The organism is Rhizobium sp. Leaf321 (assembly GCF_001423215.1).
Lineage (GTDB): Bacteria > Pseudomonadota > Alphaproteobacteria > Rhizobiales > Rhizobiaceae > Neorhizobium > Neorhizobium soli.
On record NZ_LMOF01000007.1, the window covers coordinates 255,243 to 311,772 of the forward strand.

The 56,530-nt window shown below is 59.4% G+C and carries 59 protein-coding genes and 1 tRNA gene (2 of these 60 only partly in view); 39 read left to right on the top strand and 21 right to left on the bottom strand.

What is annotated here, in order from left to right:
* The 9 genes from ASF70_RS14150 to ASF70_RS14185 form a co-directional block, all read left to right on the top strand.
* On the top strand, positions 1-184 hold the 3' portion of the coding sequence (locus tag ASF70_RS14150; RefSeq protein WP_062580566.1) for a replication initiation protein. The gene continues 1,508 nt to the left of window position 1, outside the view; the window shows 184 of its 1,692 coding nt (coding positions 1,509-1,692); its start codon lies beyond the left edge, outside the window; it ends in the stop codon at positions 182-184.
* A 190-nt stretch (positions 185-374) separates the two neighbouring features.
* Positions 375-1,202 (top strand): metallophosphoesterase, encoded by an 828-nt coding sequence (locus ASF70_RS24415; protein ID WP_200943541.1) that lies wholly within the window; start codon positions 375-377, stop codon positions 1,200-1,202.
* On the top strand, positions 1,199-1,657 hold the full coding sequence (locus ASF70_RS14160; protein WP_062580568.1) for a hypothetical protein: 459 nt from the start codon (positions 1,199-1,201) through the stop codon (positions 1,655-1,657). The genes ASF70_RS24415 and ASF70_RS14160 overlap by 4 nt, the downstream gene beginning before the upstream one ends.
* Positions 1,650-2,132 (top strand): hypothetical protein, encoded by a 483-nt coding sequence (locus ASF70_RS14165; RefSeq protein WP_062580570.1) that lies wholly within the window; start codon positions 1,650-1,652, stop codon positions 2,130-2,132. Before ASF70_RS14160 ends, ASF70_RS14165 begins: the two co-directional genes overlap by 8 nt.
* Positions 2,129-2,617, top strand: a complete 489-nt coding sequence (locus ASF70_RS14170) for a hypothetical protein (protein WP_062580572.1) — start codon at positions 2,129-2,131, stop codon at positions 2,615-2,617. Before ASF70_RS14165 ends, ASF70_RS14170 begins: the two co-directional genes overlap by 4 nt.
* Positions 2,607-3,068: a hypothetical protein gene (locus ASF70_RS14175; protein WP_062580573.1), complete on the top strand. Its 462-nt coding sequence runs from the start codon at positions 2,607-2,609 to the stop codon at positions 3,066-3,068. Before ASF70_RS14170 ends, ASF70_RS14175 begins: the two co-directional genes overlap by 11 nt.
* Positions 3,065-3,238 (top strand): hypothetical protein, encoded by a 174-nt coding sequence (locus ASF70_RS24005; protein WP_156461840.1) that lies wholly within the window; start codon positions 3,065-3,067, stop codon positions 3,236-3,238. The genes ASF70_RS14175 and ASF70_RS24005 overlap by 4 nt, the downstream gene beginning before the upstream one ends.
* On the top strand, positions 3,231-3,548 hold the full coding sequence (locus ASF70_RS14180; protein ID WP_062580575.1) for a hypothetical protein: 318 nt from the start codon (positions 3,231-3,233) through the stop codon (positions 3,546-3,548). Before ASF70_RS24005 ends, ASF70_RS14180 begins: the two co-directional genes overlap by 8 nt.
* Complete coding sequence (locus ASF70_RS14185; protein ID WP_062580576.1) at positions 3,535-4,497, top strand: hypothetical protein; 963 nt, start codon at positions 3,535-3,537, stop codon at positions 4,495-4,497. The genes ASF70_RS14180 and ASF70_RS14185 overlap by 14 nt, the downstream gene beginning before the upstream one ends.
* A 32-nt stretch (positions 4,498-4,529) precedes the next feature.
* On the opposite strand, the gene ASF70_RS14190 is transcribed toward ASF70_RS14185, so the two are convergent.
* Together ASF70_RS14190 and ASF70_RS14195 are read right to left on the bottom strand one after the other, a co-directional pair.
* The gene (locus tag ASF70_RS14190; RefSeq protein WP_062580578.1) at positions 4,530-6,014 is read right to left on the bottom strand and encodes a hypothetical protein; all 1,485 of its coding nucleotides are present in this window, start codon (positions 6,012-6,014) and stop codon (positions 4,530-4,532) included.
* A 334-nt stretch (positions 6,015-6,348) separates the two neighbouring features.
* Positions 6,349-6,633 (bottom strand): hypothetical protein, encoded by a 285-nt coding sequence (locus ASF70_RS14195; protein WP_062580579.1) that lies wholly within the window; start codon positions 6,631-6,633, stop codon positions 6,349-6,351.
* A gap of 188 nt (positions 6,634-6,821) precedes the next feature.
* Here ASF70_RS14195 and ASF70_RS24210 point away from each other — a divergent pair, with 188 nt between their 5' ends.
* Positions 6,822-7,583: a BA14K family protein gene (locus ASF70_RS24210; RefSeq protein WP_062580581.1), complete on the top strand. Its 762-nt coding sequence runs from the start codon at positions 6,822-6,824 to the stop codon at positions 7,581-7,583.
* Positions 7,584-7,591: 8 nt separating this feature from the next.
* On the opposite strand, the gene ASF70_RS14205 is transcribed toward ASF70_RS24210, so the two are convergent.
* Positions 7,592-8,530: a LysR family transcriptional regulator gene (locus ASF70_RS14205; RefSeq protein ID WP_062580582.1), complete on the bottom strand. Its 939-nt coding sequence runs from the start codon at positions 8,528-8,530 to the stop codon at positions 7,592-7,594.
* Positions 8,531-8,693: 163 nt separating this feature from the next.
* Here ASF70_RS14205 and ASF70_RS14210 point away from each other — a divergent pair, with 163 nt between their 5' ends.
* From ASF70_RS14210 to ASF70_RS14225, 4 genes are all read left to right on the top strand, one after another.
* A complete protein-coding gene (locus ASF70_RS14210; protein ID WP_062580584.1) occupies positions 8,694-9,488 on the top strand; it encodes an alpha/beta hydrolase in 795 nt (264 codons plus the stop codon).
* A 72-nt stretch (positions 9,489-9,560) separates the two neighbouring features.
* Positions 9,561-10,733, top strand: a complete 1,173-nt coding sequence (locus tag ASF70_RS14215) for an efflux RND transporter periplasmic adaptor subunit (RefSeq protein ID WP_200943549.1) — start codon at positions 9,561-9,563, stop codon at positions 10,731-10,733.
* Positions 10,734-10,880: 147 nt separating this feature from the next.
* Complete coding sequence (locus tag ASF70_RS14220) at positions 10,881-14,063, top strand: multidrug efflux RND transporter permease subunit (RefSeq protein WP_062580586.1); 3,183 nt, start codon at positions 10,881-10,883, stop codon at positions 14,061-14,063.
* A gap of 155 nt (positions 14,064-14,218) precedes the next feature.
* Positions 14,219-14,294 (top strand) — tRNA-Thr (locus tag ASF70_RS14225).
* A 13-nt stretch (positions 14,295-14,307) separates the two neighbouring features.
* On the opposite strand, the gene ASF70_RS14230 is transcribed toward ASF70_RS14225, so the two are convergent.
* Positions 14,308-15,078: an SDR family oxidoreductase gene (locus ASF70_RS14230; RefSeq protein WP_062580588.1), complete on the bottom strand. Its 771-nt coding sequence runs from the start codon at positions 15,076-15,078 to the stop codon at positions 14,308-14,310.
* A 136-nt stretch (positions 15,079-15,214) separates the two neighbouring features.
* Here ASF70_RS14230 and ASF70_RS14235 point away from each other — a divergent pair, with 136 nt between their 5' ends.
* Complete coding sequence (locus tag ASF70_RS14235; RefSeq protein WP_062580589.1) at positions 15,215-15,895, top strand: HAD-IA family hydrolase; 681 nt, start codon at positions 15,215-15,217, stop codon at positions 15,893-15,895.
* Positions 15,896-15,923: 28 nt separating this feature from the next.
* Here the strand turns inward: ASF70_RS14235 and ASF70_RS14240 are convergent, their stop codons facing one another.
* The 5 genes from ASF70_RS14240 to ASF70_RS14260 form a co-directional block, all read right to left on the bottom strand.
* Complete coding sequence (locus ASF70_RS14240; protein WP_062580591.1) at positions 15,924-17,282, bottom strand: APC family permease; 1,359 nt, start codon at positions 17,280-17,282, stop codon at positions 15,924-15,926.
* 74 nt (positions 17,283-17,356) lie between these two features.
* A complete protein-coding gene (locus ASF70_RS14245; protein WP_062457227.1) occupies positions 17,357-17,797 on the bottom strand; it encodes a YqaA family protein in 441 nt (146 codons plus the stop codon).
* 76 nt (positions 17,798-17,873) lie between these two features.
* A complete protein-coding gene (gene secD / locus ASF70_RS14250) occupies positions 17,874-20,408 on the bottom strand; it encodes a protein translocase subunit SecD (RefSeq protein WP_062580593.1) in 2,535 nt (844 codons plus the stop codon).
* 77 nt (positions 20,409-20,485) lie between these two features.
* Complete coding sequence (locus ASF70_RS14255) at positions 20,486-20,920, bottom strand: hypothetical protein (RefSeq protein ID WP_156461841.1); 435 nt, start codon at positions 20,918-20,920, stop codon at positions 20,486-20,488.
* Positions 20,921-21,238: 318 nt separating this feature from the next.
* Positions 21,239-21,859 carry a TerC family protein gene (locus tag ASF70_RS14260; protein ID WP_062457218.1) on the bottom strand — a complete coding sequence of 207 codons (621 nt, stop codon included), beginning with the start codon at positions 21,857-21,859 and terminating at the stop codon, positions 21,239-21,241.
* A 202-nt stretch (positions 21,860-22,061) separates the two neighbouring features.
* Between ASF70_RS14260 and ASF70_RS14270 the strand changes: the two genes are divergently transcribed.
* Both ASF70_RS14270 and ASF70_RS14275 read left to right on the top strand, forming a co-directional pair.
* Positions 22,062-22,559, top strand: a complete 498-nt coding sequence (locus tag ASF70_RS14270; RefSeq protein ID WP_062580596.1) for a heme-degrading domain-containing protein — start codon at positions 22,062-22,064, stop codon at positions 22,557-22,559.
* Positions 22,559-23,116, top strand: coding sequence for a DUF924 family protein (locus tag ASF70_RS14275; protein ID WP_062580598.1), 558 nt, complete (start codon positions 22,559-22,561; stop codon positions 23,114-23,116). The genes ASF70_RS14270 and ASF70_RS14275 overlap by 1 nt, the downstream gene beginning before the upstream one ends.
* Before the next feature lie 22 nt (positions 23,117-23,138).
* Here ASF70_RS14275 and ASF70_RS14280 read toward each other — a convergent pair whose 3' ends face one another.
* Entirely contained in the window at positions 23,139-23,390 is a 252-nt protein-coding gene (locus ASF70_RS14280) for a GlsB/YeaQ/YmgE family stress response membrane protein (protein ID WP_062457205.1), read from the bottom strand.
* A gap of 157 nt (positions 23,391-23,547) precedes the next feature.
* Between ASF70_RS14280 and ASF70_RS14285 the strand changes: the two genes are divergently transcribed.
* Together ASF70_RS14285 and ASF70_RS14290 are read left to right on the top strand one after the other, a co-directional pair.
* On the top strand, positions 23,548-26,151 hold the full coding sequence (locus ASF70_RS14285) for a mechanosensitive ion channel family protein (RefSeq protein WP_062580599.1): 2,604 nt from the start codon (positions 23,548-23,550) through the stop codon (positions 26,149-26,151).
* Positions 26,152-26,324: 173 nt separating this feature from the next.
* A complete protein-coding gene (locus ASF70_RS14290) occupies positions 26,325-27,173 on the top strand; it encodes a response regulator (protein ID WP_062580601.1) in 849 nt (282 codons plus the stop codon).
* 71 nt (positions 27,174-27,244) lie between these two features.
* Here ASF70_RS14290 and ASF70_RS14295 read toward each other — a convergent pair whose 3' ends face one another.
* On the bottom strand, positions 27,245-28,273 hold the full coding sequence (locus ASF70_RS14295) for a GlxA family transcriptional regulator (RefSeq protein ID WP_062458093.1): 1,029 nt from the start codon (positions 28,271-28,273) through the stop codon (positions 27,245-27,247).
* Positions 28,274-28,492: 219 nt separating this feature from the next.
* Entirely contained in the window at positions 28,493-28,702 is a 210-nt protein-coding gene (locus ASF70_RS14300; RefSeq protein ID WP_062580603.1) for a hypothetical protein, read from the bottom strand.
* Between the two features lie 214 nt (positions 28,703-28,916).
* Between ASF70_RS14300 and ASF70_RS14305 the strand changes: the two genes are divergently transcribed.
* On the top strand, positions 28,917-29,810 hold the full coding sequence (locus ASF70_RS14305) for a LysR family transcriptional regulator (RefSeq protein WP_062458089.1): 894 nt from the start codon (positions 28,917-28,919) through the stop codon (positions 29,808-29,810).
* A gap of 21 nt (positions 29,811-29,831) precedes the next feature.
* Here the strand turns inward: ASF70_RS14305 and ASF70_RS14310 are convergent, their stop codons facing one another.
* A complete protein-coding gene (locus ASF70_RS14310) occupies positions 29,832-30,608 on the bottom strand; it encodes a formyl transferase (protein ID WP_062580605.1) in 777 nt (258 codons plus the stop codon).
* A 293-nt stretch (positions 30,609-30,901) separates the two neighbouring features.
* Between ASF70_RS14310 and ASF70_RS14315 the strand changes: the two genes are divergently transcribed.
* On the top strand, positions 30,902-31,060 hold the full coding sequence (locus ASF70_RS14315) for an entericidin (protein WP_062457192.1): 159 nt from the start codon (positions 30,902-30,904) through the stop codon (positions 31,058-31,060).
* Between the two features lie 132 nt (positions 31,061-31,192).
* Here the strand turns inward: ASF70_RS14315 and ASF70_RS14320 are convergent, their stop codons facing one another.
* The 5 genes from ASF70_RS14320 to ASF70_RS14340 form a co-directional block, all read right to left on the bottom strand.
* Positions 31,193-31,543, bottom strand: a complete 351-nt coding sequence (locus tag ASF70_RS14320) for a hypothetical protein (RefSeq protein WP_062581401.1) — start codon at positions 31,541-31,543, stop codon at positions 31,193-31,195.
* Between the two features lie 165 nt (positions 31,544-31,708).
* On the bottom strand, positions 31,709-32,761 hold the full coding sequence (locus ASF70_RS14325) for a glycine betaine/L-proline ABC transporter ATP-binding protein (protein ID WP_062580606.1): 1,053 nt from the start codon (positions 32,759-32,761) through the stop codon (positions 31,709-31,711).
* The gene (locus ASF70_RS14330; protein WP_062457186.1) at positions 32,754-33,662 is read right to left on the bottom strand and encodes a proline/glycine betaine ABC transporter permease; all 909 of its coding nucleotides are present in this window, start codon (positions 33,660-33,662) and stop codon (positions 32,754-32,756) included. Before ASF70_RS14330 ends, ASF70_RS14325 begins: the two co-directional genes overlap by 8 nt.
* Positions 33,663-33,866: 204 nt before the next feature.
* Positions 33,867-34,862 (bottom strand): ABC transporter substrate-binding protein, encoded by a 996-nt coding sequence (locus ASF70_RS14335; protein ID WP_062580608.1) that lies wholly within the window; start codon positions 34,860-34,862, stop codon positions 33,867-33,869.
* A 661-nt stretch (positions 34,863-35,523) separates the two neighbouring features.
* Positions 35,524-35,703 (bottom strand): hypothetical protein, encoded by a 180-nt coding sequence (locus ASF70_RS14340; RefSeq protein WP_062580610.1) that lies wholly within the window; start codon positions 35,701-35,703, stop codon positions 35,524-35,526.
* A gap of 262 nt (positions 35,704-35,965) precedes the next feature.
* On the opposite strand from ASF70_RS14340, the gene cobU reads away from it, so the two are divergent.
* Complete coding sequence (gene cobU, locus ASF70_RS14345; RefSeq protein WP_062580611.1) at positions 35,966-36,487, top strand: bifunctional adenosylcobinamide kinase/adenosylcobinamide-phosphate guanylyltransferase; 522 nt, start codon at positions 35,966-35,968, stop codon at positions 36,485-36,487.
* 31 nt (positions 36,488-36,518) lie between these two features.
* Here cobU and ASF70_RS14350 read toward each other — a convergent pair whose 3' ends face one another.
* Positions 36,519-37,304 carry a TSUP family transporter gene (locus tag ASF70_RS14350; protein ID WP_062580613.1) on the bottom strand — a complete coding sequence of 262 codons (786 nt, stop codon included), beginning with the start codon at positions 37,302-37,304 and terminating at the stop codon, positions 36,519-36,521.
* 199 nt (positions 37,305-37,503) lie between these two features.
* On the opposite strand from ASF70_RS14350, the gene ASF70_RS14355 reads away from it, so the two are divergent.
* From ASF70_RS14355 to ASF70_RS14390, 8 genes are all read left to right on the top strand, one after another.
* Positions 37,504-38,469: a nucleoside hydrolase gene (locus tag ASF70_RS14355; protein ID WP_062580614.1), complete on the top strand. Its 966-nt coding sequence runs from the start codon at positions 37,504-37,506 to the stop codon at positions 38,467-38,469.
* 159 nt (positions 38,470-38,628) lie between these two features.
* Positions 38,629-38,913 carry an acyl carrier protein gene (locus ASF70_RS14360; RefSeq protein WP_092662234.1) on the top strand — a complete coding sequence of 95 codons (285 nt, stop codon included), beginning with the start codon at positions 38,629-38,631 and terminating at the stop codon, positions 38,911-38,913.
* A 22-nt stretch (positions 38,914-38,935) separates the two neighbouring features.
* The gene (locus ASF70_RS14365) at positions 38,936-39,409 is read left to right on the top strand and encodes a 3-hydroxyacyl-ACP dehydratase FabZ family protein (RefSeq protein WP_062457169.1); all 474 of its coding nucleotides are present in this window, start codon (positions 38,936-38,938) and stop codon (positions 39,407-39,409) included.
* 102 nt (positions 39,410-39,511) lie between these two features.
* Positions 39,512-40,708: a beta-ketoacyl-ACP synthase gene (locus ASF70_RS14370; protein WP_062580616.1), complete on the top strand. Its 1,197-nt coding sequence runs from the start codon at positions 39,512-39,514 to the stop codon at positions 40,706-40,708.
* Between the two features lie 11 nt (positions 40,709-40,719).
* Entirely contained in the window at positions 40,720-42,006 is a 1,287-nt protein-coding gene (locus ASF70_RS14375) for a beta-ketoacyl-ACP synthase (RefSeq protein ID WP_062457163.1), read from the top strand.
* Positions 42,007-42,068: 62 nt separating this feature from the next.
* Positions 42,069-43,097, top strand: a complete 1,029-nt coding sequence (locus tag ASF70_RS14380) for a zinc-binding dehydrogenase (protein WP_062457160.1) — start codon at positions 42,069-42,071, stop codon at positions 43,095-43,097.
* Positions 43,098-43,103: 6 nt separating this feature from the next.
* A complete protein-coding gene (locus ASF70_RS14385) occupies positions 43,104-44,039 on the top strand; it encodes a lipid A biosynthesis lauroyl acyltransferase (protein WP_062457157.1) in 936 nt (311 codons plus the stop codon).
* 171 nt (positions 44,040-44,210) lie between these two features.
* A complete protein-coding gene (locus ASF70_RS14390) occupies positions 44,211-44,924 on the top strand; it encodes a PAS domain-containing protein (RefSeq protein WP_162237989.1) in 714 nt (237 codons plus the stop codon).
* A 3-nt stretch (positions 44,925-44,927) separates the two neighbouring features.
* On the opposite strand, the gene ASF70_RS14395 is transcribed toward ASF70_RS14390, so the two are convergent.
* Positions 44,928-45,329 (bottom strand): hypothetical protein, encoded by a 402-nt coding sequence (locus ASF70_RS14395; protein ID WP_062580617.1) that lies wholly within the window; start codon positions 45,327-45,329, stop codon positions 44,928-44,930.
* A 163-nt stretch (positions 45,330-45,492) separates the two neighbouring features.
* On the opposite strand from ASF70_RS14395, the gene gndA reads away from it, so the two are divergent.
* Positions 45,493-46,926 carry an NADP-dependent phosphogluconate dehydrogenase gene (gene gndA / locus ASF70_RS14400; protein WP_062580619.1) on the top strand — a complete coding sequence of 478 codons (1,434 nt, stop codon included), beginning with the start codon at positions 45,493-45,495 and terminating at the stop codon, positions 46,924-46,926.
* Positions 46,927-46,980: 54 nt separating this feature from the next.
* Here the strand turns inward: gndA and ASF70_RS14405 are convergent, their stop codons facing one another.
* Positions 46,981-48,024: a LacI family transcriptional regulator gene (locus ASF70_RS14405; protein ID WP_062581404.1), complete on the bottom strand. Its 1,044-nt coding sequence runs from the start codon at positions 48,022-48,024 to the stop codon at positions 46,981-46,983.
* A gap of 353 nt (positions 48,025-48,377) precedes the next feature.
* Between ASF70_RS14405 and ASF70_RS14410 the strand changes: the two genes are divergently transcribed.
* The 8 genes from ASF70_RS14410 to ASF70_RS14445 form a co-directional block, all read left to right on the top strand.
* Positions 48,378-49,607 carry an ABC transporter substrate-binding protein gene (locus ASF70_RS14410; RefSeq protein ID WP_062580621.1) on the top strand — a complete coding sequence of 410 codons (1,230 nt, stop codon included), beginning with the start codon at positions 48,378-48,380 and terminating at the stop codon, positions 49,605-49,607.
* Between the two features lie 97 nt (positions 49,608-49,704).
* Entirely contained in the window at positions 49,705-50,607 is a 903-nt protein-coding gene (locus ASF70_RS14415; protein WP_062457134.1) for a sugar ABC transporter permease, read from the top strand.
* Between the two features lie 46 nt (positions 50,608-50,653).
* Positions 50,654-51,562, top strand: coding sequence for a carbohydrate ABC transporter permease (locus tag ASF70_RS14420; protein WP_162237995.1), 909 nt, complete (start codon positions 50,654-50,656; stop codon positions 51,560-51,562).
* A 4-nt stretch (positions 51,563-51,566) separates the two neighbouring features.
* Positions 51,567-52,739 (top strand): ABC transporter ATP-binding protein, encoded by a 1,173-nt coding sequence (locus tag ASF70_RS14425; protein ID WP_082471919.1) that lies wholly within the window; start codon positions 51,567-51,569, stop codon positions 52,737-52,739.
* A gap of 103 nt (positions 52,740-52,842) precedes the next feature.
* Positions 52,843-53,604, top strand: a complete 762-nt coding sequence (locus ASF70_RS14430; protein WP_062457126.1) for a sugar phosphate isomerase/epimerase — start codon at positions 52,843-52,845, stop codon at positions 53,602-53,604.
* A 26-nt stretch (positions 53,605-53,630) separates the two neighbouring features.
* Positions 53,631-54,767, top strand: coding sequence for a Gfo/Idh/MocA family oxidoreductase (locus ASF70_RS14435; protein ID WP_062580624.1), 1,137 nt, complete (start codon positions 53,631-53,633; stop codon positions 54,765-54,767).
* A 67-nt stretch (positions 54,768-54,834) separates the two neighbouring features.
* The gene (mgrA, locus tag ASF70_RS14440) at positions 54,835-55,881 is read left to right on the top strand and encodes an L-glyceraldehyde 3-phosphate reductase (RefSeq protein ID WP_062580625.1); all 1,047 of its coding nucleotides are present in this window, start codon (positions 54,835-54,837) and stop codon (positions 55,879-55,881) included.
* A gap of 84 nt (positions 55,882-55,965) precedes the next feature.
* A protein-coding gene (locus tag ASF70_RS14445) for a glycoside hydrolase family 43 protein (protein ID WP_062580627.1) crosses the window boundary here: on the top strand, positions 55,966-56,530 show its 5' end (the start). The gene runs 1,046 nt beyond the window's last position; only the first 565 of its 1,611 coding nucleotides appear in the window; the start codon lies at positions 55,966-55,968; its stop codon lies beyond the right edge, outside the window.

The window sequence follows — 56,530 nt, forward strand, 5'->3', positions numbered from 1 at the left end:
CTTCGGGGCATTTCTGTCCGCGATCAGAAAAGAGGAAGTGCAGAAGGTCGTGAAGATTTCGAAGGCCATCCTGATTAACAACCCCCAAGCTCCGGAGAAGAAGGCCCCCGTAAATGACTGGAATCCAGTTGTGCCAGAACTCGGCCGCAAGCTGACCCGCGCTGAACGTCTCGGCATCGCGTAGGTGGCAGCACTTCATTAGATCTGTTTCCGCATACTCGAAATCACGGGCTCCATTCCTGACAGAGACCGGCTACAACATCTCAAGAACCTGAGAGACCAATCCATGACGAAGAACCTGCGAATAGCCCGAATAGCCGCCTGACCCCATCACGGGGTGCCGCTTTCGTATGTCTATTCCGCAGGAGTCTCGCATGTCCTTCACACAGAAATTCTACTCGGCCGACCTGCACCTCGGCCACGCTGCCATCCTCAAGTCCTGCGCCTCGACGCGTCCGTTCGCAACGGCGGTGGAAATGGATGCCGCCATTGTTGACAACATCAACGCACGCGTCCGTGGCGGCGACATCCTCTACATCCTCGGTGACTTCACGCTGAGCCGCAACGCCGAGTACGTCCGCCACTTGTTCCACACCATCCGCCCGCGCAAGATTTTGATCCTCGGCAACCACGACGTGGACAACAGGGGCGCGGTCAAGAAGACCATCTCCGAACTCCCTTGGGATTGTCCTCCCGTCGGCGCGTTGGAGACTAAAGATGGCGGCCGTCGCTTGTGGCTGTCCCACTACGCACACCGGACGTGGCCGGCCATGCATCACGGGTCGTACCATTTCTTCGGCCACTCTCATGGCAACCTCAAGGGTTACGGCCGCAGCCGCGATGTTGGTATCGATGTCGCCGACACGCTGTTTGCTCCCCGGACGTTTCAGGAGTTGATCGCCACAATGCCTGATGATTCAGAAGCCGAATGGCACTCCCATCTCGTTCGCCAGTACGGCCGCCGCGTTCCGCCCGTCGGCGAGATTCGGGTTCCGGAACAGATGCGGCCTCTGATCGAAGAGATGTTCGCCCGGCTGTCGGTGCTGCTTCCCGACGAGCGCCTCTCGACCGTGCAGGACATCGATTTCCAGAACGGCGTGCGTGTAGACCTGATGTTGTCCTGGGTGCTGCCAGCCAACGTTGCGGCGCAGGCTCACGCACTCGTCGACGAGATCCAGAGCCGCGCAGGAGATCAGGTATGAAGATGTTGTTCGACACACGCGGCCAGCGCTACGAAGCCATCGTCCGAAAGCATGCACGACGGCTGCCAGTCGACGGACACCCGATCCTCGTTCGTCAGGGCTGGTACCCGCTCGTCGAGGCGATGCTGGATCAGGTCGCACGAGATCACCCGACCGTCGTCTTCTCTCGGATCCAGGCCGGTGGCGGCTGGCTGCGTGTCGATGTCGAGAACCAAAGTAGGCCTTTCGATCCTCGCGATGACCTTCGTTTGTCCAATGTCATTCAGGGTTTTGTCACCCAGTCGTTGTCGACTTGCGAAGACTGCGGCAGTCATCATGGTCGGCATGTCGACGCGACGGCGTATGGCTACGAGACGGGCATGAATCGGACGTTGTGCGAGGAGTGCGTTCCGGTTTTTGCAGACCTCGCCATCGCCACACTCGCCAGCAAGAACAAGGAACCACGTGATGCGTGAAGACATCCCACGCCTCAAACTTGATAACCTACGCGAACGCTGGCCGGGCATCTTCGAGCAAGCTCGCTATGTCGACGTCGGCGTAGGCTGGCTGCCGCTGATCGAAGATTTCCTGGCGAGCGGGGTTTCGACAGTTGTCGAGTTGAAGGAGAAATTTGGCGGATTGAGGATCGATTGTTTCGACGACGAGCCTCACCAGCAACTCGCTAAGGTGCTCGCCGAGGAACGTAGTCTGTGGCGCTGTGAAGTCTGCGGTGAGCCCGGCTTTGTACGACGGCCGCCGTCGCCTACCTTCGCTTGGTGGGCGTGCCGATGCGACAGCCACGCAACTTCGGACCAACTCGCGTGGCCGCAACATCCGTCGGTTGACCGTCTGCGTCTCCGACATGTCGGAGACGGGTGGTTCAGGTACGACCTGGAGACGGACGCGCTCGTCGAGGCTGAGCCGCTCGAAAGATGGAAGGATTCGGAATGACCTTTGAAGAGCTGACGTCAAAATATTCCGATCTGCTGCCTGAGCACATCGGCTTCCAGTGCGAACCCGGCTGGGCCGGAATCCTCGATCAATATTTCGCCGTCGTCGCCCGAGAGCTGCCGCCGGGGGCGACCTATGAGGTGGCTCAGATCAAGGAAAAACTCGGGACGCTCCGCATTTACGACAGCAGCTACAGCGAGACGCTGTCGTCCTTGACCGCAGTGGCGGAAGCGCATGCGTTGGCCGAGGCGAGATCTCTGCATACCTGTGAATATTGTGGCGCACGCGGGCGTTTCCGGAAGCGTCGCGGCTATTTGACAGTGACCTGCGAGGAGCATGCGACGCAAAACGGGGCGTACGCAGTTCCGGAAGAGCCGGAGCCGAGGGACTACAGACAGACGTCAGATGGCTGGATCGTGTACGACCCGGACGTCGACCAGTTCATCGAAGCAGAGCCGCCGGAGTGGACAGTCGATGAAAAATGAAATCCACGAACTCGTCTGCGATGCGGTTTTCCGGTATGCCGACCTTCTCCACGCTGCCGGCCTGACAAGCATTGTGGGGCCACCAGAGGAGATTGGCGAAGCAATCGGACGCATCCTCATCCGGCAGGTCGGCACACCCTTCAGGCTCGGACGTCAGATCCTGACTGCGCTGTCTCCTGACGGGTACCTTCTGCCGCCGCCCGAGTTCCGTCTCCATAGACAGCACCCACCACCGCCGATGCGCGAAGACGCGCCCGAACTTGACCCGTGGAGCGCAATCCTATGGCAGACCGGTCACGTCCCCGCGATCTGGCAGCTTGGTGGCACTCTTCGACACACGGACGGCTTCGAGGAGCGGCGCTGGTTCCGACTTCTGCACATCGATGTCGGTCACGGCTGGGCGAGGACGGACGAAGGATGGCTCCGGCTTGGGGAGCGGATGCATTCATGAGCGAAAAGCTATCGATGGAAGAGCTTATGGATCTCGCTGAAGAAGCCCTCGACCGGATCGAGACGGGAGAAGAATGGGCCGACGCGCACACGTGGATGTCGGTGATGGGCTTCGTCCAGCGCGTCCAACGGATGTCGGAAAAACTCGACAAAGGGGACGCAGATGTCTGAAATTTCCGACAAGCTCAGGAGGCGGGTAGCACAGACGCTGGCCCGCATGGATCGCAGTGATCTCATCGTGGACACTTCGAGAGGATATCGGATGCCCGAGTGTTACGACTACGCTGCCGTTCCGCTCGACACGAGCCGGGATGAAGCACTTCACCACGCAGTCCGCGACGTCCGTCAGGGTCTTCGGTCGGGGGTGCTACAGCATCACGATGTGGAGGAATTCCTGGCGATCCGGCTCACGCAGCGCGAGCGCATACGGGTTCTGAGATACCTCGAAATGCTGAAGGTGATTGGCGATGACAGACACTGACGACAGACTGGCCGTGAGCGTGGCCGGCTACCTCATCAAGCACGATACGGATGTCTTCCAACATGAGGAAGTCGAGGACTGGATCCACGCCGACATCGAGACCTTCGAAGGACTGTCACCCAGTCAGCGAGATGAGTTGACTAGGGAGGGTATCCGTATGGTGCGCGCCCACATCTTCGGCGACAGGGTGACAAAACAAGCGCGCAGCCTTGAGGCGTTGCGAAGCCGGTGGCCGCGCATGATCATAGAAGGTGCCGAATTTTCACTCGGGCCGGGCTGGGTGCCGCTGCTCAATCGTGCCGCACAACGTCTCGATACGTATCCGTCGGGCTGGTGTGCCTTACTTCGCGGGGCGAAAGAAAAATTCGGCTGCCTGGTACTGCACATTTCATACGACCGGGACGAACGCGGCAGCCGCTCTGAAGTCGAACGGCTGCGTGAGGAAATCAGGCTGACATCTCTGTCGATCTGTGAAGCCTGCGGTCGTCCCGGTCGGTTGCGGATGGCGGGGTATGCCAAGACGGTCTGCGATAGGCATGCGACGGAGATGGGGATCGTGCGGGACGAGGATGGCCTGTACGCTGACCCCTGGACGTGGGCTGAGCCTGATGCCCGGCCGTCGCGAAGTGAGGCCATTGTTCTCGGCGCTCGCTCGCTTCAGGCATTCCTTGCCGACGTCGTCGAACTGGAGGCCGAGGCCGAAACGCTTGAGGGTCGACCGCGGGAGCTATTGAAGGAGTACGCGGGATACCTAGTCGACGCAGCCAAGGGTGCTATCGTGAAGACCGAGTACTTGCAGGACTATGTCCGCGGCGAGGTCGCTGGGTGGCCAGACGTGCTGTCTCATCACGAAGAAGACCGGGAGTGGTTGCGAGGGTGGTTGATGAAGATGATCCTTGCTGAGTACGACCGCGCCCGGCGGAAGCAGAAACTGTCACCCAGTCAGTGACCTCTCACTGACTGGGGACGTTGGCGCCGTTGTCATGCGGCCTTCTTCATGTCCATGGACGCGAGATACATCCGGTGGCCTTCAAGCACCCACTCCTGCCACCAGGTCAGAATCTCAAGTTTCACGTCAAGGTAAGCGTTCTTGTCGTAGACGATCTGCGCGACACTCTCGCGACCTTCGTTCCGGTGCGTGATCATATCAACATTCTCAGGTTCCATTGGTCTGCCGCGCAAGCTGAACTGTGGCATCTCTGGTGAGACCACGGTCACAAAAGCCTTCCGCATATCGTGCGTCGACACATTGAACGGCATCTTCTCAAAAGAGCCGCCGGGCTTGCGCATGTTCTCGATCATTTTCGAAACCGTCCGGACATCAATATGCCCCGACATATCGTCGCCGGTCCTCTTAGGTCTCTGCTTCGGAAACAGATGTTCCGATTCAGGGTTGTTTTTCGAAAGACGCATAGCTTGGCGAACGACGCTGGTAGCGACTGGAGGAAGCGGAAGCTTGCGCCAGTGGTGCGACTTATCTTCCATTCCCCATATGCAGTCGTAGGGGCCGTCATCGAACTGGAAGGCCGACTGCAGAGCGATTGTGGGGGTCGTGCGGCGCTGTCCCGTTAGAAGTTGAAGTTTCAGCACGAGCCGGACTGTTTCGTTCGGACAAGACTCCAGAGCTTCCCAAAGCGCTCCGATCTCGAGCTGCGTCAGCGCACGGAACTTGTCACTTCCGGCGAACACGGTGGAACGCTCTTCGCAACGTTCCAGGTCTGCGGCCACGTTCCAAGTAAGGTTGAAGACCTTTCTGCCGACAAAATGTTTGAAGACGGCGCGCAGCGCATTCACAGTCAGGTCAGCCTGTCGCACGCCAGCAACGATATTTTTCTCAGGCTTGGTCACCAGGCCCTTCCTCTTGTCTTCGGCTACCTTCTGTCTGTGGGCTAGAACAGCCCGCTCGGTGCATCGTGCGACGATGTTGTCGCGTATCTCGGACAGATCAGTTGTGACGATAGAGGCGATTGGCTTACCGTTGATCGGTGCAAAATCCTCATGAAGCCCGGCCACGCCAAGCGACGATTTATAACCCCGTACGGTGTCGGCGTTGCGGTTCTTCGCACACCACTCAAGATACATGTCCCTCGCAACTTCCCATGTCAGACCCTGGCCAGTGGCCACGTCGTGATGATGACCAGCTTCTCTGACCGAGAAGCCGGCCGCGAAAGAGTCTATGAGAGCGTCGATCGGCAGACCCTTCTTCTCCTCTTGCTTGATCTTCACGATGAACTGCCGAAGAGCAGGCAAGTCATTCAGTCCGAACGTCGAGAAAGAAGCGATCCGACGATTGGATTTCCGGGTGCTGTAATACCAGCTCGCACCTGTCTTGGTGATCTTGATGGCGAGTCCGGTCTCCTCGGTGTCGTGATAGACGACGACGTTGGCGACGCCCTTTTTCATCTGGTTTTTGACTTTGGTGAGTGTGTGTCCGCTGAAGTTTTCTGAGGGCATGTCCTGATCCAATCTAGTGTTCCTAAAAATGGTGACCTGGACCGAATCAGTTGTCTAGCCTTTAGACCCACTTTTCGTGGCCGTCAGCGGTGAAATCACATGTGACTTAGAGGAAGCGTAGCTAAGTCACATCACAAAATAATATGAAGGAAATATCCTGTCTGAGCTGGTCAACAAATTTGGCCTTGTTTTACAAGCCTTGTGCTACAAAGAATGTTGACAAAGGTAGAGTGGCTGGGAGATAGAAAACGGAAGACCCGATGCCTCTTAATCAGCGGGTCGTAGGTTCGAGCCCTACATCACCCACCAAATCAATCCTTTACATTGAAATGTTCAAATGCCGGTTTCACCGGCAAATGGCGTTTCCGTTGCCGTCGACGACGCAGTTTCGCTGCGTCGCGCCTGCGCTTCCGGGTCGTGGTGAGGGCCGTTCCTCGATGACACCTGGTCTGCGTCCACCCATATGTCCCGAGACGCCATCGCCTTGTGGCCTTCCTTCAAAATTCTCGTTTCCATAGGTGCCGTAATATCCGCCCGTCCCATCCGGCTGAATTTCGGTATTGCGAAACTGCTGTGCTTCAGCCGGCAAGGCGGCGAGCGTGACCGCAAAGGCAGCGATCAGGGTTCTCATCGGAATCTCCTCCCGTATGATAGTCTATCACAATCTGAATAGCGCAACTCTGGGGCTTCCTGCCGAGCAAATGTCGGCTTTTTTGTACCACCCTGCATTTGTCTCGGGCGAGGTTGCAATTCGTTCGGAACCCTCTGCGCGCGCATGCATTTTGTCCGCATGTTGAAAATCTGCGGAGCATCCTCGTCGTGAAAGCGATCCTTCTACTTCTGAGCGGGCTTGTCTTGGCCGTCACGGTCTTCTTGAGTGGCGTTGCGGCCACGGCCTATCTCATTGCCGAGCCGGCGCCCCATCGCTTTTCCAACGTTGACCATCCTGATCTCTGGACCTCGACACCCGTGGTCGTGAGCAGCGGCGATCAGCGTTACGAGCGGATTGCTGCCGTGACCGCAAAGATCGATTTGCCGGCGTCGGATGCGCAGGGGCAGCCCGTAGCTGCCCAGGACCAGGCGACGGATGCGGTGGACGGCGTCCAGACGGCTTCCTTGGATGAGACAGACCAGGCGTCGGTAGATCCTGTGTCCGATTCATCGGTTAACCAGGCGCATGCCGACTGGTGTTTCGCGCGCTACCGTTCCTACAGGCTCGAGGACAACACCTACCAGCCTTACAGGGGTGGCCAGCGTCGGGCCTGCCAGTCACCGGTCGCAATGTCGCATGGTCAGGACAACATTGTTTCTGGCAACGAGGACACCGGCATCGAAGAGCAGGGGCTGGTTCAGCAGGTCAGCGCCACGAGCACGATGATCGGGCGTGGTCAGGACGGCCGTCTTGTGCGTGAAACTGACCGCTCGTCTTTGCCGCAAAACGCCTCATACGACGCAACATCCATGGGGAACCCGGCGCACGAGGAGTGGTGCCTGTCGCGGTACCGTTCATACCGCGCCAACGACAACAGCTACACATCCTACGGCGGCATGCGCCGCACGTGTCAGTCCCCCTACGGCTGAGACCTAGTTCAGCCCGTTTTGAGCAATGTGACCGTCGGCTGTTCGTCTTCCTTCAAGCCTTGAACCAGTTTGGCGAGCCAATCCACGAAGACCCGGACCTTGTTGGAGAGGTGCCGGGTTTGCGGGTAGACGATGTAGAGCGGCAGCGGTTCGCACTCCCATTCGGCGAAGATCTCGATGAGTTCGCCCCTCTGCACGTGCTCCTGGACCATGAACCGCGCCGCCTGCGCGATCCCGAGCCCCGCGACCGCCGCATTGACGTAGGAGCGCGCATCATTCACCGAGACGACGTAACGCGGCATGATCTCCAGCGTCTCATCCTCTTTGCAAAAGTCGAAGGTCATGATCCGGCCGGCCGTCGCGTTGAGGTAACCGACAGAGAAATGGTCGGTCTCCAGATCTCGCGGATGGGTCGGCATACCGAATCGCTCAAGATAGTTCGGGGATAGGTAATTGCGCATGCGGAGCTCGCCGACTTTGCGCGCGATCAGCGACTGGTCCTTGGGCGTGCCGCCTCGAAGAGCGCAGTCGACATTTTCAGCAATGTAATCGACCAGCCGGTCGCCGACCCCGATATCCAGCTGGATCTGCGGGTAGCGCTGGTAGAATTCGCACAGGTTAGGGATCACCACGAGGTCGGCGAACGCCCCTGCCATCTCGACACGCAGTCGGCCCGTGGGCTGGTTCTGCGATTTCGACATCGTGCCGTCGAGTTCTTCAAGCTCCGACAGGATCTGTACGGCGCGCTCGTAGTAGAGTGCTCCATCGGTCGTGACCATCACCCGACGTGTCGTGCGGTTGAGGAGCTTCGTGCGCAGATGCGCCTCCAGACCCTGGACCATGTTGGTGGCCGTGGTCTTGGGAATATTGAGGGTCGCGGCAGCACGCGTGAAGTTGCCCGTTTCGACGACGCGCACGAAGACGCGCATAGAGGAAAGCTGGTCCATCGTTGATCCCGTTCGAAGAGTTGTATTATTCGCCTATCCGGAACAGTGTTGCCGATTTCAGCGACTTGTGAGTTCTGTCAGGAACAATAATATCAGGGTCAAGTTATTCGGCAAGATGCCTTTCGCCAGTGTGGCTTTTTGGCTCCATAGCGAGGAGGACTGGATGACGGACTGGAACAAGAACGCGGATATCGAATGGGCAGGCCTGCCCGTTTCCATACACCGTTACGAAGGCCAGCCGGCAGCCAAAGTCGCGCCGATTCTACTCTATCTGCGCGGATCCGCATTCCAGCAAGGTGGCCTGCGGGACCGTGAAGTGCCGATCGGAAAAGTCTTCTCGGAGGCGGGTTCGATCGTTGTCGAGGCGGATTATGGTGCCGCCTCGGGCAACCTGTTTCCGCAGGCAATGGAATGCGCCTTCGCGGCGCTGACCTATCTCAGCAGCAACCGCAAGCGCTTCGGGTCCGCCCGTTCTCCGCTTTTCGTTGCGGGCGATGAGGCGGGCGGCAACGTGGCGGCGGGTGTGGCTTTAAAGGCGCGAGACCAATTGCCGGGCGAGCTTCGGGGACAGATCCTTCTGTCGCCGATGATCGATCCAATGATGGCCTCGAAATCGTTTCGTCGAGCCGACGAGATCGGCATGCGTGAGAAATGGTCCGACGGTTGGAGCCATTATCTGCGTTCGGCCTGCGGTTTCCAGCATCCCTATGCTGCGCCCTGTCTGTGTTCTCGGCTATCCGGTCTTGCGCCGGCCCTGGTCGTGACCTCGGAAGACGATCCGCTGCATGACGAGGTTGTCAACTATGCGGACCGGCTCGAAGCCTCGGGCGTATCGGTCAGGCAGAAAATATTCCCGAAAGGCGCAGGCTGGACGGGTGTTTACAAGGGCGGGCAGGGGAACTGGATGGCGGGTCTTTCCGCCGAGTTCAAAGGCTTCGTCGAAACGTTGAGTGAATAAGCAGACGTCGATTTCTAGCGTTTGACAACGGTTTTCTCCTCCTCCCTGGGGCAGGACCGTCAGGAGATTATGATTATGTTGAAGATCAAAAACTGGGCCCCGTGGGGCGCCGGAATAAGTGTTGCTGCGCTCATTGCAGGCGCTTCGCTCTCTATCGATACACCGACAGGCGCCCATGCGGCCCCCGCGGAAGCGGCGGCTCAGCCGGCGGTGCCGGTCACGGTTGCCGCCGTGCAGCCGAAGAACGTCACCACCTGGCAGGAGTTTTCCGGCCGTCTGGAAGCTGTTGATCGCGTCGAGGTTCGCCCAAGGGTGGCCGGCGCAATTCTGTCCGTGCATTTCCGTGAAGGCGGTCTCGTAAAGGAAGGCGATCTTCTGGTCTCGATCGATCCCGAGCCCTACAAGGCAGCCGTCGCTCAGGCGGAGGGACAGATGGCATCCGCCCAGGCAAGGCTCGATTATGCCGACACCGAGCTGGAACGGGGCAAGACGCTCGCCTCGCGCAACACCATATCGCAGAGCGATCTTTCGCAGCGTCAGAGCGCCCGCGCCGAAGCGATTGCCAATGTCCAAGCAGCAAGGGCAACGCTGAAATCGGCGCAGATCAATCTGGATTATACCCAGATTCGTGCCCCGATCTCCGGGCGTGCAGGTCGCATCGAAGTGACCGTCGGCAATCTCGTGGCGGCAGGCTCTGCCTCGGCGGTGCTGACGACGCTCGTGTCGAGCAGCCCGATCTACGCAAGCTTTGATGCAGCCGAAGAACTGGTGGCCCGCACACTGGCCCAGGTCGACGTCAAGGACGGCGTGCCGGCGATTGGCGACGTTCCGGTTGAGGCCAGCACGCTCGCGTCAACGACGCCTGTCCGCGGCAAGCTGCAGCTGATCGACAACGAGGTCAACGCGGCAAGCGGCACGATCCGCGTCCGCGCTGTCTTCGACAATCCAGGCGGGCGCTTGATCCCAGGGCAGTTCGTGCGGGTCCGCATGGGTGAACCCAAGGCCGAAGATCGCCTTCTCGTCAGCGAAAAGGCGATTGGCACCGACCAGGACAAGAAGTTCGTGCTGGTCGTCGAAGCTGGCGACAAGGTCGGCTATCGGCAGGTTCAGCTCGGCTCGGTGATCGATGGTCAGCGCATCGTCGAAAAGGGACTTTCTGCCGGTGATCGCGTCGTCGTCAGCGGGCTTCAACGAATCCGCCCCGGCGCTCTCGTGGCGCCACAGGATGAAGTCGCCACCAAGTGACCTGACGCGGTCTGCTTCTTCCTAACTGGAGGGGGCTGGCCGCAACCAAAACTGCAATTGCGAGACACGGTAAGCACTCGCGGCCTGCATTGGCCGCGAGAGGGATGCCTGTTGTTTCTGTTCGACCCTGGAGAGAGGGCTTAGACAATGAATATTTCAAGATTTTTCATCGACAGACCGGTGTTTGCTGGCGTCCTGTCGATCCTGATCGTGGTCGCCGGCCTGCTTGGCATGCGCGCACTTCCGATTTCCGAATATCCGAACGTGGTTCCACCGTCGGTCGTCGTGAAGGCGACATATCCCGGTGCCAATCCGGTCGTGATTGCAGAGACCGTTGCGACGCCGCTCGAAGAACAAATCAACGGCGTCGAAGACATGCTCTACATGTCGAGCCAGGCGACGTCGGACGGCGTGATGACGCTGACGGTCACCTTCAAGCTCGGCACCGATCCGGACAAGGCGCAGCAACTGGTGCAAAACCGCGTCAGCCAGGCTGAACCGCGCTTGCCATCCGAGGTGAGGGCGCTCGGCATCACCACGATCAAGAGCTCGCCCGACTTCATCATGGTCGTCAACCTTGTCTCGGATAGCGACCGTTATGACCTCACCTACCTTCGCAACTACGCGACGCTGAACGTCAAGGATCGGCTCGCACGGATCGAGGGCGTCGGTCAGGTACAAGTCTTCGGCGCCGGCGACTATTCCATGCGTGTCTGGATCGACCCGCAAAAGGCTGCCGAGCACAATCTCGCGGCAAGCGACGTGACCGACGCGATCCGCGCGCAGAACGTCCAGGCTGCAGCCGGCATTATCGGCGCCTCGCCGAACCTGCCGGGCACCGACCTGCAGCTCAACGTCAACGCGCAGGGACGTCTGCAGTCGCCCGAAGAGTTCGGCAACATCATCGTCAAGAGCGGCGCCAATGGCGAGATCACAAGGCTTCGCGACGTCGCGAGGGTCGAAATGGGCGCCGCCGACTATACGCTGCGGTCGCTTCTAGACGGACGCCCGGCAGTTGCCATTCCCGTCCTGCAGGCCCCCGGCTCGAATGCGATCGAGATCGCCGATACGGTCCGCGCGACCATGGATCAGCTCCAGCTGGCGATGCCGGAAGGTGTCAAATACGAGATCGTCTACGACACCACGCAGTTCGTCCGCTCGTCGATCGAAAAGGTCGTCGATACGCTGCTCGAAGCCATTGCGCTGGTCGTCATCGTCGTCATCGTCTTCCTGCAGACTTGGCGTGCCTCGATCATTCCGCTGATCGCGGTTCCGGTCTCGATCATCGGCACGTTCGCCGTGATGTATGCGCTGGGCTTCTCGATCAACGCGCTGACGCTGTTCGGCCTGGTGCTGGCGATCGGTATTGTCGTGGATGACGCGATCGTCGTCGTCGAGAATGTCGAGCGCAATATCGAAAACGGGCTCAATCCGCGCGATGCCACCTACAAGGCGATGCGCGAAGTCTCCGGCCCGATCATCGCGATCGCGCTCGTGCTTGTCGCGGTGTTCGTGCCGCTCGCCTTCATCTCCGGCTTGTCCGGCCAGTTCTACCGCCAGTTCGCGCTGACCATCGCCATCTCGACGGTGATCTCGGCGATCAATTCGCTGACCTTGTCGCCGGCACTGGCAGCTCTTCTCCTCAAGGGGCATCATGCCCCGAAGGACCGGTTGACGCGTGGCATGGACTGGCTGTTCGGCTGGTTCTTCCGCGGCTTCAACCGGGTCTTCGGTTCCGCTTCGAACGGTTATGGCCGCACGGTGGGCGGGCTTCTGTCGCGCAAGAGTATCGTCATGGTGATCTATCTCGCCCTGATCGGTGCAACCTACAGCGTGTTCAACGCGGTGCCGGGCGGCTTCGTACCGGCGCAGGACAAGCAGTATCTGATCGGCTTTGCACAGCTGCCGGATGGGGCAACGCTCGACCGTACCGAAGATGTGGTGAAGCGCATGAGCGACATCGCCCTGAAGCAGCCGGGCGTCGAGCATGCGATTGCATTCCCAGGCCTGTCGATCAACGGTTTCACGATCGGCTCCAATTCCGGCATCGTCTTCGCAGTCCTTGATGACTTCGAGAACCGCACGACGCCGGAGCTTTCGGGCGGCGCCATCGCCATGGCACTGAACCAGAAATTCGCCGGTATCCAGGATGCGTTCATCGCGATGTTCCCGCCGCCGCCGGTCAACGGTCTCGGCACCACGGGCGGCTTCAAGCTGCAGCTCGAAGACCGCGCCGGCTATGGCTACAAGGCACTGGACGACGCGACCAAGGCGGTGATTGCCAAGGCCATGCAGGCGCCGGAACTTGCGGGCATCTTCTCCAGCTTCCAGATCAACGTCCCGCAGCTGTTCGCCGATCTAGACCGCGCCAAGGCCGAACAGCTGGGCGTATCCGTCACCGACGTGTTCGAGACGCTGCAGATCTATCTCGGCTCACTCTACGTCAACGACTTCAACGCCTTCGGCCGTACCTACAGCGTAAGGGTGCAGGCGGATGCGCAGTTCCGCGCCAAGCCCGAGGATATCGGTGCATTGAAAGTCCGCTCGCAATCGGGCCAGATGATCCCTCTATCGGCGCTCCTCAAGGTGGACGCCCAGACGGGACCGGAGCGGACCACGCGCTACAACGGCTTCCTCGCCGCCGATATCAACGGAGCGCCGGCACCTGGCTTCTCCTCCGGTCAGGCGGAAGCGGCGATTACGAAGATTCTCGACGAAACACTGCCGTCAGGCGTCGCCTTCGAGTGGACCGATCTCACCTACCAGCAGATCCTGGCCGGCAATTCGAGCATCATCGTGTTTCCGCTGGCATTGCTGCTGGTCTATCTCGTGCTGGCCGCCCAGTACGAAAGCCTGACGCTGCCGATTGCGATCATCATGATCGTGCCGATGGGCGTGCTGGCGGCACTGACGGGTGTCTGGCTGACGGGAGGCGACAACAACATCTTCACCCAGATCGGGTTGGTGGTGCTGGTCGGACTGTCGGCGAAGAACGCGATCCTGATCGTGGAATTCGCCCGCGAGCTGGAGTTCGAAGGCCGAACGCCGTTCGAGGCTGCAGTCGAATCCAGCCGCCTTCGCCTTCGCCCGATCCTGATGACGTCGATGGCCTTTATCATGGGCGTGGTGCCGCTGGTCGTGTCCACCGGTGCCGGTGCGGAAATGCGCGTCGCCATGGGTATCGCGGTATTCTCCGGCATGATCGGGGTGACCTTCTTCGGCATCTTCATGACGCCGGTCTTCTATATGCTGGCGCGCCTGATGACCGGAATGCGGCCCCTGCGGCAGCACGGTTTGGAGGCGCCGCCCGCTCTCTCTCCAGCGGAGTAGCTGGCCTCCAGGCCCTGCGGGTTCTTCCTCTGGAAGGATCCGCAGGGCATTTTCAATTGTGCCAAGCCATAATGGGCCAGGGTTAACCTTACCCCGTAACCATTGGTAAAGGCTGTGATTGCGCTGCTTACCAATCGGTGGCAATCAGTTCGCACGCCCCTCGTAGCTCAAAGCCAGAGCAGCTGCTTCGTTTGCAGCCGATCCAGGTTCAATTCCTCGGCAGGGGCACCATCTTCCTTTCTCGCTAGATCGCGCCACCATCGATCACCAGTGTCTGCGCAGTTATAGCAGCCGCGGCGCTTGACGCGAGAAACAGACACGGGCCCACGACATCCTGCGCCACCAGGCTGCGTTTGAGGCACTGGCGCCCAATCATCGCGGCGATGTCCTCATCCTTCAGCCACAGGTCCTTTTGCCGCTCGGTGACGATCATGCCGGGCAGGATGGCATTGACCCGGATATTTTCCGGCCCAAGCCTGCCGGCGAGGCTTTTGGTCAGACCGACGATACCGGCCTTGGCGGTTGTGTAGGATGGCATGCCACCCATGTTGAGCATCCAGGCGATCGATGAGAAATTGACGATCGCACCACCGCCCGCCAACCGCATATGCGGCACGGCGGCTTGCGATGTAAAAAACACCTGCTTCAGATTGATCGCCTGGCTGAGGTCCCAGTAGTCTTCGGTGATATCATCGAGATCCCGGCGATCGTCCCAGGCGGCATTGTTCACGAGTACGGAGAGTGACCCAAGGCTTGCTGCCGCATCATCGACCGCATGTCGGATAGCATCGGTATCGCGCAAGTCCGCCCGTATATATCGGACTGGATGATCGCTGATCGCGGAAAGCCGGTCCGCCACTGCTGCACTGGGTTCGTCGGCAATGTCGATAAACGCGACCTTTGCGCCATGGGCCGCGAATCCCTCGACAAGCGCCGCGCCTATGCCGGATCCGCCGCCCGTGATCAGCACGCCGCGGCCGCGCAGATCCGCGTGCCCCATCAAATCCTCATTCATAGGGTTTTCTCCATTCCCATTCTCAGTTCTAACGCTTCGAACCTCGCCGTCAATTGCGCCGGCTCCCTCCTATCTGTAGTCCGGATGCGTATCCGGTCCTGCAAATCCCGTCAGTCTCTCCAAAAGGAATTCCGCATTGTCAGTCTCCCAAAACGTCATCGTCCTGCCGACCAGAGGTTATCGCGGCTTTCTCTTCGACATGGACGGAACGATCCTCAATTCGATTGCTTCCGCCGAACGTGTCTGGGGACGCTGGGCGGCAGAGCAGGGGCTCGACGTGGAGAAATTCCTGCCCTTCATGCACGGCAAGCGCGGCATCGACACGATTACGAGCCTCAACCTGCCGGGTCTTGATCCGGCAGTGGAAGCGGAGAAGGTTCTGCGCGGCGAGATCGACGATGTCGAGGGTATCGTTCAGATACCGGGCGCTGCTGAATTCTTGGCGAGCCTGCCCGCGGGGCAATGGGGTGTCGTGACGTCGTCGCCGCTGGAACTCGCAAAGGCAAGACTTGCCGCAGCTGGCCTTGCGATACCGTCCATGCTGGTCACTGCCGAGGACGTCACGATCGGCAAACCGGACCCGCAGGGCTACAGGCTCGGCGCGAAACGGCTTGGCGCAGACCCATCCGACGTGATGGTGTTCGAGGATGTCCCGGCCGGCATCAAGGCAGGAGAGGCGGCGGGTGCCGATGTCATGGTGATCACCGCCACCCATACCCACGAGGTCGAAGGCGGGCACTTCCGGATCCCGGATTATACCGGTGTTTCGGTAAGCGTCGCCAACGACGGCGTCATCACCTTTCAGTCCAGAGCGTGAGAGGCTGACGCCGGTCGTCTGGTACCGGTCAGGCAGCCCTGCTGGATGTTTTCATGAACTGGATGGTGGCGATCCACAGTATGACGCCGAGGCCAAGCAGGGCGGCGGCAATGGCATACTGGACCGGATCGCGACCGGCCCAGGGGCCTGCCAGAAACACGCAGGAGATCACACCAAGAACCGGCAAGATCGTTGGTGTCCGGAAGTGCTTGTGATCGACCTTGTCCTTGCGCAGCACCAGCACGGCGACATTGACGATCGCAAAGACGCAAAGCAACAGTAGTGCAGTCGTCCCGCCAAGAGCGGGCACGCCGCCGGCAAAGAGAATCAGACAGACGGCGAGAAGCGATGTGAAAACGATTGCGATATATGGCGTGCGGCGCGTTGCGTGCACCTTGCCGAGCATGGCGGGCAGCACATTTTCGCGGGCCATGCCGTAGATGAGCCGGCTTGCCATCATCATGTTGATCAGCGCCGAATTGGCGACGGCAAACATCGTGATGATCGCAAAGATGCTGATCGGGAACGCTGGCGCGCCGGCCTGGATGACTTTCAGAAGCGGTGTCTCGCCCTCGCCAAGCTCGTTTGCCGGCACGAGCGTGATCGCAGAGATTGCCACGAGAATGTAGATCACGCCGGTGATCGCGAGACCGGTCAGCAGCACTTTCGGGAAGAGACGGCTTGGCTCCTTGCACTCTTCGGCCATGTTGACCGAGTCCTCGAACCCGACCATCGCGAAGAAGGCGAGACCAGTTGCGGCGACGACTGGCCAGAACGTTCCGCTGCCCTCCGGTGTGGCGAACGTCCAGGCACGCGACACATCGCCCTCGCCACCAGCAATCGCCCAGAGGCCGATGCCGATGATGATGAGAAGGCCGGTCAGTTCCACAACGGTCAGTACGACGTTGAGCTTTACGCTTTCACCGACACCGCGGAAATTGACCGCCGCCACCAGCGCAATGAAGCCGACGGCGATCAGCGGTACGCCCCAGACCCCGAGATCCAGCCCGAGCGACGTCGAGAAGTTGGCGGCAAACGCCCGCGATGCCGTCGCCGCAGACGTGATGCCTGATGACATCACGGCGAAGGCGACAAGGAACGTCACGAAATGGACGCCGAAGGCTTTATGGGTGTAGAGCGCGGCACCAGCTGCCTGCGGATATTTGGTGACGAGTTCGAGATAGGAGCAGGCGGTGAGCAGGGCGACAAGAAAAGCGATGAGGAATGGAAGCCAGACAACGCCTCCAACTTCAGCGGCCACTTGTCCGGTCAGCGCGTAGATCCCCGTTCCGAGAATATCGCCAACGATGAACAGCAGCAGCAGGCCGGGGCCCATCACGCGCTTGAGTTCAGGTGTTTCTTCTTTCGCGCCGAACGCCTCTGCCATGACTGCCTCCCAACATGGTCCTACATGGCAACACTAATGGGAACATCACACGATTGTTCCATGTTTGGTATGGCTTAACCGATCACGCCGAGCGTTACAGCCGCGACGACGCCGTAGCGAAGCGTCTTGCCGATGAAGACCAAAACAAGGAACGTTGGCAGCGGTTCTTTCAGAACACCCGCGACCACGGTGATGGCATCGCCGCCGATCGGTAGCCAGCTCAGGAGAAGCGACCACTTTCCGTATTTGCGATACCAGGTCTTTGCCTTCTCAAGCTTGTCAGGCTTGACGGGGAACCAGCGTCGGTCCCGGAACCGCTCCACGCCCAATCCCATCAGCCAGTTGACCACCGAGCCGAGCGTGTTGCCGACGGAGGCCGTGAGGACGAGGGCCGCAAGCGCATAGCGATCCGACAGGATGAGGCCGACAAGGACCGCTTCCGACTGCATCGGAAAGATCGTGGCAGCGATGAATGCAGCAAAGAACAGGCCCGCATAGGCGGCAAGATCGACCATGGAAAACCGGGTTTAAAACGTCGAAATGAAAAAGGGCGGGAAACGACCCGCCCTTTTGTTCGGATGGTGAAACGCCTCAGACGTTGCTGATCTGCTTGGAATCGACGGCTGTGTCGTCTGCAACAGGCTTCTGAGCCTGGTGGCGGGTACGCCAGTCGCCAAGGAACAGCAGGATCGGCGCCGCGATGAACACCGACGAGAGGGCAGCGACGAGAATGCCGAACACCATCGGGATCGCGAAGCTGGAAACCGCGCTACCACCCCAGATCGCCATCGGCAGAAGCGAAAGGAACGCTGTCGCCGAGGTGTAGAGGCTTCGCGCCAGCGTCTCGTTGATCGACAGGTCGATCACGTCGCGCAACGGCATCTTCTTGTAGAGGCGCATGTTCTCGCGCATGCGGTCATAGACCACGACCTTGTCGTTGACAGAGTAACCGACCAGCGTCAGCAGCGCGGCAATCGCTGTCAGGTTGAAGTCGAGACCGGTGATCGCGAAGAAGCCGATCGTCTTTGTCACATCGAGCACGAGGGTCGCGATGGCACCGACGGCGAATGGCCATTCGAACCGCACCCAGATGTAGATCATCATGGCAATCGAGGCGAGCAGGACCGACAGGAAGCCGGCCGTTGCAAGTTCGCCCGATACCTTCGGACCGACGACTTCAGTACGCTCGACCTTGGCAGTCTGGTCGATCTTCAGGACTTCGGCCTTGAGCTTCTCGACAGCCTCCGTCTGGGCAATCTCGCCGCCCGGCTGGCGTTCGACACGGACCAGGAGCCTGTTGTGGGCACCGAATTCCTGCAGTGCCACTTCGCCGAGACCGAGCTCGTTGAGGCCCGAACGGAAGGACGCGAGATCCGCTTCGTTGGCGGTTACGACTTCCATCTGGATACCGCCGCGGAAGTCGACGCCGTAGTTGAGGCCAGGCGTTACGAACAGCACGAGCGAGGCGATCGACAGGAGAACCGACACGCCGATACCGATAAAGCGACCCTTCATGAAGGGGATACGCGTACCATCCGGAACGAGGTTGATCGGCAGAAGCGGCTTGATCTCGATCTTCTTCAGCTTGCGCTGAGCGGCAATGTAGATCATCGCGACGCGAACGACCGACACGGCGGTGAACATCGAGATCATGATGCCGAGGCCCATGGTGACCGCGAAGCCGCGGACAGGACCGGAGCCGAACCAGAACAGAAGGACGGTCGCAATCAGCGCCGTGACGTTACTGTCGACGATGGTCGAGTAGGCGCGGGCGAAGCCCGAGTCGATTGCCGCAAACGCGCTCTTGCCCTTGCGGGTTTCTTCCTTGATGCGCTCGTTGATCAGAACGTTCGCATCGACTGCAAGACCAATGCCGAGCACCACGCCGGCGATGCCGGGCAGGGTGAGTGTCGACCCGATCAAGGTGAGGCCCGCAAAGGTCAGGACGACGTTGATAAGAAGCGCAGCGTTGGCCAGAATGCCCCAGCTTCCGTAAAGGAAGAAGATAAAGCAGACGACGAGGACGAAGCCGATGAGGCCGGTGAAGATGCCCATCTCGATCGCATCGGAGCCAAGGTCGGCGCCGACGGTGCGTTCTTCGATGACAGTGAGCTTGGCGGGCAGGGAGCCGGCGCGCAGCAGCGCGGAAAGGGTGGTCGCGTCCTCAGGCGTGAAGCTGCCCGAAATCTGACCGGAGCCGCCGGTGATCGGCGTCTGGATAACGGGTGCACTGAGCACCTTGTTGTCGAGCACGATCGCAAACGGACGGCCCACATTGGCCTGTGTGATCTGGGCAAAGCGGGCGGCACCGGCACTGTCGAAACGGAAGGTGACGATCGGCTGGCGGCTCTGCTGATCGAAGGCAGCGCGGGCATCGGTCAGGCGGTCGCCGGAGAGTTCGACGCGGTCGAGCACCGGATACTGCTGGCCGCTTTCGTCTGCGATCATGGTCACGCCCGGCTGGCCCTGGTCACCGAGAAGGTGGAAGCTCATCTTGGCGGTCGAGCCGAGAAGCTGGCGCAGGCGCGAAGGGTCCTGTTCGCCTGGAAGCTGGACGAGAACGCGGTCCGAACCCACACGCTGGATCGTCGGCTCGGCGACGCCGACCTGGTCAACGCGCTGGCGGATGATCTCAAGGCTTTGCTCAACGGCAGCGTTGATATGGGAGGTGATCCCCGCATCCGTCTGGGCGATGGAAATCGTGTTGTCGCCCTGGCTGGTGATGGAAAGGTCGCTGCCACCAACCGTCGTGCCAAGCCCGATCGGGTTCGCGAGCGTCTGCAACTCGGTGACGGCCTGATCGCGCTGTGCTGGATCGCGAAGCGTAACAAGCACAGCCTCGCCCGAGCGACGGATAGCCGATGTTGCGAGGTTCTTTTCGCGCAGAACGCGGCGTGCATCCTGGATCAGGCCCTGGACACGCTCGTTGATGAGATCAGCGCGGTCCACTTCCAGCACCAGATGCGAACCGCCGCGAAGGTCGAGACCGAGCGATACGCGGCTGTGAGGCAGGAAGGACGGCACGCGGTCGAGGACCGATTGCGGCAGAACGTTCGGCATCGCCACCAGGAAGCCGAACACGATGACGAGGATATAGCTCGCCACCAGCCAGGGTGAATTTCTCATGTTTTAAGATCCTGCTTCGCCCCGGTTGCGCGTTTCGCAGCAAGGGGCCGTATGCGTGTGAGGTTCGAGTATCGCGTTCAGGACGCTGACGGCGGTGCGCGCGGAAGCGGAACCGGCCAATGGGTACCGATCGGGTTGGCATCGCCCAAGGGAGACGCGATCGCTTGCGCGAAATCCGGGATCGTCAGGGCTGAGGCGTTGAAAGCCAAAGCGCCGTCTGCGCCGCTCCACTGGCTGGGACCAGCCTCCCTGCGGTCGGCAGTTGCCAGCGTGCGAATAGGATCGCGTTTGCTGGCTTGTGGTGTCTCCGAGCTCTTCTCGCTGGAATGCGCAATGCGCAGAATTGCCTGGCTGTCACGAAGGCCACCGGACAGAAGAGCGACGAAGGCGATCAGCAGTGCCGCGACAAAGACTGCCCATTGCGACGGGAGCTTGTCCTGCGCGCACCGGGCCGTCTCTCGTGTTCCTGCCGGAAACACCGCCATCCGTTCCAACTCCGGAATATTCGTCACACCGAAGAGCCTGCTTCGGAAGAATGCCGCTTCTAAAGGAGAGTGCTGGTACGGTCAATCGCATCACGGCAGGGGATAACCGAAGTTTGACCCGCCTCGCGTCGGGCGCGAACCGGCCTTGACCTCAGTCAACGATTGGACGGGGCTCACCAGCACTTTCGAGCTGGGGGTCCGCGAGCCCCTGACCGGTTATTGCCGGCTGCGACCACCTAACGTTGCTAGCCGGCCTGCTTCAATGGCAGCGCTCTGATTCGACGGTCAATCTCGATTGTATGATAATGAGCGTTTAAACCGCTGTTTCAAAACGAGCCGAGACGACTAGGCAGACTGGATCAGCGGCAAGACTTCGATCATGCCGTGATAGATCATGGTGATTGCGACATAGACGATAACGGCGAGGCCGAGATAGGCGATCCAGCGGTAGCGGTTGAGCAGGTTCGCCACAAAATTGGCAGCGATACCCATCATCGCAATCGACACGACGAGACCGATGATCAGGACTGCGGAATGCTCCTGAGCAGCTCCGGCAACGGCAAGGACGTTGTCCAGTGACATGGACACATCAGCGACGACGATCTGCATTGCCGCTTGAAAAAACGTCTTTTGCGGCTGGTTGGCGGCCGCAGCGTTGAGCGCGTTGGCGTCTGCCGTATCGTGGGCACGCAGTTCGCTCCACATTTTCCAGCACACCCAGGCGAGCAACAGGCCGCCGACAAGCTGCAGCCCGACGATGCCGAGAAGGTATGAGGTGACCGCTGCAAAGATCAGACGAAGCACGGTTGCGGCCGCGATGCCGAACAGGATTGCCTTCTTGCGCATGTCCGCCGGAAGGCCGGCAGCGGCAAGACCGATAACGATCGCGTTGTCGCCGGACAGCACGAGATTGATGGCAATGACCTCGACGAGGGCAGCCAAGCCAGCAGCGGTAAATAGATCCATGATAGGGAGGCCTGAATGGGAAGGATTGGAGGTAATTTCCTCTATCCGCTTCTTCGCGGTTGCGCACAAGCAATTTACAATTGTCTTTCCGCAAACCGTGGAACGGATGGTCTGCCGGAAGATCAGCAACGGCGCTGGCGGGCAGGATATTTACATTCCCCAATTCCACCGTCATCAATGAGGCTACAAACGGGGAAATACCATGACGCTTGAACAGGATATCGCCAGGATCGCCGAGCAGGAAGCGGCCCTGATTTTCGACCGCTTTGGTCCGGACGAAGCCTGGCGACTCGGTTCTTTGCTGCGCGACATGGCGATCGAGAAGGGGCTGCCAGTCGCGATCGGTATCCGGCTTCACTCGATGCCACTCTTTTACACGGCGTTGCCGGGGTCGATGCCTGACAACGAAGACTGGGTTCGGCGCAAGAGCAATGTCGTCCTGCGCTTCTTTCAGTCGAGCTATGGGATGGGTCTGAGAATGACCAGGCAGGAGACAACACTCGAGGCAAAGTTCTCGCTTCCTATTGCCGACTATGCACCGCATGGCGGCAGTTTTCCGATAAAGGTGAACGGCGCGGGCTGTATCGGCGCAGTCACCGTATCGGGTCTCCCGCAGCGAGACGATCACAGGCTCGTCGTGGAGGCTCTGCTGGTGATGATGGGCAAGTCGTCCGACGGTGTTCAACTGGAGCAAGCTTGATGAGTTCTGAAGCGGTTCGTACCCCTGAAGACGTGCTGAATTTCTGGTTTGTCGAACTGGGACCGGAGAAATGGTTCGAAAAGAACCCTGCGCTGGACGTCGCAATCTCGAAGCATTTCGCAGCGACGCACCTGTTTCTGGCGCATGGAGATCTGGATACGTGGCGAGGTTCACGCGAGGGGCAGCTCGCGGCCATCATCGTGCTCGACCAGTTTTCTCGCAATATCTATCGGGGCACACCGCTGGCGTTCGCAACAGATTGGATCGCGTTGCGGGAGGCGAGGCTGGCAGTCGACGAAGGTGTCGATACGGGCGTTGGTCTGCATGAGCGGTGCTTCCTGTATCTGCCCTTCGAACATTCGGAAGCGCTTGAAGACCAGGATCGCGCAGTCGAGCTTTTTGCTCTCCTCGGCGACGAACGATATCACGACTACGCGGTCAAGCACCGGGAGGTGATCCGTCAGTTCGGCCGCTTCCCGCATCGAAATGCTTTGCTCGGACGCAATTCGACCCCGGAAGAGCTCGAGTATCTTGCTCTGCCAGGGTCGGGTTTTTGATCAGATCTGATCTAATCAGCGCTTAGCGTCTAAAGGCGCGCGCAACTGCAATAAGTATGCAGGCGCCGATAAAGCCGGCGATGAGGTAGCCAATCCAGCCGCCCAGCACAACGCCGAAGAAGCCGAGAATGGCGTTGGCGATGATCGCGCCGACGATGCCGAGAAGGATGTTCATGAAGACGCCCATATTGCTCTTCATGAACTGTTCTGCCAGCCAGCCTGCAATGCCGCCGATGATGATGGCTGCGATCCAGCCGATGCCTGCTTCTTCCATGTCTTACCCTCACGTTTTGAATTTGCGATTGGTAACGCAGCAGAATGTTCCAAAGTTCCCAAGGAATTTTCAAGCTGTGCAGGACGTCCTTTTCTTCGCCTTGAAGTGTCTCTATTCGTGCCTGCGATTCCGATTGTCCTGAGAAGAGTAGAGACCGGTGCGCGTGAACTCCTTCGATCCCTTGTCGCTGATGACGCGAACGATCCGCGCATCCATGATCGTCCTGCTTGTGACCGCAGCAGCGTTTACGGCCAATGCGCAGGCTCCGCAAAACGGTACGACGTCAACCCAGGCTGCACCGACCCCGGCTGCGCCGGCGCAGGCTGCGCCAACCCCGGCTGCACCGACCCAAGCGGCACCAGCCCAGACCGCGCCGGGCCAGGCAGCCCCCGGGCAGGCCGGGCAACCGCAGGCATCTGCTCAGCAAAACCCACAGTCGATGGTGACGGTCGACTCGATCAATCATGAAATGAAGGAGACATTGGACAGCCTTCGCGGCCGGCTGACCACGTTCAACGATCAGGTCAGGCAGGATACGACCGACGACGGCCGACTGGCCGAGCTTCGCCTGCAGGCGGAAGAGATCGTCGAACAGATGCGCAGCGCGTCTGACACGCTGAAGGCACGTGTCACGCAGATCCAGTCCAGGTTGACGAGCCTCGGAGAACCACCGGCCGAAGGGCAGCCGCAGGAAGCGCCGGCCGTCGCCGAGGAGCGCGGCAAGCTGGTCAATGAGCGTTCCGAGCTGAACCTCATCGTCGATGATGCCAACAACCTGGCCAACAGCGCGACAAATCTCGCCAACACGATCACCAACCTGCGCCGTGCCCTGTTCGCGCAGACGCTGTTTCGTCATACGGAATTGAACGCCGATCTATTCATCGAGGCGGGCAATGCCTTCGTAACTGAAGTGCACAACTTCAACGCGACGCTTGGCAGTTGGATCGGCTTTGTCATCCGCTTCAAGCTGCTTCAGCTTCTGAGCGCCATCGCGCTGTCCATCGGTGCTGCGGCCCTATTCCTCTGGGGCGGCTACCGCATTTTCGGCCGCTTCATTCGTCGCAACGGTCAGGAAGATCCATCCTACATCAAGCGTCTTTCGGTCGCCTTCTGGTCGACCGTGATTCAGACGGTCTCGATCGCGGCCTTTCTGGTGACCTCCTATCTCTTCCTCGATGGGTTCAATGTCCTCAGACCCGATGTGGCGCCGATCATTGCTTCGCTGTTCGGCTTCATCTGGTTCGTCTCGTTTGTCTGGAAGCTCACCTATGGCGTAATGGCGCCGGGAGAGCCGGCATGGCGACTGGTGCGCATCACCGACAAGGGCGCGCGGCTGCTGACATTGGCCGTGCTCGTCATGGCGGTGGTCAACGGACTGGATTACCTTCTCGGCGCGATCAGCGAGGCATTGAACTCGCCGCTGGTTCTGACGATCGTCAAGAGCCTGTTCGCCGCTGTCATCGTTGGTCTCATCCTGATCGCCATTTCCTTTGTTCGGCCGCGCGTTGCCGAGGGCGAGGATCGTGGCGGCAGTACCGGCCATCCCTGGCCGCGGTTTTTCTCCGGTCTGTTGAAGATCATGGGCGGGCTGCTTCTGCTTGCTGTCCTGACGGGCTATATTGGTCTTGCCCGTTTTGTCGCGACACAGATCGTGCTGACCGGCGCGGTTGTCGTCCTGGTCTATCTGGGCTTCCTGTCGGGCAAGGCGATCTCCAAGCAGGGTGCGTTCAAGAACACCGGCGCCGGTCGGCAGCTGGCGGAGCGCCGCAATTTTGGCGAGGTCGCGCTCGACCAGACAGGGCTTGTTGCCGGCCTCGGCATCTATGCGTTCGCCCTGTTTCTCGGCATCCCGCTGATCCTTCTGACCTGGGGCTTCCAGACCACCGATATCGAGGCATGGATCTACAATTTCTTCACCGAAATTCGGATTGGTAACGTCTCCATCTCGATCGTCGGCATTTTCGGCGGCATCCTTCTGTTCGGATTGGGCTTTGTCGTCACCCACTGGGTTCAGAAGTGGATCGACAACAACGTTCTTGCCCGAAGCCAGGTGGATCTCGGTGTCCGAAACTCGGTGAAGACGGGCATCGGCTATCTCGGCGTCGGACTTGCCGTCATCGTCGGCGTGTCGGCTGCGGGCATTGACCTCTCAAGCTTTGCTCTTGTCGCGTCTGCACTGTCGGTCGGTATCGGTTTCGGTCTGCAGAACATCGTATCGAACTTCGTATCGGGACTGATTCTGCTGGTGGAACGTCCGTTCAAGGTGGGTGACCACGTGGTGACGGGCGCAAACGAAGGTATCGTCAAGCGGATTTCTGTACGTGCGACCGAGATCGAGACCTTCCGCAAACAATCGATCATCGTGCCGAACTCCGACCTGATCAACGCCGCGGTCGGCAACTGGACGCATCGCAACAAGATCGGCCGTTCGGAAATTCCGATCGCTGTCAGCTACAACGCTGACCCGCAACGGGTGATGGACATTCTGCTGGAACTCGTCGACCAGATCCCCGAAGTGCTGCGGAATCCGGAACCTCACGTCGAGTTCCTGACATTCGGGCCGTCGTCGCTGAATTTCGAGCTTCGTTTCCATCTCGCTGACATGGGTGATGGCCTTCGTATCCGGAACAACCTCAGGATCGCCATTCTGCAGCGCTTCCGCGCGGAGGGCATCGAGATTCCGTTCCCGCAGCAGGAGATCGTCTTCCACCGCGGAAAGCCGGTCCTGCCGGATGAGGGAGATACGGCGGGTGGCGCGTAAAGCCACACGCCGAGAATGGTAAGGTACCGGAATAATACATCATTCACTTTAGGCAGCGGTAACTCGATGACCGCTGCGCTCAAGATGTGAAAGTACTGCCTAATTAACGCTTCTGAAAATTGCTTCGCATAGAGTTAAACAAATGGGGCAAGGATCGGGGTTAAAAGGGTACCATGACATTTCTCGGCATTTCCGGCATGCAATATTCCGGCGAATCTTTGGCGAATGCGCGCATATTGCTTGCGGAAGATTCTAACGTATTTACGTCGATGGTCGGGACCCGAGTGAAAGAACTGTTCGGCATCGAGATTGAGATCTGCCGTAACTTCGAAGATCTGCAGCTTGCTTACGATCGCTCCACCGAGCCTGTCACGCTTGCGATCTCCAACATCAACCTCCCGGGTGCTGAAAACGGAGAGGCGCTGGAATACCTGATCGATCTGTCGATCCCGACCATCGTCTTTACCGGCACCTTCCAGCAGGAAACACGCGATAGGCTACTGGCCAAGGATATCGTGGATTATATCCTGAAGGACAACGTCTTTGCGGTCGACATGCTGGCGGAATCGGTTTGCCGGTTCCTGACCAACCACCGCCATCACGTCCTGATCGTCGATGATAGCATGACCGCCCGCGCATTGCTGTCGAGTCGTCTGAAGCGCTATAACTTTAGGGTCAGTGTCGCCGAGAACGGCGCCAAGGCCCTCGAGATCCTGAAGAAGAGCCCCGATATCGGTCTCGTCGTCACCGACTACAACATGCCCGATATCGATGGTTTCGAACTGACGCGCCGCATCCGCTCGGTTCGCGGTTCCCACGAACTGCGCGTGATCGGCGTGTCTTCGTCGTCGGACCGGCTGCTTTCCGCCCGGTTCCTGAAGGCCGGCGGCAATGACTTCATGTTGCGGCCCTTCATCGACGAGGAGTTCTACTGCCGCGTCAACCAGAACCTGGATACGCTGATCCAGATCCGCACGATGCGCTCGAAGGCTCCAGCAGCCGACGTCAGGAACGTTGCCTGATTTCTTGAGAGCTGCTGAGTGTGCAAAGCGAGCAGCACCTCATATCGATGGGGTGCCGCTCTTTAAAAAACTTACACCACGACCCCGGTGCGTGCGGTGTTGAGCGAAAGCTTGCGCTCTGCGCGTTCCTGCTGGGGTGAGCGGTTGTAGACCTCGCGGTAACACTTAGAAAAATGAGACGCCGACACGAACCCGCAGGCGACCGCAACCTCGACGACCGGCATCGAGGACTGCACCAGCAGATGCCGGGCGCGGTCAAGGCGGATCTCGAGATAGTAGCGGGCAGGGGATCGCCCCATCTCCTGCCGGAACAGCCGCTCAATCTGGCGGCGGGACAGGCCGACATCGTCGGCGATCTCGACCAGTGACAGCGGCTCGGCCAGATTGTTTTCCATCAGCTCAATGATCTGCAGAACCTTGGAGTTCTGGACCCCGAGCCTCGCGCGCAAGGGAAGACGCTGGCGGTCATGCGGGTTGCGGACGCGATCTGTCAGCTGCTGTTCGCAGACCCGGTTGACGAGATTGTCGCCGAAATCCTGGCCGATCAGGTTCAGCATCATGTCGAGTGACGCGGTGCCGCCAGCGCAGGTATAGAGGTTGGAGTCGACCTCGTAGAGATCCGCATAGACTTCCGCCTGTGGAAACGCTTCGGCAAAACCCGGGAGGTTCTCCCAGTGGATCGCGCAGCGCTTGCCGTTCAGGAGCCCCGCCTGCGCCAGAATATGCGCGCCGGTGCAAAGACTTCCGACAGCCGTGCCGCGGTTATAGGTCTCGCGCAGCCAGGCGTTGACAGACTTGTTGTTGAACTCCTCCACATAGATGCCGGAACACATCAGCACCATGCTGGGGCGATGCTCACCGCTCAGGTGACGGCGTTCGTCTGCAAGCGAGGAATTGACTTCGAGACCGATACCACTGGACGAGTAGACCTTCTCGCCATCGACGGAACAGAGGCGCCAGGTATAGGCGGCATAGCCAAGCATACGGTTTGCGATCCGCAGGGTCTCGACGGCAGCTGCAAAGGGCAGCATCGTAAAGTGCGGCACAAGAAAGAAAACGAGCGCGCGTTTCTTCGCGTGCCCACGGTTTGTAATATCCATGTCGCTGTTCCCTTCGCTGGCCGCCGTTAATCCGGTCGTTTCTTTAAAAGCGACATTGACACGGAAGGCGGTGACGGAGAAGGACATTTGACGACGGCGAAATGTCAAATTTGCGACGTCCAAAGGTCGCACACACTATAATCTGGTTAACAGGCGATCAAAAAAGACGCAGCCTCAAGACCTGCCTGCATGTCGCATGCAGGCCATGAGTATTGCGCATCATTGGCGCTTGAGGTCGTTGTCGGTGGATGGCCAACCGATATCCTTGCGGATTTCTGGTGGCAGGCCCTCAAGGACCTGTTCATTTTGACGGCGGCGCCATGCGTCCCGCAGGTTTGAAACGGTGCTCAGGGCAAGCCCGAAGTATGTCGCAAACGACGACTGCGATGTTCGTGGCTGTACGCTCTCACGATAGGTCATGATGCTCATCGATTTTCTCCTTGGGGCTCTCGTTCGAGCACTGGACGCCGATTCAAAGTGAACTGCGGTCAGTCATCAAAAAAGAGAATTAAAATGATCCATCCCATCAAGATTAGTTTTGTTTTGAGATGGCGTGTCGTGTTTCCAAGGGTGCGACCTGTTTGACTTTCAATCAAACGAAATGATATGGTGCTTAGGTTCAATTTAATTGATGGTGATGACGATGACCGTTCCGTTTCGACCGCCTCTTCCATTGCTCGATATCGACATCCTCAGAACCTTTGTTGCCATTGCCGAGACGGGCAACTTTTCGACTGCCGCAGAAGCGGTTCTGCGAACACCGTCGGCCGTGTCCATGCAGATCAAGAAGCTCGAAGAACAGTTGAAGACGACGCTGTTCCTGCGGGACGCGCGATCGGTGTCGTTGACGCAGAATGGCGAAATGCTTCTGTCCTATGCGCGCCGGATGCTCGCTCTATCGAACGAGGCGGTCTCGCGGTTCGTCATGCCCGATCTCGCGGGCGTCGTGAGGCTGGGCGCTCCCGATGATATCGCCGAGCGGTTACTTCCAAAGCTCCTGAAGGATTTCGGAGAGAGCTTTCCGGGGATCATGGTCGATGTCACCGTCGACCAGAGCCTGCAGTTACGCCGGCGGATGGATGAGCAGCGGCTGGATCTCACCCTGATCAACTGTGCGACAAGGCCGTTCCCGACCACCGGTGAAGTGATCCATTCCGAACGGCTCGTCTGGGCCGGTGCTAAATGCGGCAATGCCTACTTGCGTGATCCGCTACCGATCTCCGTCTGGGAGGATGGGTGCGTGTGGCGGCAGGATGCGATCTCTCAGCTCGATCGCCACAAGCGCTCCTATCGTATCGCCTATGCGAGCTCTCATACGATGGCGCAGCGCGCAGCAGTCGTGTCCGACCTTGCGATCGCACCATTCCCGCTTTCCTATGTCACGAGCGACATGCAGGTTCTGGGCGCCAAGGAAGGGCTGCCAGAACTCATCAGCTTCGACATTCGGCTCCTAACCGCGCCCCATCTCTCGGCCCCGGCCAAGGCTGTCGCGGAAAGCATGAGGGAAGCGTTCGGCGCGCTGGCAACGGCGGCCTGAACTCGGGCATTTCCGTGAGCATCACCAGATCTTCTTGGTGATGCCGTGATAAAGCCACGTCCAGATCGGCGGCGGAAAGCGCAGGGCTGATGGCCCGGATGGTTCATACGGCTTCAGATTGCCCGTGATCGCATCCTGGATTGCTTTGATTGCGATATCCGTCGCGGATGCCGTCATCAGGAGCGGATAGGTTGCCATCGTGTCGGAACGGGCCGGAGATATCCGTTTCTCGTAAAGCGTTCCGCCGGTATCGACCCCGTTGTCAACGAGATGGACGGTTGCCCCGAAATTCTGCGCATCGCCTTCCACGAGAGCCCAGTACCCGCCCATCTGGCCACGATACATCGGGTTGATGCCGGCGTGGAAGTTGATCACGGGGCAGGGGATCGCGGCAAGCGTTCGGGATGACAGGATACGGCAGGATATCGTGAAGACCACTGCCGGTCGGATTGCACTTACCGCAGCGTGACACGAAGCGTCATTCAGGGACGATACGGATGTCACAGGCACTGCCGGGTTGGGATCCGCTATCAACCCGTGCTCGTGAATGATCTCTTCAGACCGTCTCGCTGCTATACCTTTGCCAAGCCGCGACGCAATCATCGTGGCGAGCTGACCAAGCGCATGCATCCATCCAAACCGCTTCGCGCGCCGCTTCAGAAGCACCGATTTCGGTTCCGCTTCCTCCTGCATAACGTGGAGATCAGAAAACTCCCGATGGATGGCATTGATCATCACCTGCGGGTTTATGCCGCCAGCAGTCATGATCAAAACCCGAGAAGATGAATGTTCCGTCATGGGCCTGCCCCGTAATTGACCGCGTAGCGTGCGCGCTCATAGTAACGGAAAGATTGGCAAATTCACACCGACCTCTCGGTTCGCGCGCTGCGACAACCGATTTGTCCTGTATCATTGTGCTGGAACCGGCGGTGAAGTCATCGGGCGCGATCGGGCTGTTGCCAAAAAGCATCACAGCGGTCGCTAAGAGACACATCACATTTGATCACGTGAACTTTTTCCGAGCTGGAACGTTCCTGTGCCGGAAATTGATTTTCCGAACGATTTGATCTTCATCCAGGGAGTTTTCTAACATGACGGCAAAGACAGTCACGGTTATCGCCGCACTTTTCGTAACGGCAGCTTCGCTCAGCTCGTGTGGCAACACGATCCGCGGCGTAGGCCAGGACACGGCGAACACCGTGAACGCCACCCAGGACGCCGGCCACCGCGTTGGCAAGGCTGCACAGTAATTAGTTACTCCCCAGCTCCGCTGTCGGCCATCACGTGCCGGCGGCGAGGCTGCTGAGGTGCCCCGCAGCGAGGGGCAGGGCGGTCTTGGCTTACAAGCTAACGCCAGTTTCGATGCGCTTTGCTCGACTTGATCAGACTCGAGCCTTCGGATAGGCGCGCTCGAAGCCGCCTGACTGATCAAGACCCTTCTTGAACGCCTGATAAGCCGGGTGCTGGCTGGATTTCGCCGCTTCCGCAATGCGGATCTGAAGCCGCGCCGGCGCTGCATTGCCGAGCCATCCACCAGATTTTTCCAGTTTCAAAGAGTTGAGAAACCGTCCTTCACTCGCCTGATCCAGGTAGAGATGCAGACCAGACAGGAGAAGGTCATCGCTCGACGAGCTCTCCATCAACAGAACAAGCCAAGACTGCTGTTCGGCCGACAGGTTCTCGAAACTCTCGGCAACGGTCTCACGGCTGCCAATTGGCGAAATGTTGCTCACGTCTTCATCCTTTACCGTGATCGTTTCACGCCAGATCCGCGCCTCCATACCGTAGCGAGCGCCGTCCTGACCTTTGTCGATCTTATCGCCCAACATGTCGACCTTGTCGATAAGGACGTCGGCATATGGCGGGTTGGCGTCAGAACGGTCCGACGCCGAGCCCTGTCATTCCGCAGCGATCCGTGCCTCCTCGGATGATGCAGGGCTTACCATTGCAGAAATGATGGTGTGCAGGTCGAGCGTCCCGACAGGCGCTCCAGTCGGATCTGTAACCGTTGCCCGTGTCAGGCTCGCCTCGCAGATCGCTCTCGCAGCGCTTTCGATCGTCGTGTTGCCCGCAAGCCTGATGCCGTCAGTCAGACCGTCGAACGGTTTCATCACGGTTTTTGCCTGCAACACACGCCCTCGGTTCACCTCCTTGACGAAGGCGGTGATGTAGTCATCAGCCGGTGACAGGACGATATCTTGGCCGGTTCCCTGCTGCACTACCTCACCATCGCGCAGAATGGCGATCTTGTCGCCCAGCCTCAGGGCCTCGTCGAGATCATGGGTGATGAATACGACGGTCTTCTTGAGCTCCGCCTGGAGATCGAGAAGCACGGTCTGCATGTCGACGCGGATCAGCGGATCGAGCGCGGAATAGGCCTCGTCCATCAAAAGGATGTCGGCATCGTTGGTCAGCGCCCGTGCGAGGCCGACGCGTTGCTGCATGCCGCCGGAAAGCTGGTTCGGGTAGTGGTTCTCGAAGCCGGAGAGGCCGACCCGCTCGATCCAGTACTGACCTTTCTTGAAGCTTTCCGCGCGAGGCACGCCCTGGATATCCAGTCCATAGACCGTGTTCTCGATCACGGTCCGATGCGGCAGAAGCGCGAATTTCTGAAACACCATCGCCGTCTTGTGCCGACGGAATTCCCGAAGATCGTTTTCGCTCATCGTGCACACGTCGACGCCGTCATAGACGACTTCGCCGTAGGTCGGGTCGATCAGCCGGTTGATATGGCGGATCAGGGTCGATTTGCCGGAACCAGACAGACCCATGACGACCGTGATGCCGCCCGCCGGCATGGATATGTTGATGTCTTTGAGGCCGAGCACATGACCGTGGTTCTTGTTGAGCTCGGTCTTCGTCATGCCCGCCTTGATGGCGTCGATATACTGGCGACCGTTCGCGCCGAAGATTTTGTAGAGACCTTTGATCTCGATGCCGTGACTAGCCATGGACCACCTCCGAATGTTTTTGCAGGCGCTTGCCGAATGCCTGGCTTGTTCGGTCGAAAATGATGGCGATCGCAACAAGCGCGAAACCGTTCATGATGCCGAACGTAAAGAACTGGTTGTTGATCGCCTGCAGCGTGTTGCGGCCAAGCCCGCCGACGCCGACCATGGATGCGACCACGACCATCGCCAGCGACATCATGATCGTCTGGTTGATCCCGGCCATGATTGTCGGCAGGGCCAGCGGCATCTGCACGTTCTTCAGCTTCTGGCTTGGCGACGAACCGAATGCATCCGCGGCTTCGAGCACTTCCTTGTCGACAAGCCGGATGCCGAGATTGGTCAGGCGGATCATTGGCGGGACCGCATAGATGACCACCGCAATCAGTCCCGGAACTTTGCCTATACCGAAAATCATCACCACGGGAATGAGGTAGACGAAGCTCGGCAGGGTCTGCATCACGTCGAGAACCGGATTGACGCTTGCCTGCGCCCGGTCGGACCGCGCCATCAGGATGCCGATAGGGATGCCGACGATGATGGAGATGAGAGTTGCGACCGTGGTGATCGCGAGCGTGATCATCGCATCGTTCCAAAGGCCGATAAAGCCGATGAACGACATTCCGAGCGCGGTACCGATGGTGATGCGGATGCTGCGGCTGCCGAGATAGACGATGGTGAGGATGACGGCGAGAACGATGATCCACGGCGAATTGGTGAACAGCCTTTCCAGGAAGTTCAGGAACCATTGCAGGGGCTGGACGATCGTATCGATAAAGCCGGTATATTCGCGAACAAGGCTCTTGAACCCCTCATCGATGACCTTGCGCGCTTCACGGATGGAAGCGTCGCTGATCGCCGGAAAGCTACACAGAGCGTTCGGCAGAAAGTTGCAGGTTGCCATGATGTTCCCCTTTATAGGTTGGATTTTTGGCGTAACCCGGCATGGCTGCCCGAGCGCCTTCCTGACCAAATCAGCCTCATGCACGTCTGCAATGGATAAGGCGTTGGGTTCGCGCGACCGTCAGCGGTGGACGGCTTGTCGCGACTTCTTACGCGCCTTGAGCGGGAAGCCGCAGATCGGCTTCCCTCATTGGCGAGGCTAGGCTCAGAGAGCGGCCTTTATCTTTTCAGCGACGTCGGCACTGACCCACTTGCTCCAGATTTCCGGGCTGGTTGTAAGGAAGTGCTTGGCTGCGTCTTCATTGGTGCCCTGGTTGTCGGTCTGCCAGGCGAGAACGCTGTTGATCGTGGCGTTGCCCCATTTGCGGGCTTTGATGTAATCCATCGCGACGCCGGCCTTGTCGGCGAACTTCTTCGTTACGACCGTGAAGGCTTCCGAACTCGGATAGGAGTTGACCTTGGGGTTCGGGCAATCCGGAACCGCCGTGCAGGCATCCCAGTTGGCCTTGTCATGCGGCGTATCGAAGGACAGCTTCACCATCTCGTACTTGCCGAGAATCGCGGTCGGAGCCCAGTAATAGCCGAGCCAGCCGGTTTTCTTCTCGAATGCGCCGGCAATCGAGCCGTCGAGCCCGGCAGCAGAGCCGGTATCGACCAGTTCAAAGCCTTTTTCGCTTGCGCCGAGAGCCTTGTAGAGGTTGGCGGTCGATGTCTGGCAGTTCCAGCCGGACGGGCAGTTGGTGACCGCGCCCTTGGATTTGTCTTCCGGTGCCGGGAAGAGTTCGGGATGAGCAAGCGCCTGCTGCACGGTCTTGATATCCGGGTGCGCGTCCGCAAGGAATTTGGGGATCCACCATCCTTCAACAGCGCCGTCTGCAAGGATTTCCGCTGCAATGACGAGCCGTCCTTCCTTGACCGCTGCGTCGAGCGGGGTGCGCACCGCGTTGACCCAGAATTCGGGTGCCAGATCAGGCTGACCTTTTTCATTCATCGATGTAAAGGTCGGCATCGTGTCGCCGGTCACCATTTCCACCGAGCAGCCATACCCGTTTTCGAGAATGATCTTGTCGATATGAGCGGCAACCCCTGCGGACGCCCAGTTCATCTCTGCGATGGATACCGAACCGCAGTCGGCATGGGCAGTGCCGGCATAAGCGTAAAGACCGGCGGCGAAGGCTGCGGAAGTGAGGAGTTTCTTCATGTGTAAGACCTCCCAGTCTTATTCGTGACAGTGTTCAACTCTGGAGGCGCCGATAGCCGGCACCCGATGACTGCGGCTTTGTGCGATCAACCGGTAGATGTGATTGCACCGGCCAGCTGGCCTCATGCGTCTTTTATACGCCAGCGAATGATGTCACAGGCGTTGCGCAATAATGTGTCAGCAGTATCAGCCTACGTTTTCCGAAGCAGAAATCAACTGTCCGCGAGTAACCGCACAATAACGGGCATATCACCAAGCCCTTGTAAGATATCGTGTTCGCGTCTTTTGTGACGACAAAAGCGCCATCGCCGGCAATAACTAAGCAAACTCTGCAACCAGCAGCAGCCCGTTCATGCAGTCGGCACTTTGTCACGTCCGATATTTGACGTTTAGTGGCTGATTAGCGCCCTCGCTGTCGCAAAGAAAAATTCACGCAGTGTGGGGAAAAATTTGAAACTGCAGGCATTGGTAACGCGCTAATAACCATACGGTAAGAATGTACGCGTAGATGTTGCCGCCATGGTCGTCCTCGAACGACTTGGCGCCGGATCAGGTAGTGCATACCGGCCGCCATAACCATTTTGCAGTGACGCAAGCGATCTCGAAATGAAAGATCGCGCTATGGTTGCGTTCATATCGACTTTTGGGTTCTCATTTCACATCAGCCAGCGCTGAACGTACGGATGAAACCGAGCAGCGAAAAGCGCGTGTCGAGTTCCATGGCGCGGGTCTGACGGTCACGACGCGGAAGGCTCGAATTCCAGGCAATCTGAACGCTGTCATTGTTCTTGAAGATGTAAAGCATCGGTGTTTCCTCAGAGGCTTCGTAGACCGAAGCCATGTCGTTTTCATGTGCGCTCAGATACGCTGCAAACCAGCGCGTTTCAACGCAACAAGTCGGCAGCGCATGTCGCAAACAGAATGCCCATTGAGAAAGTTGTGAGATCGCGCCCCGAAATGTCTAACCCGCTTGGGATTGACGGGCGACCTTCAACGAGTCAACATGGCGCTGCAATGCAAATCCAGAGCAAACACCAGCAGGGCCGGACGCCTTCCTCATCTACGAATCGTCCGGTCCCTTTCTCTGCGATCGGCCTTCTGCCATGACCCGCTCCGGGCGCGTCGTCCTTGTCCTTGGCGGCGCCAGATCCGGCAAGTCATCCTTCGCTGAAAAACTTAGCGGCGAAACCGGTCTCAACAGGCACTATGTTGCCACAGGCCGCGCCTTTGACGCCGAGATGGAAGAACGCATTCTGCGCCATCAAGCCGACCGTGGCACGGGCTGGATCACCCACGAAACACCGTTGAACCTCGCAGCCAACCTTCGCAGCATAGACTCTGATGATGTCGTCATCCTCGTCGACTGCCTCACGCTGTGGGTGACGAACCTGATGATGGCGGAGGCAGACATTGCCTTAGCCTCTGAAGGACTTCTGTCTTATCTGAGGGATACTGCTTCGACCGTCATCCTCGTGTCGAATGAAGTCGGTCTCGGTATCGTGCCGGACAATCGCATGGCGCGAGACTTCCGCGATCATGCCGGCCGCCTGCATCAGGCAATCGCAGCCGTGGCAGACGATGTATTTCTCGTGGCCGCCGGCTTACCGCTGAAGATGAAGGGGTGACGGGCTATACTGGTTTCGGTCGGGAGATAATCTAGAACCCCAGCCAGATACGAACCGGATGAGCCGGATTGGCGATCAGTTTGGTCGCAAGCGCAATGCATGAGATCACCAGCAGCGGCTTGATGATCTTCGCACCGTTCCGCATCGCCAGTCGCGACCCAATCTGCGCACCGATGAATTGGCCAACGCCCATCATCAGGCCGATCTTCCAGAGCACCGATCCCGACGCTGCAAACACCAGAAACGACCCGAAGTTGGAGCCGAGATTGATGAGCTTCGTGTGGGCGGTCGCCTTGAGCAGTCCGAAGCCGGCGAGCAGAACGAAGCCCAGCATGTAGAATGATCCGGCGCCTGGCCCGAAGACGCCATCGTAGAGCCCGACGATCGGCACGGCGGTCAGCCCGAAAACGAACGGCGTCACCCGTCGGTGACTTTCCAGATCGCCGAGATTGGGTTTGATCGCAAAGAAGATTGCGATTGCCACGAGCAGAAAGGGGATCGCGGTCGTCAGGAATTCGGCTGGAACGATGGAGGCAAGCAGCGCACCGATGGCGCCGCCGTGCGCCGCCATGGCTGCCATCGGCAGCTGCTCTTTCAGCTTCACATGGCCCTTGCGCGCATAGGCGATTGTTGCCGATGCCGAGCCGAACTGGGATTGCAGCTTGTTCGTCGCGATCGATTCCAGCGGCGGAATGCCGGCAATGAGCAAGACGGGGATGGTGATCAGCCCGCCGCCACCCGCAATCGAATCAACGAACCCCGCGAAGATGGCTGCGAGGAAAAGAAGAAAAAGCAGCTGAAATGCAATGTCGCTCAAGGCTGGCGCTCTGCGTGAAGGAGAGGAGGGGAAATGGCGAAGGGATGCGCGCCGGCTTGTGGCACCGAATCGGTGATCCGGCAATAGGAGGGGCGCTGGCAGCGGTTGCAGATTGCGGCTGCATTGCAGTAAACCGTTGCGGCGCTATGTTGCGCGATGAACGGCCGCTGGCTGGCGGCGAGCATTTCAAGGTATTCGCATGCAAAAAGTCATATTCGATACTGACCCCGGCGTAGACGACGCCATGGCGCTGCTGTTTCTGCATCGCCATCCGGATATCGATCTTCTCGGCGTGACGACGGTGTTCGGAAATGCCTCGATCGAACTGACCACGCGCAATGCGCAGTTCCTGCACAAGGAGTGGGGCATCGACGCGCCCATCGCCAAAGGGGCGGGCAAGACGCTTGATCCGTCGCGGGTCGAGCAGCACTCGCCGACGATCGTGCACGGCGAGGATGGCCTCGGCAATATCGGCGTGCCCTTGGAAATCGATTGGCCGCTCGATCCGCGTGAGGCCTCGCAGTTCATCATCGATACGATCAGGGCCAATCCCGGCGAAATCACGATTGTCGCTGTCGGTCGCATGACCAATCTGGCTCTGGCTCTTCAGGCCGATCCTGAGATCGCAGGCCTCACCAAGCAGGTGGTGATCATGGGCGGCGCCTTTGACGTCAACGGCAACGTGACGCCGGCGGCCGAAGCAAATATCCACGGCGATCCAGATGCTGCCGATCTCGTCTTCACCGCACCCTGGAACGTCGTCGCCTTCGGCCTCGACGTCACCATGAAGACGATGATGTCGTCGGATGACATGGCCGAGATGGCCAAGGGTGGCGACAAGGCGCTGACGCTCCTGTCCGACCTTTCGCAGTTCTATATCGATTTCTACCGCCAGGGCGCGGGTCTCGATGGAATGGCAATCCACGACAGCTGTGCCTGCGTCTATCTGGTGGCGCCCGATCTGTTCAAGCTCCGCAGCGGCCCTGTCCGCGTGGTCTGCGGCGGCATTGCCGATGGCGAGACGATCCAGGCGCCTGACACAGGCCGACGGTTCGTCGATAGTCCTTGGGATGATCAGCCAAGCCAGAAGGTCGCGGTCGGTGTCCAACCCGAAAAGGTCCTGGACGTTATCCGTGTCGCGCTGACGGCAGGTCGGCCGGCCTAGCCCTCTTCAACTTTGAGGGCGGTTTGGCATTCTGACCGATCGGCAATCGATGTTTAGGCAACAATGTAGCGGCAAATTGGCGCCGTCTTGTTGGAACCCATTGGCATTTTCGATTGGTTTCCTTATGTGGAACACCGAATACAGACTTTTTAAAAGGACATGGGCGTGACTGCTACATTCGACAAAGTTGCCGACATCATCGCTGAAACCAGCGAGATCGACCGCGAGACGATCACGCCGGAGAGCCACACGATCGACGATCTTGGCATCGACAGCCTGGACTTCCTCGACATCGTTTTCGCGATCGACAAGGAATTCGGGATCAAGATCCCGCTCGAGCAGTGGACCCAGGAAGTGAACGAGGGCAAGGTCTCGACGGAGGAATACTTCGTTCTGAAGAACCTCTGCGCCAAGATCGACGAACTGAAGGCGGCAAAGGGCTAAAGCTCAAAGCCGACGCAAGTTCATGCTGCTTGAATATTTCCAGATGATTGATCGGGTGGAAACGCTTGATCTCGCGGGAAAGACGCTGACTGCACGGTCGGTCGTTCCTGAAAAGAGCCCTGTTTTCGAAGGGCACTTTCCGGGAATGCCGCTCGTGCCGGGCGTGCTTTTGATCGAAACCATGGCGCAGGCATCCGGAATGCTGGTACTTGCGGCGACCGATTTCGCCGCGATGCCATTTCTGATGTCGGTGGACAGTGCAAAGATGCGTGCGTTTGTCGAGCCGAACGCCGTGCTCGACATCGAGGCGTTTCTGGAGCATGAGGGTTCCGGCTACATGGTGACAAAGGCAAAGATTACGTCGGGCGGCAAGAAGGTGTGCGATGCGCAGCTCAAGCTGCGGACCATGCCTTTCAGCGAAGTTCCGCTGGCGCCGATCGTGCGCAAGCGCGCTGAAGAGATCGGCCTCATTGCGGCGATGCAAGCCGGCACCTGACGCAAAGCCTTCGGGAATAATGCGGCCCGGACGGACCGGTTCTAAAGTGTCCCGTCGTGCCTGATGTCGTCGCTGGTCAATGGCCGCGCAAAGAGGACAGTTATGAAGTCTGACAATGATGTGGTGATTACCGGGGTCGGCATCGTGACCTCGCTCGGCGTCGGCATCGAGCCGCATGTCGCGTTTCTGACGGGATCGTCCATTGACGAGCCCAAGGTCGAAACGGAGCGTTTCAAACCCTATCCTGTCCATCCCATGCCTGAGATCGACTGGTCCGCACAGATCGCCAAGCGCGGCGATCAGCGCCAGATGGAGAACTGGCAGCGCCTCGGCGTTTTCGCCGCAGGCCTCGCTCTCGACGACGCAGGTTTGAAGACGGATGCGGATGCCTGCGCCTCGATGGACATGATCGTTGCAGCCGGCGGCGGTGAGCGCGACATCAAGGTCGACTCGCTGATTGTCGACGAAGCCCTGAAGCGCAACGACCGCGACATGGTGCTCAATGAGAAGCTGACGACAGAGCTGCGTCCCACCCTGTTTCTCGCCCAGCTTTCGAACCTGATGGCCGGCAATATCTCGATCGTCCACAAGGTCACCGGCTCGTCCCGCACCTTCATGGGCGAAGAATCGGCCGGTATCTCGGCCATCGAAACCGCCTTCCACCGCCTCAAGGCGGGCCAGTCGAGCCACAGTCTCGTCGGTGGCGCCTTCGTGGCGGAACGGGCTGATATTCTTCTGCTGGTCGAGGGCATCCGTGCTCACGCGACAGGCGGCTGGCAGCCGCTGTGGTCTCGCTCGCCGGACAATGGCGGCGGAATGATCACCGGTTCGGTCGGCGCCTTTCTCGTTCTCGAATCCCGCGGCTACGCGCAGGCGCGTGGTGCACGGATCTATGCAACGATCGATGCCGTCGAAGGCGATCGCGGCAACCGCGACGATGGCGGGCTCGAGAAGCGCATGTCGCGGCTCACCGCCCACGGCACGCCAGGGGCGGAAACTGTCGTGTTCTCCGGCGCGAGCGGCATGGTCGATCTCGCGAAGCGCGAAAAGACAGCGCTCGAGCAGGCTTTCCCGGGTTCCGCGATCCGCGGCTTTGGCGGCGTTACGGGCCACGCGATGGAAGCGCAGTTCCCGCTCGGCATCGCCCTTGCAGCGCTGACGCTCGAATCGACTGCCAAGGTCCCGGCCTTCGACGCCGCAAACGAGACGCCGATGGCGTCCCCGGCAAAGCAGGCGATTGTCACTACAGTTGGATATACGCGCGGCGAGGGGATTGCTGTCCTCTCTGCTGAAGCGTGAAGGAGACAGTCATGAGTGACAACCGCTTCACGGATCATCTCGGCCGGCCCATCGTCGCGGTCACCGGCATGGGCGTCATCACCTCGCTCGGACAGGGTCTTGATGACAACTGGTCAGCGCTGACCTCTGGCACGTCGGGCATCCACAAGATCACCCGTTTTCCGACCGAAGGCCTTTCGACCCGCATCAGCGGCACGGTGGACTTCATCAAGGTTCCAGCCGAAAACTCGGTCGAGCGCTCGTTTGCCTTCGCCCGCGAGACAACGGCGGAAGCGTTGGCCCAAGCCGGCTTGTCCGGTGATTTCGACGGACCGCTGTTTCTGGCCGCTCCGCCAGTCGAGCCGGAATGGTCCGACCGTTTCGCGCTTGCAGACCGTGCACCGCCATCGACGCAGCAGGGCGATGCCTACGATCGCTTTCTGACGGCCATGCGCGAGCGTCCTGATCCTGTCTTTCTCGAAGCCGTCCAGTTCGGTTCGATTTCGGAGCGCCTGGCCGACAAGTTTGGTACCCGTGGCCTGCCCGTAACGCTTTCCACCGCCTGCGCCTCTGGTGCAACCGCGATCCAGCTCGGCGTCGAAGCGATCCGTCAGGGTCGTACCGACAAGGCTCTGGTCGCTGCGACCGACGGTTCTGTCAGCGTCGAGGCACTCGTGCGCTTCTCGCTTCTGTCTGCGCTTTCGACGCAAAATGATCCGCCGGAAAAGGCGTCCAAGCCGTTCAGCAAGGATCGTGACGGCTTTGTCATCGCGGAAGGTGCGGCAACGCTGGTGCTGGAATCGCTGCAGTCGGCCATTGCCCGCGGCGCCAAGGTGCTCGGCATCGTCAAGGGTCTCGGCGAAAAGGCCGATCACTTCCACCGCACCCGCTCGTCCCCGGACGGCGGCCCGGCGATCGCCACGATCCGGGCGGCGCTTGAAGATGCGGGCATGGACGAAAGCGGCATCGGCTATATCAACGCCCATGGCACATCGACCCCGGAAAACGACAAGATGGAATATAGCTCCATGCTGGCCGTATTTGGCGAAGGTTTGAAGGGTATTCCGGTGTCGTCGAACAAGTCGATGATCGGTCACACGCTGACGGCAGCCGGCGCTGTCGAAGCCGTATTCTCGATCCAGACGATGCTGACCGGCACTCTGCCGCCGACCATCAACTACACCAATCCCGATCCGACGATCGAGCTGGATGTGGTGCCGAATGTGAAGCGGGACGGTGCGCCGAGGGCGGTTCTGTCCAATTCCTTCGGCTTCGGCGGCCAGAACGCCAGCCTTGTCATGACGCTTGAACCGGCGTAAGGCGAGCCCCCAAGAGATTTTATAGACTTTTGAACGCCCAAACGGGCGGAGGATGACCTGTTATGCGCGCGCTGCAACTGATTGATGACCGCAAGCTCGAAGCCGTCGACATTCCCGAGCCGGAGGCGCCGGGTCCTGGCGAAGTCACGTTGCGTGTCAAGGCCGTAGCACTCAATCACATCGACGTCTGGGGCTGGCGCGGTATGGCATTCGCCAAGCGCAAGATGCCGCTGACGATCGGCGCCGAGGCCTCCGGCGTCGTGGAAGCCATCGGTCCCGGTGTTTCGAATGTTCTGCCCGGCCAGCTTGTGTCGATTTACGGCGCCCGTACCTGTGGTCTCTGCAAGGCGTGCCGCGAAAAGCGCGACAACCTTTGCGAAAATGTCTCGGGTGTTCATGGCTTCCATCTCGATGGCTTCGCGCAGGAAAAGGCCAATCTTCCGGCCCGTCTTCTCGTTCCGGCACCTCCGGGCGTCGATGCCGTTGCAGCAGCACTCGCGCCTGTCACATTCGGCACGGTCGAGCATATGCTGTTCGACAACGCCAAGCTCCAGCCCGGCGAGACGATCCTCATTCATGCCGGTGGCTCGGGCATCGGATCTGCCGCCATCCAGCTGGCAAAGAAAATGGGCTGCACGGTTATTACCACTGTGGGTTCGGACGACAAGATCGAGAAGGCCAAGGCCCTCGGCGCCGATCATGTCATCAACTACCGCGTCGATCGGTTTGAAGGCGTCGTGCGCAAGCTGACCAAGAAGAAGGGCGTTGATGTCGTCTTCGAACATGTCGGCAAGGATACCTGGGCGGGTTCCATGCTGTGCATGAAGCGCGGCGGACGCCTCGTCACTTGCGGCTCCACCTCGGGTGTTTCCACCGACCTCAATCTGATGATGCTGTTCCAGCAGCAGTTGAAGCTCATCGGCTCGTTTGGCTGCCGCATGGAGAACATGGCCGATGCCATGCAGAAGATGGCCCAGGGCATTGTTCATCCGGTGATCGACACAGAAGTCACGTTCGATGAAATCCACAAGGCACTTGCCCGCATGGAAAGCCGCCAGATCTTCGGCAAGATCGTCCTGAGGATGGACTGACCACGGATGAAGATGGTCATTACCCGGATTGTTCTGAAGCTTATCCACTTCCGCCAATGGCTGGTGGCGCAGCTCACGTTCGGGCTGCTGAATTTCCTGAAGATCTTTCCGGCGGATCCGGCGATCCGTTTTGCCGATCGCTTCGCACGCTACATCGGGCCGAAATTCTGGCGTCATAAACTGATGATGACCAATCTGCGCAACGCCTTTCCGGAAAAGGGTGAGGCGGAGCTGCAGGAGATCGCTGTCGCGAGTTGGGGACACATGGGCAGGCTCGCCGCCGAATATGTCTTCCTCGACCGGCTGTTCGATTTCGACCCCGAACAGGCAGAGCCGGGCAGGGTGGAAGTCTCGGGCACCCCGATCTTCCTGGACCTGCGCGACAACCCACGTCCGTTTATCGTCTTTACCGCCCACACCGGCAATTTCGAGCTCCTGCCTGTCGCCGGCAAGGCCTTTGGTCTCGAGGTCATGGTGTTGTTCCGTCCGCCGAACAACCCTTACATCGCCGATAAGGTCTTCTCGTTCCGCAGTGCCCGCATGGGGCAGCTCGTGCCGTCGCATGCGGGGTCATCGTTCTCGCTGGCAAGGCGCCTGGACGCGGGCGGGGGGGTGGGTGTCCTCGTCGACCAGAAGTTCAGAAAAGGCTTGTCGACCAATTTCTTCGGACGCCCTGTTAAGACGAACCCGCTTCTTGCCAAGCTCGTGCGTCAGTTTGATGCGGATGTCTATCCGGCCCGCTGCATCCGTCTCCCGAACAACCGTTTTCGCCTTGAGATAGAGCCTCGCATCGAACTTCCGCGCGACGAACGCGGCAATCTCGACATTCAGGGCACGTCTCAGGTCCTGAACGACAAGGTCGAATCCTGGGTGCGGGAATACCCTGAACAGTGGCTGTGGTATCACGACCGCTGGCACATCAAGAAAACGGTCACAGATTGATTTCCTGAGGCCACAATTCTCGTGGGTTGCAAGCGTCTACGGGTATTTACCGGCCATTTTTAGGGGCCGTTTTTGAGACTACATTTAATGTGTGATGTATTATACGAGATTGGACGCAGTCGTCTCAGAGGGCCACGGCTGACGTGAGGCTCGTGTGGAGAGGGCATTGTCTTGCAAGCATTGATCGATCTTTTCTGGTCGAAATATGGAGAGCTACAGCAGGCGATCGACCGCGAAGACGAGGCTTTGACAGCCAGTCTCGACCGCGAACTTGATCCTTTGCTCCTGGCGATCTTTGGCAGCGCCGAATCCGATGCCGGCAGCATTCAAGCCCAGTTTCGTTTTGCGCTCGACCTCCTGAACGAGGAAGCGGACGATCGCAGCTGCGTTCGGCGCAACGCTCACCTCCTGCAGACCCTGGTCGAGCGGTATCTTGCACCGCAGACCACCTGTGCGGAAGCGCCGGGAGCTCCCGGTGAGGGGCAGGACCAATCGTCGCCGATTGACCAAGCCGTCTCCAGCGGCATTCTCGACGATTCCCTCCTGAACCAGCTTTCGGACCGCATTCTTGTCGTCGCTCCCGGTTACCGCATTCTCTATTCCAACGAGACGAACGCGCAGCGGCTGAACATTCCGCGTGAGGAACTCGTCGGCCGGCACATCGGGGAATTTGTCGGTCTCCATCGATTTCGAAACGAGTTCAAGCCGAACCTGGACCGCTGCTTCGAAGGCGAAAGCACGTCGGTCACCTATGCAGATCAAGTCGGAGGCGAGACGCTTGTGCTTCGCTGCCGCATGTCGCCGTTCCAGCGGTCTTCAACGATGATCGGTGTTCTCCTGGTCATTCAAGAGACCGCCGATCGGCGGAAGAGGCCTGCGGCCTGACGCTCAGCGTTCCATGATTGCCCTCAACGACTGCAGATCCTTGAGGACATGCGCGGCATCCGCTTCGTGCGCCGCATCGTCGGTACCGGGTTGGCGCAAAAGAGTGAACAGAACTTCAGCTCCATCACCGTTCGGTATGATACGCAGCGCGTTGTCCATCGACATCCCGTTTTCCAACGTGACCCTGTGATCGATCACGCCGAAGTCGTTGTCGGGAGCGAAGCGAACACGGATTGTTCCAACCGGACCGCCATCGCCGATCCAGTCTTCACCTTCGGCGCGCAGGTCTGCGGCAAGGCCGGAAGCCCAGCTTGCCATGTTTTCCGGACGCCTTGCAAATGCGTAGACATCCCTCCAGTTCCGCTCGATCGAGAGGTGGATTACGCGTGCGGGCATGACCGTCATGAAGGCCTCCTTGGGTTCTACGCCGAGTGGCATGCCACTCGGAAATTCTCTTGGTCGCACGAGCCGGCGCATCCGCGAATAAACGGGCTCGCTTTCGTCTTAGCCTTGCCGTTTGGAAACGAGGATGCCAAAACAGCGTCAAATTAAAACTGGAGGCATATCCGTGGAACAGGCAGAAATCGGTCTTATCGGTCTTGGCGTTATGGGTGCAAACCTCGCGCTCAACATCGCGGAAAAAGGCAACAAGATCGCCGTCTTCAACCGGACAGCGGAGGTTACCAAGAAATTCTACGCCGAGGCGGGCGCGTTGCAAGGCCAGATCGTTCCTTGCGAGACCTTGGAAGAATTCATCGCTGCAATCCGGCCCCCACGCCCGATCATCATCATGATCAAGGCCGGCGATCCGGTCGATCAGCAGATGGAGCTCCTGAAGCCCTATCTTTCGCAGGGCGACATCATGATCGATGCCGGCAACGCCAACTTCCGCGATACGATGCGCCGTTTCGAAAACCTCGAAGGTTCCGGCCTGACCTTTATCGGCATGGGCGTATCCGGTGGGGAAGAAGGCGCACGCCATGGACCGTCGATCATGGTCGGCGGTGCTGAGGAAAGCTGGAAGCGCGTCGAGAAGGTGCTGACCTCGATCTCCGCGAAATTCCACGATGAACCCTGCGTCGCCTGGCTCGGTGAAAACGGCGCCGGCCATTTCGTGAAAACGATCCATAACGGCATCGAATACGCTGACATGCAGATGATTGCCGAAATCTACGGCATCCTGCGCGATGGTCTCGGCATGGGCGCCACCGAAATCGGCGACGTCTTCGGCAAGTGGAATACCGGCCGCCTGAATTCGTACCTGATCGAGATTTCGGAAAAGGTCCTGAAGGCAAAGGACCCGATCTCCGGCAAGCCGATGGTCGACGTGATCGTTGATTCCGCCGGCCAGAAGGGCACCGGCAAGTGGTCGGTCATCGAAGCCCAGAACATGGGTGTCGCGGCAACCGCAATCGAGGCCGCCGTCGCCGGGCGTGTTCTGTCGTCTCAGCGCACCGAGCGCCTCGCCGCAGAAAAGCAGTTCGGATTGCCGAAAGCGATCGATTCGCCGGCAGACAGCGCGGCGTTCCTCGCCGATCTCGAAAACGCGCTGCTTGCGGCCAAGATCGGCGCCTATGCGCAGGGCTTTGCCGTCATGGCTGCCGCCTCCAAGGAGTATGGCTGGAACCTGCCGATGCCGACGATCGCCAAGATCTGGCGCGATGGCTGCATCATCCGTTCGGCCTTCCTCGATGAGATCACCTCGGCCTTCTCGAAGGACCCGGATGTTGCAAACCTGATCGTGACGCCGGCCTTCGCCCAGATGGTCGCAGACACCGACGGCGCACTTCGCCGCGTTGTCTCCTATGCCGTCATGTCCGGCCTGCCGGTTCCGGCACTCTCGTCCGCGCTGTCCTACTTCGATGCCTACCGCCGTGGTCGCGGGACAGCGAACCTCATCCAGGCGCAGCGCGACTTCTTTGGTGCCCACGGTTTCGATCGCCTCGACGGCGTCGACAAGCACCATGGCCCGTGGGGCAGCGGTCTAGCCGACTTCGCCTGAGACTTTCTTGCAAACACCGAAAGCCCGGCCAAGCGCCGGGCTTTTTGCATTCGATCAGTCCTGTGGTGACTTGATCGACCATTCCGGTTGGCTGACGCTTTGCAAAAGCTCTGGGGCCGCCCCATCGATCCGGGCCAGCAAGGCCTTTGCAAGTTCCCGTCCCGCCCAACGGATGTCCTCGTTTACGGCAAGGATTTCCGGCCTGATCCAGTTGAGAAATTCGGCCGACTGCTTTGACACGATATCGACATTGCGGCCGAGTTTTCGACCGGAAGCTTCAAGGCCTGAGGCGATCGCGATCGTTGCAGAGCCGCTCATCGAAATGATTCCATCAGGCGGTTGCGGAAGCCGCGACAGCTTCTCCGAATAGGCTCTGATATCCTCCAGCGACGTCTCCGTCGTGATCCGTCCCATCGGCACCTCGCTCAGGCCAAAGTCGGCTAGCGCCCGTTCGAAGCCGATGCGGCTATGGGTATAGTAGGCAAACCTGCTCTGTGGGGCGAGCAGACAGATATGCCGCCTGCCTCGCTTGGCGAGCCGCTCGACCGCCTGATAGGCAAACGCCGTGTTGTCGAAGTCGTGGTAGGGGTGCTCGATCCCCATACTGGTTCGGCCGTGGGTGACGAAAGGCAGGTTGCGCTCCGTCATCAGCCGCACACGCGGATCGTCCGGCTCGATCCTCGAGATGATCACGCCATCTGCCGATCCCGTATCGAGGATATAGCGCACCGGCACCATCGGGTCTTTCTCGAACGAGTGGGGCGTCAACACGAGGTGATATTGCGTGCCCCCGAGAACCTCGGAAATGCCCTGAACCATCTGGCTGGAAAAGCCCATCAGTTCCTGTTCGATGCTGAGCACGAGCGCGATCACATTGGTCTTGCCTGTGCGCAACCGGACGCCCGCCCGGTTCGGGTGATAGCCGAGCTGGCCGGCCACAAGTCGAACGCGTTCCTTCGTGTCGGCCCCGATGTCGGGTGCATCCTTGAGGGCCCGCGACACCGTCGTGATACCCAGCCCCGTCATGTAGGCAATTGTCTTAAGGGTCGGGCGTTGATTGCCGATCGTCCCGAAGGATCTACGTTTGTCTTCATCCATGGCTGCAGCTTTCTCGGAGATCACCGGCGACTGCGACCTTCTCCACAAGCACCGTTCATACGGTAAAAAACTGCAACGATACAGTCCTATTTTCGCTGAAAACCAACGACTTGCCGTCGATACACCCGTTACAACGCAGACGCACAATTCTTTTGCGTCTGCGAAGAAGGATCAATTCGATAATTCTATAAAGCATTGTTATGTAACGAGATAAGTGCATCAACACGAAGCACGCGGGCTGCTGTCGGACATTGCTGCGAACCTGCTCCAAATCTTTCACGCGATTTTCGGTTGCCCTCCATCGATGTTTGTCCTAGCCTTTTACTGCAACGTTTCAGTGAGGGAGGAGACTCATGCGCATCCGTGCTTTTGCAGCCGTTATGGCTGCCACCGTGGCATTGCCGTGCTTTGTTCAGGCAGCCGATCTTGAGGTCACCCATTGGTGGACGTCGGGGGGAGAGGCTGCAGCTGTCAAGGAACTGGCAACCGCCTTCAATGCTACCGGCAACAAATGGGTTGATGGTGCCATCGCAGGTTCGGGAGGAACCGCGCGGCCGATCATGATCAGCCGGATCACCGGTGGTGACCCGATGGGCGCCACGCAGTTCAACCACGGCCGACAGGCGGAAGAACTGGTCCAGTCAGGTCTCATGCGGGACCTGAGCGATGTGGCTGAGAAGGGTAAGTGGAAAGAGGTTATCAAGCCTGCCAACCTGCTCGACAGCTGCACGTTCGAAGGCAAGATCTATTGTGCCCCGATCAACATCCACTCGTGGCAATGGCTGTGGCTCTCGAACGCAGCCTTCAAGACGGCAGGCGTTGCCGTTCCGAAGGACTGGAACGAGTTCGTCGCTGCAGCGCCCGCGCTCAAGAAGGCCGGTATCCAGCCTTTGGCACTGGGTGGTCAGCCGTGGCAGGCCAATGGCCTGTTCGATACCTTGCTGATCTCGCTGGGCGGCAAAGACCTCTACGAGAAGGTCTACAAGGACAAGGACGCAAAGGTTGCTGCAGGGCCTGAAATGGCCAAGATCTTTGCAGCAGCCGACAAGGCACGCGAACTCGCCAAGGGTTCGAACGTACAGGACTGGAACCAGGCAACCAACATGGTGCTGACCGGCAAGGCCGGTGGCCAGGTCATGGGTGACTGGGCACAGGGCGAGTTCTCGTTGGCAGGAAAGACTGCCGGCACCGACTACACCTGCCTGCCAGGGCTCGGCATCAACGACGTGCTCACCACCAACGGCGATGCGATCTATTTCCCATTACTGAAGGACGAGGCAAAATCGGAGGCGCAGAACGTTCTCGCCGAAACGATCGTCGATCCCAAGCTACAGGTCGCGTTCAACCTGAAAAAGGGATCGGTTCCGATCCGTGGCGATATCGACATGGCAGCCGCCAACGACTGCATGAAGAAGGGTATCGCGATCATCGCCAAGGGTAACACCGCCACCAGCACCGACCAGCTTGTCTCTGCCGATACGCAGAAACAGAAGGAAGATCTGATGTCGGAGTTCTTCAGCAGCTCCATCTCCGTGAAGGATGCTCAGGCGCGCTTCGTCGATATCATCAGCTCTGCGGACTGACACCGCTTTCAATCGCTGACCTTGACCGGCCCCGCATCAGCGCGGGGCCGGCCCGGAAACCTGCGGCCTTCACGCTGCAGCCGATCGAGGACAACACATGGCGAAAACCCATCAATCTGCCAGACCAAATCAGCTTTTTCGCAACCTGAACTCGAAAATTGCCTCCATCCCGATGATCTTCGTCGCGCTGGTAATTTTCCTCGGCGGTTCCGTCTGGACCGTCATCTACTCCTTTACCAATTCGAGACTTCTGCCGCGCGCAACATTCGTCGGGTTTGATCAGTACGAGCGCTTGTGGGGCTCGGCACGTTGGCTGATCTCCATCCAGAATCTCGCGATCTACGGCATCCTGTCGCTGATCTTCAGCCTCGTTGTCGGCTTTGTGCTCGCCGCGCTGATGGACCAGAAGATCCGCTTCGAAAACGTTTTCCGGACGATCTTTCTCTATCCGTTCGCGCTGTCCTTCATCGTCACGGGTCTCGTCTGGCAATGGATCTTGAACCCCGAATTCGGCATCCAGCACATCGTCCGGTCGCTCGGTTGGGAGACCTTCGAATTCAATCCGGTCTATGACCCCGACATCGTCATCTACGGCATCCTGATTGCCGGGCTGTGGCAGGGCACGGGGCTCGTCATGTGCCTCATGCTCGCAGGTCTTCGCGGCATCGACGAGGATATCTGGAAAGCGTCGCGCGTCGACGGCATTCCGATGTGGCGGACCTACCTCTTCATCGTCATCCCTATGATGCGTCCGGTCTTCATCACCACGCTGGTCATCATCGCGAGCGGCATCGTCAAGCTCTACGATCTCGTCGTGGCGCAGACCTCAGGCGGACCCGGCAACGCGTCCGAAGTGCCCGCGAAATACGTCTACGACTACATGTTTCAGGCGCAGAACCTTGGCCAGGGCTTTGCCGCATCGACCATGATGCTGCTGACCGTCGCCATCATCATTGTCCCATGGGCTTATCTCGAATTCGGAGGGCGCAAGCGTGGCTAACGTTTCCACTTTCGACACCACATCGACCGTCGTCACAGATGCTACCGTGCTGGCCGCAACCCCGTCGCGTGCACTGGACGGTCCGAGCGGTCGCAAACCAAAGCGCCGGCTTTCACGCCGCAATATCATGCTCTACGGCACGCTCGGCCTTGCGGCGCTTTACTACCTTCTGCCGCTTTACGTGATGGTCGTGACATCGCTAAAGGGCATGCCCGAGATACGGATGGGCAACGTCTTCTCGCCGCCCATGGAGATCACGTTCGAGCCCTGGGTAAAGGCATGGGCAGAAGCCTGCACCGGCCTCAATTGCGACGGCTTGTCACGCGGCTTCTGGAACTCCGTCCGCATCCTTTTGCCATCTGTGGTGGTCTCGATCTTCATCGCCTCGGTCAGCGGCTACTCGCTCGCCAACTGGCGCTTCAAAGGGTCGGAGCTGTTCTTCTCCATCCTGATCATCGGAGCCTTCATCCCCTACCAGGTCATGATCTATCCGATCGTCATCATCCTGCGTGAGATCGGGATCTACGGAACCCTGACCGGGCTCATCATCGTCCATACCATCTTCGGCATGCCGATCCTGACGCTTCTGTTCCGCAACTATTTCACCTCGCTGCCGGAAGAACTTTTTAAGGCGGCGCGCATCGATGGGGCCGGTTTCTGGCAGATCTACGGGCGCATCATGTTGCCCATGGCACTCCCGATCTTCGTGGTGGCGATGATCCTGCAGGTCACCGGCATCTGGAACGACTTCCTGTTCGGCGTCGTCTTTACGCGGCCCGACAGCTACCCGATGACGGTTCAGCTCAACAACATCGTCAACTCCGTGCAGGGGGTGAAGGAATACAACGTCAATATGGCGGCAACGCTCCTGACCGGTGCCGTTCCTCTCATCGTCTATTTCGTATCCGGCCGCCTTTTCGTCCGCGGCATCGCCGCTGGCGCAGTGAAGGGATGACCCCATGACCGATCTTTCCGTCCAGACACCACACACCAACGCATTTCCCCCAGGTGCAACCTCGTTGCCCGAACCCTCCACCGTATCCGGCGAGCACAGCGTCTCGATCCGCGACCTGTCGCTGTCCTTCGGGGCGGTCACGGTTCTCGAAGACCTGAACCTCGACATTCACGATGGTGAATTCCTTGTTCTGCTCGGTTCCTCCGGCTGCGGGAAATCGACGCTCCTCAACTGCATCGCCGGCTTGCTGGAGCCGACCGATGGCCAGATCTTCATCAAGGGCCGCAACGTCACCTGGGAGGAACCCAAGGATCGCGGCATCGGCATGGTGTTCCAGTCCTATGCGCTTTACCCGCAGATGACGGTGGAAAAGAACCTGTCCTTCGGCCTGCGGGTTGCCGGACTGCCGAAGGAAGATATCGCCAAGCGCGTGGCACGTGCCTCGGCGATCCTGCAGATCGAACCGCTACTGCAACGAAAGCCTGCAGCTCTCTCGGGCGGACAGCGGCAGCGTGTCGCAATCGGCCGTGCCCTGGTGCGCGATGTCGACGTGTTCCTGTTCGACGAGCCGCTTTCCAACCTTGACGCCAAGCTCAGATCCGAGCTGCGCGTCGAGATCAAGCGGCTGCATCAGCAGCTCAAAAACACGATGATCTACGTGACCCACGACCAGATCGAGGCGCTGACGCTGGCCGACCGCATCGCCATCATGAAGAGCGGTGTCATCCAGCAGCTTGCCGACCCGGTCACAATCTACAATCGACCGAAGAACAAGTTCGTCGCGGGCTTCATCGGTTCACCCTCGATGAATTTCCTGGATGGCGAGCTGGCGGAAGAGGGCGGCCGTCCCGTGTTCAAGACGAACGGCGTCAGCTTCCTGCTCGACGGTTACAGCGCATCTGAACCGTTAACGCCCGGGCGCAAGGTCGTCCTCGGCGTCCGTCCAGAACATATCAAGGTCGATGCCGATATCGCCGGAGAGGAAATCCATGAGGCGATCGTCGACATCGAGGAGCCGATGGGTGCAGACAATCTCATCTGGCTGAAACTCGCCGCTCACACTCTGTCCGTTCGCGTCGGCGGGGCCCGTCGTTACGCTGTCGGATCGAAGGTCCGGCTGGGCTTCGACATGACCATGGCGTCGCTGTTCGATGCGGCGACCGAGGAGCGGATCTGATCCGCAGCTTTTCAATAGTTCACCTCTCCCCAAGAGGGTGACCAGCCGTGGGAGCGGTATTCTCGCTTTCCGCGGACCAAAGTTTCATTTCAAGGAGAATGACATGACGACGCTCGGTTTCCAGCTTTACAGCGCCCGCAATTTCCCGCCGCTATCCGATGTTCTGAAACTCGTGGCCAGTCACGGCTACCGTGAGGTCGAGGGCTATGGCGGTCTCTACGGAACGCTCGACGAGGCCGGTCTTCAGAAGTTTCGTGCAGAGCTCGATGCCAACGAACTCACGATGCCGACAGGCCATTTCGGTCTCGATCTCCTCGAACAGGAGCCCGACCAGGCACTGCTGATCGCAAAGACGCTCGGCATCAGTGCCATCTATTGCCCGCATCTCGCAGCCGATCAGAGACCCACGGATGCGGAAGGGTGGTTTGCCTTCGGTCAGCGCCTGCAGGAAGCCGGAAAACGCTATCAGGACGCCGGATATACATTCGGCTGGCACAACCACGATTTCGAGTTCAAGCAACTGCCTGATGGCTCCACGCCACAGGAACAGATCTTTGCCGGCGGCCCTGACCTGAGCTGGGAAGCGGATATCGCCTGGGTCGTCCGTGGCGGTGCCGATCCGTTCACCTGGATCGAAAGCTACGGCAAGAAGATCTCGGCGGTTCACGTCAAAGACATCGCGCCAGCGGGCGAGAACACGGATGAAGACGGATGGGCCGATGTCGGCCATGGCACCGTTCCGTGGAAGGAACTGATCGCGGCACTGAAGAAGACACCCGCCAAGCACTTCGTGCTGGAGCACGACAACCCGAAGGATATCGAGCGGCTCGCGTCCCGTTCGATGGCCGCCTTCAAGACCTACTGAATTCAGATATTGGATCGGAGTTTCCCATGACCAAGGAACTTGGCGTCGGCATCATCGGATGCGGCAACATTTCCATGACCTATTTCGCGCTGTCTCCGCTGTTTAAGGGGATCAAGGTTCTGGCCTGCGCCGACCTCAATCCGGAGGCGGCGCGGCAGCGGGCAACAGAATACGGCGTGAAGGCGCAGACCATTCCGGAGCTGCTCGCCAATGACGAGCTGGACGTGATCGTCAACCTGACGATCCCGTCCGCGCATTTCGAGGTCTCGAAAGCCATTCTCGGTGCCGGCAAGCACGTCTATTCCGAAAAACCGCTGACCATCACGCTGGAAGAGGGAAAGCAGCTGCAGGCCCTCGGACGGGAAAAGGGCCTGGCGATCGGTTGCGCGCCGGACACGTTTTTAGGCGGCGCGCACCAGCTCGCCCGCAAATACATCGATGATGGCGGCGTCGGTCGCATCACGTCGGGCACATGCCATGTCATGAGCCCGGGCATGGAAATGTGGCACCCGAACCCCGGCTTTTTCTTCCTCAATGGCGGCGGGCCGATCCTCGACCTCGGGCCGTACTATATCGCCAATCTCGTCAACTTCCTCGGCCCCGTCAAACGGGTCGCGGCATTGACGTCGATGGCCAATCCGACGCGGACGATCACCAGCGAACCGCTGAAGGGCCAGAGCATCCCGGTCGAGACCCCGACCAACATCCACGCGCTGCTCGAGTTCGCGGCAGGCGCAACGATCACGCTCTCGGCCAGCTGGGATGTCTGGTCGCATCGCCATGCGAATATGGAACTCTACGGCACGGAAGGCTCGATCTACGTCCCCGACCCGAACTTCTTCGGTGGCGTGGTGGAAGCCAGCGGCCGCGACAAGGATATCCAGCCGCTCAAGGACTGGGATCATCCTTTCAGCAAAAACAACCAGGAGCATCCAACGAACGGTCCGCGTGCTAACTATCGCACCGCAGGTCTGGCCGACATGGCCATGGCCCTGATCGAAGGGCGCGACATTCGCTGCTCGATCGACCGGGCGCTGCATGGCGTCGACGTCATGACCTCGATCCTGAAATCCGGAGAAGAGGGCAATTTCGTTGCGACCACAACGACCTGCACCCAACCGGCCGCGCTCGGCATCGATGAAGCGCTGGCGCTTCTTGTCTGATACTCTATGACGTGCACGGCGCCGAAGAAGAGGTCGGCGCCGTTTTTCATTCGGAGGATTTTCAGAGATGGCTTGGCACCCGGCGGACAACCGCTACGACACCATGAAATACAATCGCTGCGGCCGGTCCGGCCTCAAGCTTCCGGCGATCTCGCTCGGCCTGTGGCACAATTTCGGTGACGACACCCCGCACCAGCGCAAGGTCGATATCTGCAGAAAAGCCTTCGATCTCGGCATCACCCATTTCGATCTCGCCAACAATTATGGGCCGAAGCCTGGCAGCGCCGAAACGGCCTTCGGCCAGATCCTGCGCGATGATTTTCACGGGCTGCGCGATGAACTGATCATCTCGTCGAAAGCCGGCTACAACATGTGGCCCGGCCCCTATGGCGAATGGGGCAGCCGCAAGTACCTGATCGCATCCTGCGACCAGAGCCTGAAGCGCATGGGTCTCGACTATGTCGATATCTTCTATTCGCACCGCTTCGATCCGGATACGCCGCTGGAGGAAACCTGCGGCGCGCTGGATCACATAGTTCGCTCGGGCAGGGCGCTCTACGTCGGCCTCTCGTCCTACAATTCGCAGCGCACCCGGGAGGCTACGGCGATCCTAAAGGCTCTCGGAACGCCGGTTCTCATCCACCAGCCGAGCTATTCGATGATCAATCGCTGGGTCGAGGAAGACGGTCTGCTCGACACGCTGGATGATCTCGGCGTCGGCTCGATCGTGTTTTCGCCGCTGGCTCAGGGCATGCTCACATCGAAATATCTGGGCGGCATTCCAGAAGACAGCCGTGCCGCCCAGGGCAAGTCGCTGCGCCCGGCCTTCCTCAACGACAAGAATGTCGAGAACCTCAAAGGTCTGAACGCCATTGCCGAAAGGCGAGGCCAGACGCTGGCGCAGATGGCGCTTGCCTGGGTTCTACGCGGCGGTCGCGTGACCACGGCGCTGATCGGCGCCAGCCGCCCGGAACAGGTCGAGGATTGCGTCAAGGCGCTCGAGAACCCGGAATTCACGGCAGCTGAACTGGCCGAGATCGACGGTTACGCCAAGGAGGCCGATATCAACCTCTGGGCAGCCTCGGCCGAACGCGAGGGTCCCGCCCGCAAGTGAACCGCCCCACAGCGGGAGACACGGGTGCAGACTGAGGAGAGAGCAGTCTGCGCCCTGAGACTTTACGACCACCGGAGGAAATCCATGATCCGCAATCCGATCCTGCCGGGTTTCAATCCCGATCCATCGATCTGCCGTGTCGGCGAGGACTATTATATCGCGACCTCCACATTCGAGTGGTATCCGGGCGTTCAGATCCACCACTCCCGCGACCTCGTGAACTGGACGCTCGTGCGGCGGCCTCTGGAGCGGAAAAGCCAGCTCGACATGCGCGGCAATCCCGACAGCTGCGGCGTCTGGGCGCCGTGCCTCTCCTATGCGGACGGATTGTTCTGGTTGGTCTATACCGACGTGAAACGGTTCGACGGCAGCTTCAAGGACGCTCACAACTACATCGTCACATCGCCGACGATTGAAGGTGAATGGTCGGACCCGATCTATGTCAATTCCTCCGGCTTCGATCCGTCGCTGTTTCACGACGACGACGGGCGAAAGTGGTTCCTGAACATGCAGTGGAACCACCGGACCGAGAGCTTTGGCGGCGCGCCGAAATCGCCCGCGTTCGATGGCATCCTCATGCAGGAATGGGACGCCGAGACGAAGACGTTGAAGGGTCCCATCAGCAATATCTTTCCGGGCAGCGCTCTCG

Bases quoted from the DNA above. Each gene is read 5' to 3' on its own strand.
- ASF70_RS14385 (WP_062457157.1), top strand. From the start codon at position 43,104: ATGAAGATGGTCATTACCCGGATTGTTCTGAAGCTTATCCACTTCCGC.
- ASF70_RS14175 (WP_062580573.1), top strand. From the start codon at position 2,607: ATGAAAAATGAAATCCACGAACTCGTCTGCGATGCGGTTTTCCGGTAT.
- ASF70_RS14375 (WP_062457163.1), top strand. From the start codon at position 40,720: ATGAGTGACAACCGCTTCACGGATCATCTCGGCCGGCCCATCGTCGCG.
- ASF70_RS14210 (WP_062580584.1), top strand. From the start codon at position 8,694: ATGACGGACTGGAACAAGAACGCGGATATCGAATGGGCAGGCCTGCCC.
- ASF70_RS14405 (WP_062581404.1), bottom strand. From the start codon at position 48,024: ATGGATGAAGACAAACGTAGATCCTTCGGGACGATCGGCAATCAACGC.
- ASF70_RS14325 (WP_062580606.1), bottom strand. From the start codon at position 32,761: ATGGCTAGTCACGGCATCGAGATCAAAGGTCTCTACAAAATCTTCGGC.
- ASF70_RS14415 (WP_062457134.1), top strand. From the start codon at position 49,705: ATGGCGAAAACCCATCAATCTGCCAGACCAAATCAGCTTTTTCGCAAC.
- ASF70_RS14165 (WP_062580570.1), top strand. From the start codon at position 1,650: ATGCGTGAAGACATCCCACGCCTCAAACTTGATAACCTACGCGAACGC.
- ASF70_RS14295 (WP_062458093.1), bottom strand. From the start codon at position 28,273: ATGGATATTACAAACCGTGGGCACGCGAAGAAACGCGCGCTCGTTTTC.
- ASF70_RS24005 (WP_156461840.1), top strand. From the start codon at position 3,065: ATGAGCGAAAAGCTATCGATGGAAGAGCTTATGGATCTCGCTGAAGAA.
- ASF70_RS14410 (WP_062580621.1), top strand. From the start codon at position 48,378: ATGCGCATCCGTGCTTTTGCAGCCGTTATGGCTGCCACCGTGGCATTG.
- ASF70_RS14240 (WP_062580591.1), bottom strand. From the start codon at position 17,282: ATGGCAGAGGCGTTCGGCGCGAAAGAAGAAACACCTGAACTCAAGCGC.
- ASF70_RS14260 (WP_062457218.1), bottom strand. From the start codon at position 21,859: ATGGATCTATTTACCGCTGCTGGCTTGGCTGCCCTCGTCGAGGTCATT.
- ASF70_RS14170 (WP_062580572.1), top strand. From the start codon at position 2,129: ATGACCTTTGAAGAGCTGACGTCAAAATATTCCGATCTGCTGCCTGAG.
- ASF70_RS14395 (WP_062580617.1), bottom strand. From the start codon at position 45,329: ATGACGGTCATGCCCGCACGCGTAATCCACCTCTCGATCGAGCGGAAC.
- ASF70_RS14185 (WP_062580576.1), top strand. From the start codon at position 3,535: ATGACAGACACTGACGACAGACTGGCCGTGAGCGTGGCCGGCTACCTC.
- ASF70_RS14180 (WP_062580575.1), top strand. From the start codon at position 3,231: ATGTCTGAAATTTCCGACAAGCTCAGGAGGCGGGTAGCACAGACGCTG.
- ASF70_RS14425 (WP_082471919.1), top strand. From the start codon at position 51,567: ATGACCGATCTTTCCGTCCAGACACCACACACCAACGCATTTCCCCCA.
- ASF70_RS14270 (WP_062580596.1), top strand. From the start codon at position 22,062: ATGACGCTTGAACAGGATATCGCCAGGATCGCCGAGCAGGAAGCGGCC.
- ASF70_RS14275 (WP_062580598.1), top strand. From the start codon at position 22,559: ATGAGTTCTGAAGCGGTTCGTACCCCTGAAGACGTGCTGAATTTCTGG.
- ASF70_RS14230 (WP_062580588.1), bottom strand. From the start codon at position 15,078: ATGAATGAGGATTTGATGGGGCACGCGGATCTGCGCGGCCGCGGCGTG.
- ASF70_RS14335 (WP_062580608.1), bottom strand. From the start codon at position 34,862: ATGAAGAAACTCCTCACTTCCGCAGCCTTCGCCGCCGGTCTTTACGCT.
- ASF70_RS14310 (WP_062580605.1), bottom strand. From the start codon at position 30,608: ATGACGGAACATTCATCTTCTCGGGTTTTGATCATGACTGCTGGCGGC.
- ASF70_RS14365 (WP_062457169.1), top strand. From the start codon at position 38,936: ATGCTGCTTGAATATTTCCAGATGATTGATCGGGTGGAAACGCTTGAT.
- mgrA (WP_062580625.1), top strand. From the start codon at position 54,835: ATGGCTTGGCACCCGGCGGACAACCGCTACGACACCATGAAATACAAT.
- ASF70_RS24415 (WP_200943541.1), top strand. From the start codon at position 375: ATGTCCTTCACACAGAAATTCTACTCGGCCGACCTGCACCTCGGCCAC.
- ASF70_RS14160 (WP_062580568.1), top strand. From the start codon at position 1,199: ATGAAGATGTTGTTCGACACACGCGGCCAGCGCTACGAAGCCATCGTC.
- ASF70_RS14380 (WP_062457160.1), top strand. From the start codon at position 42,069: ATGCGCGCGCTGCAACTGATTGATGACCGCAAGCTCGAAGCCGTCGAC.
- cobU (WP_062580611.1), top strand. From the start codon at position 35,966: ATGACCCGCTCCGGGCGCGTCGTCCTTGTCCTTGGCGGCGCCAGATCC.
- ASF70_RS14370 (WP_062580616.1), top strand. From the start codon at position 39,512: ATGAAGTCTGACAATGATGTGGTGATTACCGGGGTCGGCATCGTGACC.
- secD (WP_062580593.1), bottom strand. From the start codon at position 20,408: ATGAGAAATTCACCCTGGCTGGTGGCGAGCTATATCCTCGTCATCGTG.
- ASF70_RS14305 (WP_062458089.1), top strand. From the start codon at position 28,917: ATGACCGTTCCGTTTCGACCGCCTCTTCCATTGCTCGATATCGACATC.
- ASF70_RS14315 (WP_062457192.1), top strand. From the start codon at position 30,902: ATGACGGCAAAGACAGTCACGGTTATCGCCGCACTTTTCGTAACGGCA.
- ASF70_RS14205 (WP_062580582.1), bottom strand. From the start codon at position 8,530: ATGGACCAGCTTTCCTCTATGCGCGTCTTCGTGCGCGTCGTCGAAACG.
- ASF70_RS14435 (WP_062580624.1), top strand. From the start codon at position 53,631: ATGACCAAGGAACTTGGCGTCGGCATCATCGGATGCGGCAACATTTCC.
- ASF70_RS14245 (WP_062457227.1), bottom strand. From the start codon at position 17,797: ATGGTCGATCTTGCCGCCTATGCGGGCCTGTTCTTTGCTGCATTCATC.
- ASF70_RS14220 (WP_062580586.1), top strand. From the start codon at position 10,881: ATGAATATTTCAAGATTTTTCATCGACAGACCGGTGTTTGCTGGCGTC.
- ASF70_RS14300 (WP_062580603.1), bottom strand. From the start codon at position 28,702: ATGAGCATCATGACCTATCGTGAGAGCGTACAGCCACGAACATCGCAG.
- ASF70_RS14355 (WP_062580614.1), top strand. From the start codon at position 37,504: ATGCAAAAAGTCATATTCGATACTGACCCCGGCGTAGACGACGCCATG.
- ASF70_RS14360 (WP_092662234.1), top strand. From the start codon at position 38,629: ATGGGCGTGACTGCTACATTCGACAAAGTTGCCGACATCATCGCTGAA.
- ASF70_RS14290 (WP_062580601.1), top strand. From the start codon at position 26,325: ATGACATTTCTCGGCATTTCCGGCATGCAATATTCCGGCGAATCTTTG.
- ASF70_RS14280 (WP_062457205.1), bottom strand. From the start codon at position 23,390: ATGGAAGAAGCAGGCATCGGCTGGATCGCAGCCATCATCATCGGCGGC.
- ASF70_RS14340 (WP_062580610.1), bottom strand. From the start codon at position 35,703: ATGGCTTCGGTCTACGAAGCCTCTGAGGAAACACCGATGCTTTACATC.
- ASF70_RS14195 (WP_062580579.1), bottom strand. From the start codon at position 6,633: ATGAGAACCCTGATCGCTGCCTTTGCGGTCACGCTCGCCGCCTTGCCG.
- ASF70_RS14430 (WP_062457126.1), top strand. From the start codon at position 52,843: ATGACGACGCTCGGTTTCCAGCTTTACAGCGCCCGCAATTTCCCGCCG.
- ASF70_RS14330 (WP_062457186.1), bottom strand. From the start codon at position 33,662: ATGGCAACCTGCAACTTTCTGCCGAACGCTCTGTGTAGCTTTCCGGCG.